45 protein-coding genes and 1 pseudogene are annotated in these 53,626 nt (G+C 75.3%); 19 read left to right on the plus strand and 27 right to left on the minus strand.

Annotation, left to right across the window (positions count from 1 at the left end):
- On the plus strand, positions 1-851 hold an 851-nt coding region (locus tag ACI8AA_RS19720), incomplete at its 5' end, for an LGFP repeat-containing protein (protein WP_457046075.1).
- 301 nt (positions 852-1,152) lie between these two features.
- Here ACI8AA_RS19720 and ACI8AA_RS19725 read toward each other — a convergent pair.
- Positions 1,153-1,908, minus strand: coding sequence for a hypothetical protein (locus ACI8AA_RS19725; protein WP_457046076.1), 756 nt, complete (start codon positions 1,906-1,908; stop codon positions 1,153-1,155).
- Positions 1,909-2,209: 301 nt separating this feature from the next.
- Here ACI8AA_RS19725 and ACI8AA_RS19730 point away from each other — a divergent pair, with 301 nt between their 5' ends.
- Together ACI8AA_RS19730 and ACI8AA_RS19735 are read left to right on the plus strand one after the other, a co-directional pair.
- Complete coding sequence (locus tag ACI8AA_RS19730; protein ID WP_457046077.1) at positions 2,210-4,264, plus strand: DUF6541 family protein; 2,055 nt, start codon at positions 2,210-2,212, stop codon at positions 4,262-4,264.
- 133 nt (positions 4,265-4,397) lie between these two features.
- The gene (locus tag ACI8AA_RS19735; protein ID WP_457046078.1) at positions 4,398-4,937 is read left to right on the plus strand and encodes a GtrA family protein; all 540 of its coding nucleotides are present in this window, start codon (positions 4,398-4,400) and stop codon (positions 4,935-4,937) included.
- Positions 4,938-4,955: 18 nt separating this feature from the next.
- Here ACI8AA_RS19735 and ACI8AA_RS19740 read toward each other — a convergent pair whose 3' ends face one another.
- From ACI8AA_RS19740 to ACI8AA_RS19760, 5 genes are all read right to left on the minus strand, one after another.
- Positions 4,956-7,916, minus strand: coding sequence for an AAA family ATPase (locus ACI8AA_RS19740; RefSeq protein ID WP_457046079.1), 2,961 nt, complete (start codon positions 7,914-7,916; stop codon positions 4,956-4,958).
- Positions 7,913-9,064: an exonuclease SbcCD subunit D gene (locus tag ACI8AA_RS19745; protein WP_457046080.1), complete on the minus strand. Its 1,152-nt coding sequence runs from the start codon at positions 9,062-9,064 to the stop codon at positions 7,913-7,915. The genes ACI8AA_RS19740 and ACI8AA_RS19745 overlap by 4 nt, the downstream gene beginning before the upstream one ends.
- 56 nt (positions 9,065-9,120) lie before the next feature.
- Positions 9,121-10,662 carry an acyltransferase family protein gene (locus ACI8AA_RS19750; protein WP_457046081.1) on the minus strand — a complete coding sequence of 514 codons (1,542 nt, stop codon included), beginning with the start codon at positions 10,660-10,662 and terminating at the stop codon, positions 9,121-9,123.
- A 296-nt stretch (positions 10,663-10,958) separates the two neighbouring features.
- Positions 10,959-11,486 carry a PH domain-containing protein gene (locus tag ACI8AA_RS19755; RefSeq protein ID WP_457046082.1) on the minus strand — a complete coding sequence of 176 codons (528 nt, stop codon included), beginning with the start codon at positions 11,484-11,486 and terminating at the stop codon, positions 10,959-10,961.
- Positions 11,487-11,517: 31 nt separating this feature from the next.
- Positions 11,518-12,360 carry a biotin--[acetyl-CoA-carboxylase] ligase gene (locus ACI8AA_RS19760; RefSeq protein WP_457046083.1) on the minus strand — a complete coding sequence of 281 codons (843 nt, stop codon included), beginning with the start codon at positions 12,358-12,360 and terminating at the stop codon, positions 11,518-11,520.
- Between the two features lie 18 nt (positions 12,361-12,378).
- On the opposite strand from ACI8AA_RS19760, the gene ACI8AA_RS19765 reads away from it, so the two are divergent.
- The 7 genes from ACI8AA_RS19765 (at position 12,379) to ACI8AA_RS19795 (ending at position 19,487) form a co-directional block, all read left to right on the plus strand.
- The gene (locus ACI8AA_RS19765; protein WP_457046084.1) at positions 12,379-14,004 is read left to right on the plus strand and encodes an acyl-CoA carboxylase subunit beta; all 1,626 of its coding nucleotides are present in this window, start codon (positions 12,379-12,381) and stop codon (positions 14,002-14,004) included.
- Positions 14,001-14,219 (plus strand): acyl-CoA carboxylase subunit epsilon, encoded by a 219-nt coding sequence (locus ACI8AA_RS19770; RefSeq protein ID WP_456948966.1) that lies wholly within the window; start codon positions 14,001-14,003, stop codon positions 14,217-14,219. The genes ACI8AA_RS19765 and ACI8AA_RS19770 overlap by 4 nt, the downstream gene beginning before the upstream one ends.
- Positions 14,216-14,824, plus strand: coding sequence for a Maf family protein (locus tag ACI8AA_RS19775; protein WP_457046085.1), 609 nt, complete (start codon positions 14,216-14,218; stop codon positions 14,822-14,824). Before ACI8AA_RS19770 ends, ACI8AA_RS19775 begins: the two co-directional genes overlap by 4 nt.
- A gap of 57 nt (positions 14,825-14,881) precedes the next feature.
- Positions 14,882-15,616, plus strand: a complete 735-nt coding sequence (locus ACI8AA_RS19780) for a class I SAM-dependent methyltransferase (RefSeq protein ID WP_457046086.1) — start codon at positions 14,882-14,884, stop codon at positions 15,614-15,616.
- A gap of 87 nt (positions 15,617-15,703) precedes the next feature.
- Positions 15,704-17,470 carry an acetyl/propionyl/methylcrotonyl-CoA carboxylase subunit alpha gene (locus ACI8AA_RS19785; RefSeq protein ID WP_457046087.1) on the plus strand — a complete coding sequence of 589 codons (1,767 nt, stop codon included), beginning with the start codon at positions 15,704-15,706 and terminating at the stop codon, positions 17,468-17,470.
- 176 nt (positions 17,471-17,646) lie between these two features.
- Positions 17,647-18,642, plus strand: a complete 996-nt coding sequence (gene rfbB, locus ACI8AA_RS19790; protein WP_457046088.1) for a dTDP-glucose 4,6-dehydratase — start codon at positions 17,647-17,649, stop codon at positions 18,640-18,642.
- Positions 18,639-19,487: an SDR family oxidoreductase gene (locus ACI8AA_RS19795; RefSeq protein ID WP_457046089.1), complete on the plus strand. Its 849-nt coding sequence runs from the start codon at positions 18,639-18,641 to the stop codon at positions 19,485-19,487. Before rfbB ends, ACI8AA_RS19795 begins: the two co-directional genes overlap by 4 nt.
- A 533-nt stretch (positions 19,488-20,020) precedes the next feature.
- Here ACI8AA_RS19795 and ACI8AA_RS19800 read toward each other — a convergent pair.
- The gene (locus ACI8AA_RS19800; protein ID WP_457046090.1) at positions 20,021-21,697 is read right to left on the minus strand and encodes a reprolysin-like metallopeptidase; all 1,677 of its coding nucleotides are present in this window, start codon (positions 21,695-21,697) and stop codon (positions 20,021-20,023) included.
- Positions 21,698-21,802: 105 nt separating this feature from the next.
- Positions 21,803-23,248, minus strand: coding sequence for an NAD(P)H-quinone dehydrogenase (locus ACI8AA_RS19805; protein WP_457046091.1), 1,446 nt, complete (start codon positions 23,246-23,248; stop codon positions 21,803-21,805).
- Positions 23,249-23,324: 76 nt separating this feature from the next.
- Here ACI8AA_RS19805 and ACI8AA_RS19810 point away from each other — a divergent pair, with 76 nt between their 5' ends.
- Positions 23,325-23,783: a gamma-glutamylcyclotransferase family protein gene (locus ACI8AA_RS19810; protein WP_456929990.1), complete on the plus strand. Its 459-nt coding sequence runs from the start codon at positions 23,325-23,327 to the stop codon at positions 23,781-23,783.
- Positions 23,784-23,867: 84 nt separating this feature from the next.
- On the opposite strand, the gene ACI8AA_RS19815 is transcribed toward ACI8AA_RS19810, so the two are convergent.
- The 9 genes and pseudogenes from ACI8AA_RS19815 to ACI8AA_RS19855 all read right to left on the minus strand — a co-directional run bounded on the left by ACI8AA_RS19815 (position 23,868) and on the right by ACI8AA_RS19855 (position 35,439).
- The gene (locus ACI8AA_RS19815; protein WP_457046116.1) at positions 23,868-24,167 is read right to left on the minus strand and encodes a hypothetical protein; all 300 of its coding nucleotides are present in this window, start codon (positions 24,165-24,167) and stop codon (positions 23,868-23,870) included.
- A 469-nt stretch (positions 24,168-24,636) separates the two neighbouring features.
- Positions 24,637-24,765, minus strand: a pseudogene (locus tag ACI8AA_RS19820) (type IV toxin-antitoxin system AbiEi family antitoxin domain-containing protein); the annotation flags it as partial.
- A 170-nt stretch (positions 24,766-24,935) separates the two neighbouring features.
- A complete protein-coding gene (gene meaB, locus ACI8AA_RS19825; RefSeq protein ID WP_457046092.1) occupies positions 24,936-25,916 on the minus strand; it encodes a methylmalonyl Co-A mutase-associated GTPase MeaB in 981 nt (326 codons plus the stop codon).
- Positions 25,916-28,123, minus strand: a complete 2,208-nt coding sequence (gene scpA / locus ACI8AA_RS19830; protein WP_457046093.1) for a methylmalonyl-CoA mutase — start codon at positions 28,121-28,123, stop codon at positions 25,916-25,918. Before scpA ends, meaB begins: the two co-directional genes overlap by 1 nt.
- Complete coding sequence (locus ACI8AA_RS19835) at positions 28,120-30,033, minus strand: methylmalonyl-CoA mutase subunit beta (RefSeq protein WP_457046094.1); 1,914 nt, start codon at positions 30,031-30,033, stop codon at positions 28,120-28,122. The genes scpA and ACI8AA_RS19835 overlap by 4 nt, the downstream gene beginning before the upstream one ends.
- A gap of 40 nt (positions 30,034-30,073) precedes the next feature.
- The gene (locus ACI8AA_RS19840; protein WP_457046095.1) at positions 30,074-31,333 is read right to left on the minus strand and encodes an amidohydrolase; all 1,260 of its coding nucleotides are present in this window, start codon (positions 31,331-31,333) and stop codon (positions 30,074-30,076) included.
- Positions 31,330-32,535, minus strand: a complete 1,206-nt coding sequence (locus tag ACI8AA_RS19845) for a glutamate--cysteine ligase (RefSeq protein ID WP_457046096.1) — start codon at positions 32,533-32,535, stop codon at positions 31,330-31,332. The genes ACI8AA_RS19840 and ACI8AA_RS19845 overlap by 4 nt, the downstream gene beginning before the upstream one ends.
- Before the next feature lie 64 nt (positions 32,536-32,599).
- Positions 32,600-34,084, minus strand: a complete 1,485-nt coding sequence (locus tag ACI8AA_RS19850) for a hypothetical protein (protein ID WP_457046097.1) — start codon at positions 34,082-34,084, stop codon at positions 32,600-32,602.
- A gap of 71 nt (positions 34,085-34,155) precedes the next feature.
- The gene (locus ACI8AA_RS19855; protein WP_457046098.1) at positions 34,156-35,439 is read right to left on the minus strand and encodes a hypothetical protein; all 1,284 of its coding nucleotides are present in this window, start codon (positions 35,437-35,439) and stop codon (positions 34,156-34,158) included.
- 192 nt (positions 35,440-35,631) lie between these two features.
- Between ACI8AA_RS19855 and ACI8AA_RS19860 the strand changes: the two genes are divergently transcribed.
- Genes ACI8AA_RS19860 through ACI8AA_RS19875 form a run of 4 tightly spaced genes read left to right on the plus strand, consistent with a single transcriptional unit; the run spans position 35,632 to position 39,576 of the window.
- A complete protein-coding gene (locus tag ACI8AA_RS19860; protein WP_457046099.1) occupies positions 35,632-36,432 on the plus strand; it encodes a purine-nucleoside phosphorylase in 801 nt (266 codons plus the stop codon).
- Positions 36,429-37,247 carry an NAD-dependent epimerase/dehydratase family protein gene (locus ACI8AA_RS19865; RefSeq protein ID WP_457046100.1) on the plus strand — a complete coding sequence of 273 codons (819 nt, stop codon included), beginning with the start codon at positions 36,429-36,431 and terminating at the stop codon, positions 37,245-37,247. Before ACI8AA_RS19860 ends, ACI8AA_RS19865 begins: the two co-directional genes overlap by 4 nt.
- Positions 37,244-38,881: a phospho-sugar mutase gene (locus ACI8AA_RS19870; RefSeq protein WP_457046101.1), complete on the plus strand. Its 1,638-nt coding sequence runs from the start codon at positions 37,244-37,246 to the stop codon at positions 38,879-38,881. The genes ACI8AA_RS19865 and ACI8AA_RS19870 overlap by 4 nt, the downstream gene beginning before the upstream one ends.
- A gap of 2 nt (positions 38,882-38,883) precedes the next feature.
- Positions 38,884-39,576, plus strand: a complete 693-nt coding sequence (locus tag ACI8AA_RS19875; RefSeq protein ID WP_457046102.1) for a haloacid dehalogenase type II — start codon at positions 38,884-38,886, stop codon at positions 39,574-39,576.
- Positions 39,577-39,582: 6 nt separating this feature from the next.
- Here ACI8AA_RS19875 and ACI8AA_RS19880 read toward each other — a convergent pair whose 3' ends face one another.
- The 6 genes from ACI8AA_RS19880 to ACI8AA_RS19905 all read right to left on the minus strand — a co-directional run bounded on the left by ACI8AA_RS19880 (position 39,583) and on the right by ACI8AA_RS19905 (position 43,642).
- A complete protein-coding gene (locus ACI8AA_RS19880) occupies positions 39,583-39,846 on the minus strand; it encodes a hypothetical protein (RefSeq protein WP_457046103.1) in 264 nt (87 codons plus the stop codon).
- Positions 39,847-39,871: 25 nt separating this feature from the next.
- Complete coding sequence (locus ACI8AA_RS19885) at positions 39,872-40,372, minus strand: hypothetical protein (RefSeq protein ID WP_457046104.1); 501 nt, start codon at positions 40,370-40,372, stop codon at positions 39,872-39,874.
- A gap of 38 nt (positions 40,373-40,410) precedes the next feature.
- Entirely contained in the window at positions 40,411-40,893 is a 483-nt protein-coding gene (locus ACI8AA_RS19890; protein ID WP_457046105.1) for a DUF805 domain-containing protein, read from the minus strand.
- Between the two features lie 114 nt (positions 40,894-41,007).
- Positions 41,008-41,898, minus strand: coding sequence for a Gfo/Idh/MocA family protein (locus tag ACI8AA_RS19895; RefSeq protein ID WP_457046106.1), 891 nt, complete (start codon positions 41,896-41,898; stop codon positions 41,008-41,010).
- A gap of 2 nt (positions 41,899-41,900) precedes the next feature.
- Positions 41,901-42,524, minus strand: a complete 624-nt coding sequence (upp, locus tag ACI8AA_RS19900) for a uracil phosphoribosyltransferase (RefSeq protein ID WP_456930009.1) — start codon at positions 42,522-42,524, stop codon at positions 41,901-41,903.
- Positions 42,525-42,541: 17 nt separating this feature from the next.
- Entirely contained in the window at positions 42,542-43,642 is a 1,101-nt protein-coding gene (locus tag ACI8AA_RS19905) for a calcium:proton antiporter (protein WP_457046107.1), read from the minus strand.
- Positions 43,643-43,723: 81 nt separating this feature from the next.
- Between ACI8AA_RS19905 and deoC the strand changes: the two genes are divergently transcribed.
- From deoC to ACI8AA_RS19925, 4 genes are read left to right on the plus strand one after another with little or no spacing between them, the layout of a single operon-like run.
- Positions 43,724-44,719 (plus strand): deoxyribose-phosphate aldolase, encoded by a 996-nt coding sequence (gene deoC / locus ACI8AA_RS19910; protein ID WP_457046108.1) that lies wholly within the window; start codon positions 43,724-43,726, stop codon positions 44,717-44,719.
- Positions 44,719-46,170: an aldehyde dehydrogenase family protein gene (locus tag ACI8AA_RS19915; RefSeq protein WP_457046109.1), complete on the plus strand. Its 1,452-nt coding sequence runs from the start codon at positions 44,719-44,721 to the stop codon at positions 46,168-46,170. The genes deoC and ACI8AA_RS19915 overlap by 1 nt, the downstream gene beginning before the upstream one ends.
- Positions 46,167-47,039 (plus strand): aldehyde dehydrogenase family protein, encoded by an 873-nt coding sequence (locus ACI8AA_RS19920; protein WP_457046110.1) that lies wholly within the window; start codon positions 46,167-46,169, stop codon positions 47,037-47,039. The genes ACI8AA_RS19915 and ACI8AA_RS19920 overlap by 4 nt, the downstream gene beginning before the upstream one ends.
- Before the next feature lie 44 nt (positions 47,040-47,083).
- On the plus strand, positions 47,084-48,568 hold the full coding sequence (locus ACI8AA_RS19925) for a hypothetical protein (protein ID WP_457046111.1): 1,485 nt from the start codon (positions 47,084-47,086) through the stop codon (positions 48,566-48,568).
- Positions 48,569-48,856: 288 nt separating this feature from the next.
- On the opposite strand, the gene ACI8AA_RS19930 is transcribed toward ACI8AA_RS19925, so the two are convergent.
- The 4 genes from ACI8AA_RS19930 to ACI8AA_RS19945 form a co-directional block, all read right to left on the minus strand.
- Positions 48,857-50,302: a DEAD/DEAH box helicase gene (locus ACI8AA_RS19930; protein ID WP_457046112.1), complete on the minus strand. Its 1,446-nt coding sequence runs from the start codon at positions 50,300-50,302 to the stop codon at positions 48,857-48,859.
- A gap of 235 nt (positions 50,303-50,537) precedes the next feature.
- The gene (locus tag ACI8AA_RS19935) at positions 50,538-51,614 is read right to left on the minus strand and encodes an adenosine deaminase (RefSeq protein ID WP_457046113.1); all 1,077 of its coding nucleotides are present in this window, start codon (positions 51,612-51,614) and stop codon (positions 50,538-50,540) included.
- 9 nt (positions 51,615-51,623) lie between these two features.
- Positions 51,624-52,451, minus strand: a complete 828-nt coding sequence (locus ACI8AA_RS19940) for an ABC transporter permease (protein ID WP_457046114.1) — start codon at positions 52,449-52,451, stop codon at positions 51,624-51,626.
- Positions 52,448-53,356: an ABC transporter ATP-binding protein gene (locus tag ACI8AA_RS19945; RefSeq protein ID WP_457046115.1), complete on the minus strand. Its 909-nt coding sequence runs from the start codon at positions 53,354-53,356 to the stop codon at positions 52,448-52,450. The genes ACI8AA_RS19940 and ACI8AA_RS19945 overlap by 4 nt, the downstream gene beginning before the upstream one ends.
- Positions 53,357-53,626 lie beyond the last annotated feature (270 nt).

The raw sequence follows: 53,626 nt of genomic DNA on the forward strand, positions 1-53,626 counted from the left end.
ACTTCCAGCGCGGGGTGCTGGCCTGGACCCCGGCCGGCGGCGTGCACGCCGTCACCGGGCCCATCCTCGAGGCCTGGACCAGCCGAGACCGCCAGAACGGCGACCTGGGCCACCCCACCGGCGACGTTCGGTGCCAGCTGCGGGACGGCGGCTGCCGCCAGGACTTCCAGCGCGGCACGCTCGCCTGGTCGCCGGCCACCGGCGCTAGGGCAGTGTCCGGCGCGATCGCGCAGGGCTGGGGCTGGACCGGCCGGGAGAGCGGCCCCCTCGGCTATCCCGTCGAGGAGATGTCCTGCCCCGCCGGCGGGTGCCTGCAGACCTTCCAGGGCGGGATCCTGGCCTGGACGGCGGCCAAGGGCGTGCACGCGGTCAGCGGTGCGATCGGCGAACTGTGGACCCGGCTCGGCCGCCAGACCAGTCCGCTGGGTCACCCCACTAGCGACATGGCGTGCACCAGCACCGGCTGCACCCAGGACTTCCAGGGCGGCACCGTCACCTGGACCGCGAGCCTGGGCGCCCGGTGGCTCAACGGCGCCATCCACCAAGGCTGGATCTGGACCGGCCGGGAGACCGGCACCCTGGGCTACCCGACCGGCGACATGGGGTGCACCGGCACCGGCTGCACCCAGGACTTCCAGCGCGGGGTGCTGGCCTGGACCCCGGCCGGCGGCGTGCACGCCGTCACCGGGCCCATCCTCGAGGCCTGGACCAGCCGAGACCGCCAGAACGGCGACCTGGGCCACCCCACCGGCGACGTCCGTTCCACGGACAGCCGGGACGTCCAGGAGTTCGAGGGCGGCACAGTGACCGTGAACCGCACGACCGGCTCGGTGACCGTAACGCCTCGCTGACACGGACGACACAGGCCCCGCTCCGGGTGGAGCGGGGCCTGTGTCATTCAGGAGCATGAGTGGGCACTTGGTACGGGGCCCCGATTGCCCGCCAGCCCTGAAGCGGGCCTGCGCGGCGGCCGACGCAGGGCAAGCGGCAAGCGTGCCAGCCCCTGCCCCTAGAGCTGCCCGACGGCACTCCCCCGCCCGCTGACTGGGTGGACAGCACCGACCCCGGGACGTGCACGTGCGGTCTACCGCCGGAGACGACCTCGGCCCCCGCTCCGGTCCGGAGCGGGGGCCGAGGTGCTGGCAGAAGCTGTCAGTAGATGCGCGGCGCAGGCGATCCGGCTGCCCGCCACTCCTGGTACGTCACCGCCTTGTACAGCCCCCCACCCTCGTAGTAGATGGTCGGACTGTAGCGAGAGCGATACCACTCCTCGCCGGGAATCCAGGGCTGGCTGCGGGGCGTTGGGAAGCCTGCCGCGGACCACTCCGCTCCGTTAATGGGCCGCCCGTAGCCGCCGCGGAGGTCGTAAAGGTAGAAGATCTCCCGCGTCCAGGGCAGCTTCACATAGCCCTCGTTGACCTGGACCTCTGGAGCAGGCGAGCCCGCAGCCTGCCACTCGGAATAGGTGAGGGCGTGGACGACACCGTCCTCACCCTCCGCGAAGATCTGCGGCGAGGTCTCCCACTGGTGGTAGGAGGTGCCGTCGATGTAGCCGGCGTTCCGGGGCGCCGGGAAGCCTGCGCGCTGCCACTGCTCGTAGGTCAATCGATCCCACTGCCAGTCGCTGGAGTCACTGGGCCAGTAGGTAACCGCATAGATAGTTGGGGACCACGGATACTTTACGAAGTCCGTGGGCGTCGCCCGAGGCGGCGGGAACCCCGCATCTGCCCACTCGCTATACGTAACCTCGTCCACGAATCGGTAATAGGTCCCATACACCTCGTAGATGGTGTCTTCGTACGGCGTCTTGTAGAAGCCGTTGTCCAGGGGTACCGCATGGGCTGCAGTGGCGGAGCCAACGACCAGTCCGCTGGTCGTGATGATTGCGGCGAGCAGGAGTCCTGCCATTCGTCGCATGTGCGCACCTCCATGGTGTGCTCGAAGGATCCGGCAGAGGATGACATCGGAACGACGTGGTTCCGCTCCTTTGCCGCACGGATCACACCGGATGTGGTCAGAGAGGCAGGAAGAGACGCCCGGGACGCGCGGTTCAGCGCCCGCCGTGCTCAGTGGGCTGTGTCGGTTACCGTGGCCGCCGAGGCACGGATCTCAAGGGTCCGCGGGCCTCCAGCCGACCGCATGATCCGCGAACGGCGATCACCGGGCGCAAGTACGCGGGTGTCGCCGGCGCAATCGGAGGAATCCCCAGGTGTCTCCCGCTGACGCGCTCCTGCTCTCGTGGGGCGTCTTGGTCCTCTACGTCCCCGGTGGGGCAGTCCTGGCGGCCGCTCTTGGCGGGAGGCGACGCATCCTCCTCGTCGGCGCCCCGCTGGTGACCTTCGCCATCACCTACGTCAGCGGGGTCGTGACCGGGCTGACCGGGTGGCGATGGGGACCCTTGGCCTTCGCGCTCGTTGCACTCGTGTTCCTCGCCGTCGCCCTCCTGGTCGGCCGGGGTCGGCGGGCTCCGATCTCCGCCGTGCGGCAGCGCCCGTCCGCAGGAGTAGTCCTCACCCTCGCCGGCGTCCTCAGCGCCTGTGCCCTCGCCCTGAGTACGCACCTGCGGGGTCTCGGGGGCCTCGGCACGCTGCCGCAAGAGCACGACACCGTGCTCCACGGGGTCGTGGTCGCGCACATCATGCTCTCGGGGCTCGCAGCCCCGTGGCAGGCCTTCCCTGCCGACGTGCTGACCGGGGAGCCGGCCACCTACTACCCCAACGGGCTTCATCAGTACGCGGCCCTGGTAGGCAGCCTCGGCGCGGACCCGGTGAATGCACTCAACGCAGCCACGGTGGTCCTGTTCTGCGTCGTGATGCCTGTTGGGGTCGCCGTCCTGGCCTCGCTGCTGCGACCTCGCAGCCTGCGGGGTCTCTCTGCGGTGACGGCTGCCCTGCTCTGCTCCGTGGCCTACCGGCCGATCATCGCCCTCCTGCACGACGGCGGGATCCTGGCGAATGCCGCCGCGCTCGCCGTGGCCCCCGGCGCCATTGCGGCGCTGGTCATCGCCAGCCGGTACGGCTGGGCGGGGGTGCTCCCGGTGGCCCTCGGAGCCGCCGGTGCCGTGGCCGTGCACCCGACCAACGCCGTCGTCGTCGGGGCCTCGGCCATCGCCTGGCTGATCGCGGAGATGCTGACTGAGCGACCGCGGTGGGCACCCCAGCTGAGCAGACTGCGGACGCTGGTGGTCGCCGGGGGTGTCGCCGGGGTCCTCCTGGTCCCTCTCGGCATCGCGGCGGCGACGGCGACGGACACTGTGACCAGCTGGCCGCGGGACTTCCCCGTGACGCCCCTCAACGACGCCATCGGCATCTCGCTGTCAGCGACCTACGGGGGCTTCCTCGACCCGACGCTGCAGCTCACGCAGGCGCTGATCGCCCTCCTCTCGGGCGTCGGTGTCGCCGCGTGCCTGGTAGCCAGGCGCAACGGTGCCCTCCTGGCGGCGCTGGCCTTCTGGACAGCATTCTTCACCCTGTTCCTGATGGACCGCCTCGTCGGCCCACTGGCCGTCCTGGCCGGCGTCTTCTACAACAGCTACGTCCGCATCAACGGGGGCCTGGCTCTCTTCCAGTGGCTCACGGGAGCCGTCGCTGTCTCCGCGCTGGTCTGGGGGATCCGCCACCTCCTGGAGCAGTGGTCCCGCTCGCGGGCCGGTACCGCCCGCCACTCCCGTGCGGTCTCCCTGGCGCTCGGTGCGTCGGCGGTAGCAATCCTCGCCGTCGCGTGCATTCCCTATGCGCAGGTGAACACCCAGGCCGTCGCCGCGAGGTACGACACGCCGGACTTCATCCGCGTCGACGAGGACGACCTGGCCGCGGCCCGCTACGTTCGCGACCGCATCGAGCCGGGCGAGCGCGTGATGAACAACGCCAATGACGGCTCGACATTCGGTTACGTCCTCTACGGCCTGCCCGTGGTCGAGACCGCGACCTTGGCACAGCCCTCCCTGCCCTACACCGCGGACCTGCTCGTCGACTTCGACGAACTGGACACTGATCCGGCCATCCGGTCGGAGGCGTGCCGCCTCGACATCGCCTACGTCATCGCGGACGCCGAGGCCCCAGGCATCGGCGTGGCGTCCGGCGTATACCCGTATCTGGTCGAGCTCAACGGGCAGAGCTACACGACGCCGCCGGGCTTCGCAGGGCTGGAGGACAGCCCCGTTCTCGACGACGTCGCACACTTCGGCGATGTCACGGTCTACGAGGTCGACCGGGCGACACTGAATTGCTCGGATCGCTCGGAGCGGGACTCGGTCGCAGACTGATCGCAGGTCTTTGTGGCAGTCCCTAGATCAGACGACGGGCAGCGCCAAGGCCATGACCTGCGCGCGGCGACGCCGACTGCAGTCCCCATGTCAAGGCCGCTCGAATAGGCAGCCGTCCGTACAGTCGGAACACGTGCCGACACTGCGAGGGGTCCGGCATCGCCTCAGCGGTGCCTGGCGCTCGGTGCTCAGAGAACTGAGCACCTTCAGTGCCGTTGGTGCCGCGTGCTTCGTCCTCGACACCGGCCTGTTCCAGCTCCTGTATGCCTGGGGCACCGGCGCGGTCACGGCGAAGCTGGTGTCCACGCTGGTGTCCACCACCGCGGCTTACGCCGGGCACCGGTTCTGGTCGTTCGCACACCGCGAGCGCACCGGTTACCGACGCGAGTACGTCGTTTTCGCGCTCGTCAATGCGTTGACCTTGTCGTTGGGGCTGGCGTTGGTGGCGTTCGTGCGCCATCCGCTGGATCAAGAGCACGCCCTCGTGCTGCAGGCGACCAATGTGGTGTCCATCGGGCTGGGCACGGTGGTCCGCTGGTTTGCCTATCGGCGGTGGGTCTTCCCCATGAAGGCCGGCGCCGACCTCGTGATGCCGTCCCTCGAGCCCGTGCCCGTGCGGACGCGCGTCAACCCCGGGGTGGCCGGGGTCGATCCCGCCACGACCGGGGCCTGAGCTCCCTCGGCGGGTCTCTCACCCAGCCAGCCGGGACCCCGACCGCCCCGCCACGACCTCGAGCCGGGTGGGGATGCGGGTGCGCAGCTCCTCCAGGTGGCTGATCACGCCGACGGTCCGCCCGCCGCGGCGCAGCTCGTCGAGCACGCCCATGACCGCGTCGAGCGCCTGCGCGTCGAGGGTGCCGAAGCCCTCGTCGACGAACAGGGTGTCCATCTGCACCCCGCCGGCCTCGGCGGTGACGACGTCGGCCAGGCCCAGGGCGAGGGCGAGGGAGGCCATGAAGCTCTCCCCGCCGGAGAGGGTCTTCGTCGGCCGCCGCACGCCGGTGTACTCGTCGAGGACGTCGAGGCCCAGACCGCCGCGGGCGCCGTGGCGGCCCAGCGCGTCGCTGTGCAGGAAGGTGTAGCGGCCGCGGGACATCTCCTGCAGCCGCCGGCTGGCCACCTCGGCGACCTGCTCGAGCCGCGCGGCGAGCACGAACGACTGCAGCCTCATCCGCAGCGTGTTCGCCCCGCGCCCGCCGACCAGGTCGGCCAGGCCCGAGACCTGCTCGGCGCGGGCGCGGCGGTCGGCCAGCTCGACCTCGGCGGACACGACGTCGCCGGCGAGCGCGTCGAGGGCGTCCGCGCAGCGACGGGCCTGGTCGAGCGCGGTGACGGCGTCCTCGCGGCGGGCGGTGAGCTCCGCGCAGCGCTGCTGCCCGGCCGCGACGTCGGGGCGCTCGCCGAGGTCGGCGAGCTCGGGGTCGGCGAGGGTGGCGACGACGACCGCGTGCGCCTCGTCGTGCTCGCGCAGCCGCCGGTCCAGCGCGGCCAGCCGGCCGTCCTCCAGCAGGGCGGCGGACGCCTCCCCCACGCCGGCGAAGCCCGCCGCGGCGGCGCGCTGCCCGGCGGCGGCCCGGGCCTCCTCGGCGGCGGTGCGGGCGCGGCGCTCCTCCTCGGCGGCGGCGACGGCGGCCTCGCAGCGGGCGGCCTCGGCGGTGAGCCGCGCGACGCGGGCCGGCAGGTCGCGGTCCTCGCCGCGGGCGGCGTCGAGGCGGGCGGCCAGCTCGGCGTGGGTCTCCGCGCGGGCGCCGTGCTCGGCGGTGACCCGCTGCAGCGCCTCGCGGTCGGCGGCCAGCGCGGTGACGGCGGCGTCGCGGCGCTGCTCGGCCGCCGCCAGCTCGCGGCGGGCGGGCTCCACCTCGCGGGCCAGGGCCGCCACCTCGGCGCGCTCGGCCGCCGCGGCGGCCGCCCGCCCGGACAGCTCGGCGGCGGGCAGCTCCCCGGCCTGCGCGCGCAGCACGGCGAGCTGCCGCTCGAGCTCCTCGACCGCCCGGCCGGCGGCGGTGCGCCGCTCGTCGGCGGCGTCGACGGCGGCGCGGGCGCGTTCCTCGTCGTCGGCGGTGACCGCGGCGCCGACCGGCACCGCGGGGCGCGGGTGCTCGGGCGAGCCGCACACCGGGCAGTCGGCGCCGTCGGCCAGCCCGGCGGCGAGCTCGGCGGCCATGCCCTCGAGCCGGGCGGTGCGCACCTCGACCAGCCGCTCGCGCGCCTCCAGCCAGCCCAGCCGGGCGGCGTCGGCGGTCTTGGCGGCGCGGTCGAGCCGGCCGGTCACCTCCGCGGCGCGGGTGGCGGCCTCCAGCGCGGCGCGGGCGGCCTCGTCGGCGGCGGTGAGGCCGGGCAGGCGGGCGGCGGCGGCCTGCGCCGCGTCGAGCCGGGCCTGCGCCGCGGCGACCCGGGCGGGCTCCTCCTCGACGGCGCGGGCGCCGTCGGCGACGCGGCCGGTGAGCCGCTCGCCCTCGCGGGCCAGGCGGACGACCTCGGCGGCCAGGCCCGCGGCGCGGTCGGCCTCGGGCAGCAGGGCGCGCACCGCGGCGGCGGCGTCGCGCAGCTCCCGCGCCGGCTCCGGACCGGCCGGGCGCCCGCCGGAGACCGCGGCCCAGGCGGCATCGGCGGCCGCGCGGGCGGCGGCGGCCCGCTCGGCGGCGCGGGCGGCGCGCCCGGCGGCGTCCAGCACGTCGCGCAGGACCTCGGCACGGCGGCCGGCGTCGGCCCGGTCCCGCAGCGGCGCCAGCTCCGGCTCGCGGGCGGTGAGCCGCTCCAGCTCGGCGCGGGCGCGGTCGCGGCGGGCGTGCCGGTCGGCCAGCGCCCGCGCGGCGGCCAGCTCCGCCTCGGCCCGGGTGCTCGCCGCGGCCGCGTCGTCGGCCTCGGCGGCCGCGCGGACCAGCCGCTCGGCGGCCCGGCCCCGCACCCCGGTCACCCAGGCGCCGACCGAGGCGCCGGGGCGGGCGCCGACCAGCTCGGGGGCGAGCTCCTCGGGCACCTCGACGTCGGCGATCTGGGCGACGCGGTGCAGCAGCGTGCTCACCCGGTGCCGGTCGGCGCGCAGCTCCTCCTCGGCGGCCCGCCGCTCCCCGGCCAGCCAGTCCTCGGCGCGGGCGAACCGGTCGACGTCGAACAGGGTGCGCAGCAGCCGGCCGCGGTCCTCGGGCTCGGCGCGCAGGAACCGCGCGAAGTCGCCCTGCGGCAGGAGCACCACCTGGCAGAACTGCTCGGCCGACAGGCCCAGCCGCACCCGCAGGTACTCCGAGCCCTCGTCGATGCGGGTGCTCACCGGCTCCCAGCCGTCGGCCGTCGCGCGCTGCACCGTGAGCTTGGCCTGCTCGGTGGTCTCGCCGGTGCCGCGCTTCTTCGGCCGGGTCTGCTCCGGGCGGCGGACGACCAGCAGCCGCTCGCCGGCCAGCGTCAGCTCGCAGGAGACCTCGGTGCGGGTGGCCGCGTCGGCGTGGTCGCTGCGCAGCCGGCGGGCCTCGCCGCGGGCGCCGGGGACGGTGCCGTAGAGCGCGAAGACGACGGCGTCGAGCAGCGTCGTCTTGCCCGCGCCGGTGGGGCCCCAGAGCAGGAACAGCCCGTCGCGGGCCACCTCGTCGACCCGGACGGTCTCGGTGCCGGCGAAGGGGCCGAACGCGGTGAGGGTGAGGGTGTGCAGCCTCACCGGGCGAGCTCCTCGCGGCCCGCGGCGCCCAGCGCCCGGGCCAGCAGGTCGCGCTCGGCGGCCGTGACGCCCACCCCGCCGCGGACGTGCGCGACGAACTCCCCCGCGACGTCGAGGTCGTCCCGGCCGCGCAGCCGCTCCTGGTAGCTGCGGCCGTCGCCGCCGGCGGTGCCGCCGATCCACTCCAGGTGCACGCAGTGGCCGAACCGGGTGCGCAGCGCGCGCATCGGGTCGGCGGGGCGGACGGGGTCGGTGAGCCGGGCGGACACCCAGGCCTCCTCGGCGGCGGTGTGGGCGGGATCGGCGAGCAGGTCGTCGAGGGTGCCGGTGAGCACGGTCAGCGGCCGGGGCGCGGGCAGCGGCACCGACCGGACGCCGGCCAGCCCGCCGGCGTCGAGGTCGACCAGCCACACCTGCTTGTCCTGCCCGGCCTCGCCGAAGGAGTACCCCAGCGGGGAGCCGCTGTAGCGCATCCGGTCGCTGAGGGTCTGCGGGCGGTGCAGGTGCCCCAGTGCCACGTAGTCGACGCCGTCGAACACCGGCGCCGGCACCACGTCCACCCCGCCGACGCAGATGTCGCGCTCGCTGTCGCTGGCCACCCCGCCGCCGACGAAGGCGTGCGCGAGCACCACCGAGCGGGTGCCGGGGCGCAGGAACAGGTCGGCGCGCACCCGGTCCATCGCCGCCCGCAGGACGCCCTCGTGGCTGCGCGCGTCCGGCACGCCGAGCTCGTGCCGGGCGATCTCCGGCTCCAGGTAGGGCAGCCCGTAGACGGCGACCTCGCCGTGCGCGTCGGGGAGCAGCACCGGCTCGTCCAGCCGCGCGGTCTCGGCGCGGACGTGCAGCCCGGCCTTGGTCAGCAGCGAGGAGAAGGTGCCCAGCCGCCGCGCCGAGTCGTGGTTGCCCGGGGTGAGCACGACCGTGGCGCCGGCGCCGACCAGGCGGCCGACCACCCGGTCGAGGACCGCCTGCGCGTCGGCCGAGGGCACCGCCCGGTCGTAGACGTCCCCGGCGACGACGACGGCGTCGACGCCCTCCTCGGCCACCACCCGGGCCAGCCCGGACAGCACCGCCTCCTGCTCGGCGAGCAGCTCCGCGCCGTGCAGCGACCGCCCGATGTGCCAGTCCGAGGTGTGCAGGAGTCGCATGGGCGCGCAGGGTAATTCGGGGGTACGACAGGACCGACCGGTCCGATGGGGACGGGTCAGACGGCGAGCCGGCGCGCCGCTGGCTCGGAGGCGTAGCGAGGCGCACGGGCAGCGGGCACCGCGCTCGGGGTCGGCGTGGGTGCAGCACGGTCTGGCAAGGACGGTTGAACGGCCGGGCGCCTCTCGGGCAAAGGCTGGGTGACTGGCGCGAACGCCGCCGCCAGCGCAGAGCGCTCCGCCCGCCGAGCCGCCCGCCGACCGGAGAGGAGGTCCTTGGCAGGGCGCTCGACCAGCAGCCAGCTCAGGACCGCGAGGACCGAGGTGCCCACCACGACCCCGAGGAGCAGGACCGGCAGGCCGTACCGATCAACGCCGAACAAGACCAACAACTGGGTGACCGGGAACGCGTAGATGTAGACGCCGTAAGACAGGTCGTGGATCTTGAGCACCTGCGGTGAGGGCATCACGGACCCCAGCCACAGCAGCGTGTAAGCGATCAGCGGGGCCACCGCCTGAGACCCCCACACCGGCTGCCACGAGATGACGACGAGCGAGACCGCGAGGGCCGGCACCGCCGCCTGCCACCGCAGGGGGCAACTCTCCCGGCAGACGAAGACGAGGGCCCCGCCGAGGAAGTACGGCAGGAGCTCGAGCAGCTTCGCGATCTCCCAGTTGCCACTCAGGTACGAGGAGACCGTGGCCGCCTGTACGTGCACGACCACGCTGACGACGAACATCAACGCGACCGGCCACCGGCGGCGGCGAACCACTGGGCAGAGCGCCGCGACACCGATGACGACGTAGCAGAGGAACTCGAAGTACAGGCTCCAGAGCGAACCGTTCCACGAGTAAGGGGCAGGCGCGGTGGCCAGCGTCCCGGCCACCGAATAGTCCTGCACCCTCAGGAATGCGTTCCCCAACAGGAAGTTGAGGGGTGTGTTCGCCGTCGTCAGGAAGCCTTCGAGGGATCGGTTCTCGACCAGGTAAGCGACCGGCGCGAAGAGGAACGCGACCACGACGAGGGAGACCAGGTACCCGGGGAAAATCCTGGCCAGCCGACTGGCCAGGAATCGGGCACCGTCGGACCGCATCCGGGAGCCGGTGACGAGGTATCCCGAGAGGACGAAGAAGCCGACCACTGCCCAAGTGCCGAGGTGCGCACCTGCCCAACTGGGCTCCGGACGGCCGGAGAGGGGGAAAGCGTGCGAGAACAGCACGGTCCCTGCGAGCGCCAGGCGGATCAGGTTGAGGGAGTTGTCCCGTGGGTCAAGCACCCCCGGAGACCGCCGCCCCCGTCGAGACGGACTCGGTGCAGCGCCCGCCTGCCTGGTCGGCACGATCGTCCGCTCCATGGTCACCTCGTCACCTCGTCGGGGAACTGGTCCGTCCCACTCGCTCTCGACGCTAGGAGTCGCCCTGGAGCGGTGTTGAGTCGCGCCACGCCGAGAAACGGGGGGGATTTCGTCGAGAGCTGACAGCCCAAGTCCTCGTCGGTGCAGGCCGTCACCACCGCAGTGAACCCTGAGGTTCTTGTGACATGAGACGCGGGCCAGGGCGCTGGTCTGCCGTGTCGGCCGACGCACAGATCCAAGATGCATGCCAGATCTGTCGTCGGTGTGGGGCGATCTCCACGCGTGGTCGACGGATCTCGCGTCCCCTGGTCTGAAAGCGGCCCCTTCGAGCTTGGAGTGAGCTCGGAGTCATGCAGGCCCTGATGACTCCAGGGCCACTGACCTGATCGTCGAGGCGTCCGCCATGCCGACCCCTGATGCGCAGGAGAGCGCATCCATCGCCCCTTGGCCAATCCGCCCCTCGCGATGGCAGACACCTGACGACCACATGGACCTCCGCGGCAAGCTGCTGTCGCGTGCCGTTTGGTGCGAGTGTTTTCGCCTCACATCCACCACTCACCAGCAGAACTCACCTGCGGTTTCTCGTCGTCCTCCTCGACCAGCCGGACCAGCAGTTGCTGGACGTCGGCGCAGGCGGGCAGGCGCTCGAGGACGACCGGGCCGCCCTCGCCGGCCGTCTCGACGGTCAGCGTCCCGGAGCGCAGCACCCGCTGCCCGAGGGTCTGGTGGACCGAGACGTCGGTGACGCGCGACAGCGGCACGTCCCGGCCACGGCGGGACAGCACGCCCGAGCGGACCAGCAGCCGGTGCGTGGTGAGGACGGTGTGCGTGGTCCGCCAGCGCAGCACCGGCCGCACGACGAGCACGACGAGGGCGACCAGCACCGCCGCCAGCAGCGCCATCCGGAGCACGCCCTGCTGGCGGCCGGCCGGGACGAGGGCGGCGAGGTACGAGCCGGCGCCCACGACGGCGAGGAGCCCGGCCACGGGCCAGAACAGCGTCGTCCAGTGCGGGTGCAGGTGGACGACGACCTCCTCGTCGTCGGCCAGCAGCCTGTCGGGGTAGGGCACCCGGCCAGGATGACCGAGCGCGGACCGCGCGTCAGGCTCCGGCCGGGCGTGTCCGGACGTGCTGCACGTCTCCGCTGGCCAGCTCCACCGTGCCGCCGTCGGTGCGGACCACCAGCCGGCCGTCCCAGTCGACGGCGGTCGCGGTGCCGCTCAGCGCCGAGCCGTCGGGCAGCGTGACGGTCACCTCGGCGCCGACCGTCGAGCACCAGGCGAGGTAGTCCGCGGCCAGGCCGGTGGCGACCGGGTCGCCGAGCGCCGCCGTCCAGGCGAGGTAGCGCCGCTCGAGCGCCCGCAGGTAGGCGAGCAGGACCGGCCCACGGTCGACCGGGGCGCCGGTGACCAGCGTCAGTGACGACCCGGTGGGCGGCAGCTCCTCGCGGCGGGTGCCGACGTTGAGGCCGGTGCCGACGACCACCGCGGTGCCGACCGCCTCGGCCAGGATGCCGGCGAGCTTGGCGCCGTCGACGGCGAGCAGGTCGTTGGGCCACTTGAGCGAGGTGCGCACGCCGGTGACCTCGCCGACGGCCTCGGCCAGCGCCACGCCGGTGAGCAGCGGCAGCCAGCCGCGGCGGGCGGCCGGGACGTCGGGCCGCAGGAGCACCGAGACGGTGAGCCCGGCCCGCGGCGGGGAGGTCCAGGTGCGGTCGAGCCGGCCGCGCCCGGCGGCCTGGTGCTCGGCGACGAGGACCGCACCCTCGGGCAGGTCGTCGTCGGCGGCCCGGTCGGCGAGGACGGCGTTGGTGGAGCCGACCTCCTCGAGCACCTCCAGGGAGCGCCACAGCCGGCTGTCCCTGGTCAGCGCGGCCTGCAGCGCCGCGGCGTCGAGCGGGGGGCGGTCCAGCTCCGACCAGCGGGCGGAGGGCGTGTCGGGCACTCCCCTACGCTACGGGCCGTGAGTGCGGCTGAACTGGAGAGCGCCGGCGAGCACGTCCCCGGCGACATCGACATCCACACGACCGCCGGCAAGCTGGCGGACTTCGAGCGCCGCGTCCAGGAGGCCACGCACGCCGGCTCCGAGCGGGCGGTGGAGAAGCAGCACGCGGCGGGCAAGATGACCGCCCGCGAGCGGATCGAGGCGCTGCTGGACCCGGGCTCGTTCACCGAGCTCGACGAGTTCGCCCGCCACCGCTCCAGCAACTTCGGCATGGACGCCCGGCGGCCCTTCGGCGACGGCGTCGTCACCGGCTACGGGACGGTCGACGGCCGCCCGGTGTGCGTGTTCTCCCAGGACGTCACCGTCTTCGGCGGCAGCCTCGGCGAGGTCTACGGCGAGAAGATCGTCAAGGTCCTCGACCTGGCCATCCGCAACGGCTGCCCGGTCATCGGGATCAACGAGGGCGGCGGCGCGCGCATCCAGGAGGGCGTGGTCTCCCTCGGCCTCTACGGCGAGATCTTCCGGCGCAACGTGCACGCCTCCGGCGTCATCCCGCAGATCTCGCTGGTCATGGGCGCCGCGGCCGGCGGGCACGTCTACTCCCCCGCGCTCACCGACTTCATCGTCATGGTCGACCAGACCAGCCAGATGTTCATCACCGGTCCCGACGTCGTGAAGACCGTGACCGGCGAGGACGTCACGCTCGAGGAGCTCGGCGGCGCCCGCACGCACAACACCAGGTCCGGCGTCGCGCACTACCTGGCCGAGGACGAGGCCGACGCGCTCGACTACGTCAAGGCGCTCCTGTCCTACCTGCCGAGCAACAACCTCGACCCGCTGCCGGCCGTCGAGGTCGCCCCGGCGGACACGACGCCGGACGGCGTCACCGACGAGGACCACGAGCTCGACACGGTCGTCCCCGACTCGCCGAACACCCCGTACGACATGCACACCGTCATCGAGCACGTGCTCGACGACGGGGAGTTCCTCGAGGTGCAGGCGCTGTTCGCGCCGAACATCGTGGTCGGCTTCGGCCGGGTCGAGGGCCGGCCGGTCGGCGTCGTGGCCAACCAGCCCACCCAGTTCGCCGGCACGCTGGACATCGACGCCAGCGAGAAGGCGGCCCGCTTCGTGCGCACCTGCGACGCCTTCAACGTCCCGGTGCTCACCTTCGTCGACGTCCCGGGCTTCCTCCCCGGGACGTCGCAGGAGTGGGAGGGGATCATCCGCCGCGGCGCCAAGCTCATCTACGCCTACGCCGAGGCGACGGTCCCGAAGATCACCGTCATCACGCGCAAGGCCTACGGCGGCGCCTACGACGTCATGGGGTCCAAGCACCTCGGCGCCGACCTGAACCTCGCCTGGCCGACCGCGCAGGTCGCCGTGATGGGCGCGCAGGGGGCGGTGAACATCCTCTACCGGCGCGAGCTGGCCGACGCCCCGGACGCCGACGCCCGCCGCGCGGAGCTCATCACCGAGTACGAGGACGCGCTGCTGTCGCCGTACATCGCGGCCGACCGCGGGTACGTGGACCAGGTGATCCGCCCCTCGGAGACCCGCATCGAGATCACCAAGGCGCTGCGGCTGCTGGCCAACAAGCGCCAGACGCTGCCCCCGAAGAAGCACGGGAACATCCCCCTGTGAGTGAAGACGCGCAGCGCCCGCTGCTGCGGGTGGTCCGCGGCGAGCCCACCGCCGAGGAGCTCGCCGCCCTCACCGTCGTCGTGGCCGCGCTCTCGCAGCGCCGGCCGCGGCGGCGCCCGACCCCGGTCGGTGCGTGGGCGAGCCGGGCCGACGCGCACCGGCAGCCGCTGCAGCCCGGCCCCGGCGGCTGGCGCGCATCCGGGAGGTTCGCGTGAGCGGTATCCGCAGGCTGGTGCTCGCCTCGGCGTCCCCGGCCCGGCTGGCGCTGCTGCGCCAGGCGGGCCTCGCGCCCGAGGTCGTGGTCAGCGACGTCGACGAGACCACGGTGACCGCGCCGCGCGTCGCCGAGCGGGTCGCGCTGCTGGCCTCGGCCAAGGCGTCGGCCGTCGCCGGGCGGGAGGACGACGCCCTGGTGGTGGGCGCGGACTCGCTGCTGGAGTTCCGCGGGCAGGCGATGGGCAAGCCGGCCGACGCCGCCGACGCCCGGGAGCGCTGGCGGCGCATGTCGGGCCGCTCGGGCGTGCTGCACACCGGCCAGGCGCTGCTCGACGTCCGCGGCGGGGCGGTCGAGTCCCGCGACGTCGTCGTCACCTCGACCGTCGTGCACTTCGCCACCCCGACGCCCGCGGAGGTCGAGGCCTACCTGGCCACCGGCGAGCCGCTGGCGGTCGCGGGCGCGTTCACCCTCGACGGCCTCGGCGCCCCGTTCGTGCGCCGGGTCGAGGGGGACCCGGCGTCGGTCATCGGGCTGTCGCTGGCCGCGCTGCGGGAGCAGCTGCGCCGCCGCGGGCTGACGATCACCGACCTCTGGCGGCGCTGACCAGCGCCGTCCCGGCGGCGCTGGCTCGTACCCGGCGACCGGGCCTAGTGTCCCGGCGTGGACACGCGCTCCCTGCGCACGGCGTGGGACACCTTCGGCTCGCGGGACCCGATGTGGGCGGTGCTCACCGAGCCCGACCGCCGCGGCGGGCGCTGGGACCCCGAGGAGTTCTTCGCGACCGGCGTCCGCGTGGTGGACGACGTCATGGCGCTGGCCGACTCCCTCGGGCTGCCGGCCCGGCGGGAGACGGCGCTGGACTTCGGCTGCGGCGTGGGCCGGCTGACCCAGGCCCTGGCCCGGCACTTCGACCGGGTGACCGGCGTGGACATCGCGCCGTCGATGCTCGCCGAGGCGCGCCGGCACGACGCCGAGGGCCGGTGCACGTTCGTCCACAACGAGGCGCCGGACCTGTCCGTGTTCGCCGACGACAGCTTCGACCTGGTGCTGTCGACCATCGTGCTGCAGCACATGCCGCCGGAGCTGTCCCTGGGCTACGCGCTGGAGTTCGGCCGGGTGCTGCGACCGGGCGGGCTGGCGGTCTTCGCCGTCCCCACCGGCCCGTCGGACACCCTGGTCGGCCGGCTGTACCGGACGGTGCCCCGGCCGCTGGTGCACGCCTACGTCCGGCGGCGGTTCGGCGCGGTGCTGCAGATGCACGGCCTGCCGATGGAGGTCCTGCTGCCCCGCCTGACCGAGCGCGGCCTGGTGGTGCTGCGGGTCCAGCCCGACGACAGCCCTGGGCCCAACTGGCGGGGGTTCCGCTACGCCGTCACCAAGCCGGCCGCCGGCTGAGCCGCGCTCCGGCTCGCCGCCCTACTGCGGGCGGGCGGACGGGCGCTGGCTAGAGTCCGACCGGTCCGTCTTCGAGGGAGTACGCCGGTGCAGAAGGTCCTGATCGCCAACCGCGGGGAGATCGCGGTCCGGGTCGCCCGCGCCTGCCGGGACGCCGGGCTGACCAGCGTCGCGGTGTACGCCGAGCCCGACCGCGACGCCCTGCACGTCCGCATCGCCGACGAGGCGTTCGCCCTGGGCGGCACGACGCCCGGTGACTCCTACCTGGTCATCGACAAGATCATCGACGCCGCGAAGCGCTCCGGGGCCGATGCGATCCACCCCGGCTACGGCTTCCTGTCGGAGAACGCCGACTTCGCCCAGGCCGTCCTCGACGCCGGGCTGACCTGGATCGGGCCCTCCCCCGAGTCGATCGTCGCGCTCGGCGACAAGGTCGCCGCGCGGCACATCGCCACCAAGGCCGGCGCGCCGCTGGTGCCCGGCACCAAGGACCCGGTCTCCGGTGCCGACGAGGTGGTGGCCTTCGCCCGGGAGCACGGCCTGCCGGTGGCGATCAAGGCCGCGTTCGGCGGTGGCGGGCGCGGCCTGAAGGTCGCCCGCACCGAGGAGGAGATCCCGCACCTGTTCGACTCCGCCGTCCGCGAGGCCGTGTCGGCCTTCGGCCGCGGCGAGTGCTTCGTCGAGCGGTTCCTCGACAAGCCGCGGCACGTCGAGGCGCAGGTCCTGGCCGACACGCACGGCAACGTGGTCGTCGTCGGCACCCGCGACTGCTCGCTGCAGCGGCGCAACCAGAAGCTGGTCGAGGAGGCCCCGGCGCCGTTCCTCACCGACGAGCAGCGGGCGCGCATCCACGAGTCGGCCAAGGCGATCTGCCGGGAGGCCGGCTACCACGGCGCCGGGACCGTCGAGTACCTCGTCGGCGCCGACGGCTCGATCTCGTTCCTCGAGGTCAACACCCGCCTGCAGGTCGAGCACCCGGTCAGCGAGGAGACCAGCGGCATCGACCTGGTGCGCCAGCAGTTCCGCATCGCCGAGGGCCTGCCGCTGGAGGTCACCGAGGACCCGGCCCCGCGCGGGCACAGCATCGAGTTCCGGATCAACGCCGAGGACGCCGGCCGCAACTTCATGCCGGCCCCCGGCCCGGTCACCCGGCTGGAGATCCCGCAGGGCCCGGGCGTGCGCTGGGACTCCGGCGTCGAGACCGGCGGCGAGGTGGCCGGCGCGTTCGACTCGATGCTGGCCAAGCTGATCGTCACCGGCGCCAGCCGCGAGGAGGCGCTGCAGCGCGCCCGCCGCGCGCTGGACGAGCTGGTCGTCGAGGGCATGCCCACGGTCATCCCGTTCCACCGCGCGGTGGTCCGCGACGAGGCGTTCACCAGCGAGCCGTTCACCGTGCACACCCGCTGGATCGAGACCGAGTGGGACAACCAGGTGCAGCCGTACGGCGCCGCGCCGGCCGAGGCCGACGAGGAGGCGCCGCGGCAGACCGTCGTCGTCGAGGTCGGCGGGCGGCGGCTGGAGGTCTCCCTCCCCGCCGGGCTGGCCGCGGGCGGCGGGGCGCCGGTGGCCGCCGGTGGTGGCGCCAAGCCGCGCAAGCGGGGCTCGGGCCACGGCGGCTCCGCGGCGTCCGGCGACTCCCTGACCTCGCCGATGCAGGGCACGATCGTGAAGGTCGCGGTCGAGGACGGCGACACCGTCGAGGCCGGTGACCTCGTCGTCGTCCTCGAGGCGATGAAGATGGAGCAGCCCCTCACCGCGCACAAGGCGGGCACCGTGACCGGGCTGACGGCCGAGGTCGGCGCCACCGTCACCAGCGGCGCCGTCATCTGCACGATCGCCGACGTTCAGGAGTGAGTCCTCCCCCGCACGCCGGACGGGACAGCAGGGACTGATGTGACGGACTGACCACCTGATTCCGTCCCACCTGTCAGGAACGGTCCGTCACCTGTGTCAGGCTTGGAATGACCCCAGGGCTCGCGGTGGGTGCCGCCTCCCGCACCGCCCACTGAATCCCTTCCGAAGGCCCTCTAGTGCATCTCCTCGTGACCGGCGGCGCCGGGTTCATCGGCGCCAACTTCGTTCACTACACGCTGGCGAACCATCCTGAATACTCGATCACCGTCCTCGACGCACTGACTTACGCGGGCAACGAGGCGTCGCTCGCACCGGTACGTGACCGCATCGAATTCATGCGGGGCTCGGTGGCCGAGGCGGACCTCGTCGACGGCCTCGTGGCTCGCGCGGACACGGTCGTGCACTTCGCCGCCGAGAGCCACAACGACAACTCCCTGGCCGACCCGTCGCCCTTCCTGCAGACCAACGTGATCGGCACGTACACGCTGCTCGAGGCGGTGCGCCGGCACGGGGTCCGCCTGCACCACATCTCGACCGACGAGGTCTACGGCGACCTGGAGTTCGACGACCCCGCCAAGTTCACCCCCGAGACGCCGTACAACCCGTCGAGCCCCTACTCGTCGACCAAGGCGGCCTCGGACCTGCTGGTGCGGGCCTGGGTGCGCTCCTTCGGCGTGCAGGCGACGATCTCCAACTGCTCGAACAACTACGGGCCCTACCAGCACGTCGAGAAGTTCATCCCGCGGCAGATCACCAACGTGCTGTCCGGACGGCGGCCGAAGCTCTACGGCGCTGGTGAGAACGTCCGTGACTGGATCCACGTCGACGACCACAACGCCGCCGTCCACGCCATCCTCGACAAGGGGACCCTGGGCGAGACCTACCTGATCGGCGCCGACGGGGAGCGGTCGAACCGTGACGTCCTGAGCCTGGTCCTCGAGCTCACGGGCCAGCCCGCCGACGCCTTCGACCACGTCACCGACCGCGCCGGCCACGACCTCCGCTACGCCATCGACGCCACCAAGCTGCGCGACGAACTCGGCTGGACCCCGCGCTACACCGACTTCCGCGACGGCCTGGCCGCCACCATCGACTGGTACCGCGGCAACCAGGACTGGTGGCGTCCGCTCAAGGACAGCGTGGAGGCGGCGTACGCCGCGCGCGGGCAGTGACCGTCCTCGTCGTCGGCGCGGGAGGGCAGCTCGGGCGTGCCCTGCTCCGGGCGCGCCCCGACCTCGTCGGACTGACCCGCGCCGAACTCGACGTCACAGACCGAGCGGCCGTCCTCCGCCAAGACTGGGACGGGGTCACCGCGATCGTCAATGCGGCCGCCTGGACGGCGGTGGACGCCGCGGAGGAGCCCGGGAACCTGACGGCGGTGCGGGCAGCGAACGTCGACGCGGTCGGGCACCTCGCCGAGGCAGCAGGGCGGGTCGGCGCAACCCTGGTCCACGTCAGCAGTGAGTACGTCTTCGACGGCCGGCACCCGGGCGCCATGCCGGAGGACCTCTCTCCGTCCCCGATGAGCGTCTACGGACACAGCAAGGCCGACGGGGACGGCGAGGCCGCGGGAGTCGACCGCCACTACATCGTGCGGACCAGCTGGGTCGTCGGCGACGGTCACAACTTCGTCCGAACCATGGCAAGCCTCGCCACGCGCGGTGTGTGTCCGTCGGTGGTGGCCGACCAGGTCGGCCGGCCGACGTCCGCCAACGACCTGGCGGCCGGCATCCTCCACCTCCTGGACGTGGGAGCGCCGTTCGGGGCCTACAACCTCACGGGCAACGGGGAATCGACGTCGTGGGCCGACCTGGCGGCTGCCGTGTTCGCCGCCAGCGGGCGTTCGGGCGACGACGTCCGCCGGGTGAGCACAGCCGAGTACTTCGCGGACAAGCCCTCGGCGGCCCCGCGACCGCTGAACAGCATCCTCGACTTGCAGAGGATCACCGACGCCGGCTTCTCCCCCCGCGACTGGTCGGTCGTGCTGTCGGAGTCGCTGGAGCCGCGCACGTCCTGACGCGGTGCGCGGCACCACGAGCGAGCTGCCACGACCTCCCGGCAGTCCCGCCAACCGCTCACACGGCCCGCCGCCAGGTCGAGCTCAGGGGTACGGCCCACCGAGACGGAGCCTCGAGCGCTGAGCCCGTGCACACCGCCGACGCCACACCCGGTGCCGGGGTCAGCACAGCCACGTTCCGGCACTCGAGCAGCCGGTCACCTGACGAACCGCACCTCTCGGGCCGCTCGGGACCTGAATGGTTCCGGCGTTGACGGTGCCTGCACGAGCGCTCGTGTCGTCGTCGCCAGTCCTCCGGCTGAGCGAGGACTCCTCCGGGTTCAGTGGCCTCCCCAGCGCCCCCATGCTCGGTCTGGCCTGAACGCGACGGCGCCGTCGGCCCGGACCCCGGCAGCGAGTCGAGAACAGCTACGAGGACCCGCGGATGGCGGCCAGGTGCCCGGACCGCTCGCGGTCAAGGGCCGTCTGTCAGCGGCGCACGCCGCCGCACCGGCGTCTGCAGGCGTCGGAGCGGGACCTCACCTCCGGAGGGGTCAGCCGCGGCGCAGGCGCGGGAGGACCCGCCGGGTGGCCAGCACGGTCCCGCCGAGGCCGACGACGCCGCCGGCCGCGAGCGCCGGGGTGGCCCAGCCGTTGCCGGCGGGCTCCGTGGCGGCCGCCTCGACCGGCGCCGCGGCGACCGGGGCGGGGTCCTCGACCGCGGGCGCCGGGGCCTGCGGCGCGACGGCGGTCGCCGGCGGCACGGCCGGGACGGCGGCGGGCGCGGGCGCGGTCCTCGCGGGGCTGCCGGCCAGGACCTGCGGCGCCGGGGCGGCCGGCGCGGGGGAAGGCGCGCCGGCCGCCGCGGACGTGCGGACGACGGTCACCGTGGCGCCGGCCGGGGTGACCGCGTCGAGGGTGACGGTGAGCGCGCCGCCGGCGACGGCGACCGGCACACCCGGTACGAGCGCCGTCTGCAGGTCGGCCTCCCAGCCGGCCGCGGCCGACGGGCTGCCGTCGAGCAGCAGGGAGGTGTCCGGCATGCCGCCGGCGCGGCGCAGCAGCACGCCGCTGTCGAGCCGGTACCGGTTGTCCGAGACCAGCCACGCGTCGCGGCCGACGGCGGTGCGGTACTCCAGCCAGTAGTCGGTGCCGGGGGCGTCGGTCAGGCGCAGCGCGCGGGTGCCGGTGCCGCCGCCGAGGGGCGCGAGCGTCACCGTCGTCGTCCCCTCGCCGGCGTCCTGCACGGCCGCGGCCGGGAGCACGCCGAGCCGGTCGGCCTGCGCGGCGGTGAGGGTGCCGATCCGGTCCCAGGAGACGCCCATGACGTCGTAGAAGTCGCGGTAGGCGGCGGTGCGGCAGGGGCCGGTCTCGACCGTGCCGTCGCACTGCAGCGCGCTGGAGTGGCCCAGGCCGAAGTTGTGGCCGAGCTCGTGGGCGATGACCGAGGCCAGGTCGTCGCGGACGTAGAGCCGCCCGCCCGAGGCGGGGCTCGCGCCGACCTGCCCCAGGGCGTAGGAGCAGCCGGGCAGGTCCTGCGGCCGGCTGCTGACGTAGAGCAGCAGGTGGCGGCCGGGGCCGGCCTCGAAGCCGACGCGCGCGGCGACCTCGTCCCACAGCGCGGTGGGGTCGGCGCAGCCGGCGGCGGTGGTCAGCCAGTCGTGGGCGGCGGTGACCCCGACGGTCACCGCACCGGCGGTCTGCTGCGCCCAGAAGGCCGCGACGTCGCCGTTGACCGTGTCGACGACGTCCGCGAGCGCGGTGCCGTCCGGGGTGCCACCGGCGGGCGCGACCATCGCGACGGTGACCTGGTTGGTGACCGAGCCGGCCGGGACCGTGGTCGCCGCCCGCGCGGTGCGCACGACCTGCGTGTCCAGCACCTCGAGCGCCGGCTCGAAGCCGTCCTCGGTGGCCTCGTCGTCGGCGGTGCCACCGACGGTCACCTCGACGGTGCTGCCGACGTCGATGCCGGCGACCGCGTCGGTCGGCACGCGCACCGAGGTGCCGTCGGCGCCCTCGACGAAGGTCAGCGGCTGCTCGTGCGACTCCCCCGCGTGCTGGCCCTCGAGCGAGGTCTCCGGCCAGGCCTGCACGAGCTCCCCGACCACCGTGGCGGCGCCGGCGTCGCCGGCGTGGGCCACGGCTCCCGGCCCGGCGCACAGCGCGACGACGGCGCCGGCGAGGGCGATGGCCCGCGGGAGGGACCGCGACAGGACTCGGGAGGCGTGCATCCCTCCCGGCATCGGCGGGCCGGCGTCCCAGGTGCACCACCCGGGACCCCACCCGCTCCACCCGTCACAGGCATCCCGTCCCGCGCGTCCCGGCCGTCACGGGCGTCACGCCAGCGCGTCGGCCCCCATCAGCCTCCGGCCGGCCTCGGTGATCGAGCCCGACAGCGACGGGTAGATGGCGAAGGTGTGCGCGAGGTCGCTCACGGTCAGGCCCTTGGTGACCGCCAGCGCGATCGGCAGGATCAGCTCGCTGGCGCCGGGCGACACGACCACCCCGCCGACGACGACGCCGGTGGCCTTGCGGGCGAACAGCTTCACGAACCCGGCGTGCAGGTCGCTCATCTTCGCCCGCGCGTTGGTGGCCAGCGGCAGCCGGACGACGTCGAGGTCGTGCCCCTCGGGCAGCGTCTTCTCCTGCACGCCGACCGTGGCGATCTCCGGGTGGGTGAACACGTTGGCGGCCACGGTCTTCAGGCGGATCGGCTGCACGGCCTCGCCGAGCGCGTGCCACATGGCGATCCGGCCCTGCATGGCCGCGACGCTGGCGAGCTGGAAGACGCCCGTGACGTCGCCGGCGGCGTAGACGCCGGGCACGTTGGTGCGCGACACCCGGTCGACGACGACGTGGCCGGACTCGCGCAGCTCCACGCCGCACGCCTCGAGGTTCAGGCCGGCGGTGTTCGGCACGGTGCCGACGGTCATCAGCGCGTGCGACCCCTCGACGGTGCGCCCGTCGGTGAGCTCGACCAGCACGCCCTTCTCGGTGCGCCTCACCGACGCGGCGCGGCCGCGCTCGGCGATCCGCCCGCCGCGGGCCTGGAAGACCTCGGCGATGACGTCGGCGGCGTCGGCGTCCTCGCCGGGCAGCACCTGGTCGCGGGAGGAGACGAGGGTGACCGGCACCCCGGCCTCGAGGTAGCCGGAGGCGAACTCCGCGCCGGTGACGCCCGACCCGACGACGACCAGGTGCTCGGGCATCTCGTCGAGGTCGTAGAGCTGGCGCCAGTCGAGGATCCGCTCGCCGTCGGGCTCGCTGCCGGGCAGCACGCGGGGGTCGGCGCCGGTGGCGATGAGGACGACATCGCACTCGAGCGTCTCCCGCACGCCGCCGTCCCGGTCGAGGACCTCGACGCGGTGCTCGACCAGCCCCCGGACGTCGTCGGCGAGCCGGCCCTGCCCGGACACCAGGCGCACGCCCTCGGCCTCCAGCCGGGCGTGGATGTCGGCCGACTGGGCGACGGCGAGGCCCTTCACCCGGGCGTTGACCGAGGTGAGGTCCAGGCCGACGGTGGCGAGGTCGGCGCCGCGCAGGCCGAGGACGCTGGAGTCGCGGACCGAGGTCATGGTGCCCGCGGCGGCGATGAAGGTCTTCGACGGCACGCAGTCGGTGAGGACGCTGGCGCCCCCGAGGCCGTCGCGTTCGACCACGGTGACCTGCGCACCGAGAGAGGCGGCCACCAGCGCGGCCTCGTAGCCGGCCGGGCCGCCGCCGATGATGACGATGCGGGTCATGCGGATCTCCTGCGTCGTGGACCGGGGTTCGCCGCCCATCCTCCCAGCCCGGGCGGGCGGTGTCGGCAGGCTCACGGGGTCGCGCGGGCCACACCGGCCGTAGGCTCGGTCGGCGATGGGTCTCTACGCCGCGTACGGGTCCAACATGGACCCCGAGCAGATGCTGCGCCGCTGCCCGTCCTCCCCGCACGTGGGCACCGGCTGGATCCGCGGCTGGCGGCTCGCCTTCGGCGGCGAGGAGTACGGCTGGGAGGGCGCGCTGGCCACCCTCGTGCCCGCCGAGGACCGCGAGGCGCCCGGTGTGTTCGTCGCGCTCTACGACCTCACGCCCGCCGACGAGCGCGAGCTCGACGCCTGGGAGGGCGCCGACCGCGGCCTCTACCGCAAGCTCAACCTGCGGGTGCACACCCTCGGCGGCGACGTCGTCGCCTACGTCTACGCGCTGGACGCCTTCGAGGGCGGGCTGCCCTCGGCGCGGCACCTGGGCGCGATCGCCGACGCCGCCGAGGCCGCCGGTGCGCCGGACGACTACCTCGCCGAGCTCCGCGCCCGCGACTGCCGCTCCGCCTTCTGACCCGCGGCCGGTTCCCCCGCGATCATGGAGTCCCCGTGGCGGCACGCCGCCGTCGCCCGGTGTGTCGCCACCCCAACTCCATGATCACCGCCGAGCAGGCAGCCGCAGGGCCCGCGCCGCCTCGGCGACCATCCGCCGGTGCTCGCGGTAGACGTCCGCGGCCGTGACGTGCAGCAGGGTCCACCCGCGCTCGGTGATGCTGTTGTGCCGCCGCCGGTCGTCGCGCAGCTGCTCCGGCGTCATGTGTGCCGCGTGCCCGTCGAACTCGGCGGCGACCCGCTGGTCCCGCCAGCCGGTGTCGAGGTACCAGCTGCACCCGTCGCCGAGGACCCGCACCTGGACGTCCGGCGCCGGGAGTCCGCCCTCGATGAACCGCCAGCGCATCCGCGACTCCATCGGCGACTCGGCCAGCCCGTTCGCGTGCGGGACCAGACGCCGGAGCCGGATGACCCCGCGGAGCCCGCTGCCGCTCGACCTCCGCGGCCAGCTCCGCCCGGGTGCACTCCCGCGTGGCCAGGGCGGCGTCGAGCGTGGCCAGGCCGTCGATCGGCGCGGTCGCGCGGACGACGTCGCAGGCCGTCCGCGCCGGCGGGGTGCACCAGACGCCGTCGAGGAGCACCGCGTCGTCGGTGCCGAGGACCGACGGGTGCACCCGGATGCCCGGTCGGCTCCGGTTCGCCACGGACGGCGGGCCGAGGAAGTGCAGCGTGTCGTCGCCGAGGACGTCGAAGCCCCAGAGCGCCGCGGCGGTCGAGTGGCACGCGACCAGGTCGGCGCCCACCACGAGCGCGGCCGCGCGCACCTGCAGCCCGAGGCCGTCGGGCAGCTCGGCGTCGGCCAGCACGCCGCGCCAGCGGGTCCGCCGCCAGCGCCCCGAGTCGACCAGCCGCCGGACCTCCCACTCGCTCAGCCCCTCGCGGGCCTGCGTCACGGTGAAGACGCCGCCCTGGCGCGCGATCGTCCGGTACAGCGCGAAGTCCACGCCGGGACCCTCGGGTCGTCGCGCGCCGCCGGGCGCCGTCGCGGACCGGCTGTGGACGAGCGGCCGGCTGTGGACCGCCCGCGATCATGGAGCTCCAGGGACGACACACCGGGCGACGACGGTGTGTCGCCACCGGCGCTCCATGATCGCGGGCTCCGGGCGCCGGGAAGTCAGGTGCCGAGGAAGGTCTCGAGGATCTGCCGCGCGGCCAGCGCCGGGGTGAGCTCGCCGGCCAGCACCGCCTTCTCCAGCTCGGGCGCCTGCGACCGCACCGCCGGGTGCGCGCGCAGCCGGTGCTCGAGCCCGTCACGCACCAGCTGCCAGGTCCAGCGCACCTGCTGTGCGCGGCGCCGCTCGTCGAAGGCCCCCGAGGCGCGGGCCCGGTCCTGGTGCTCGACCAGCTTGGCCCACACCTCGGCCAGCCCCTCGCCGGTCAGCCCCGCGCAGGTCAGCACCGGCACGTCCCACTCGGAGTGCCCGCGCAGCATCCGGATCGCCCCGGCCAGCTCGCGGGCGGCCTTGCGCGCGTCGGCGGCGGCCGGCCCGTCGGCCTTGTTGACGGCGATGACGTCGGCGAGCTCGAGGATGCCGCGCTTGATGCCCTGCAGCTGGTCGCCGGTGCGGGCGAGGGTGAGGAACAGGAACGAGTCGACCATCTCCGCGACGGTGACCTCCGACTGCCCGACGCCGACGGTCTCCACCAGCACGACGTCGTAGCCGGCCGCCTCGACGACGACCATCGACTCCCGCGTCGCCTGCGCGACCCCGCCGAGGGTCCCCGCGGTCGGCGCCGGCCGGATGAAGGCGTTCCGGTCGACGGCGAGGCGTGCCATGCGGGTCTTGTCGCCGAGGATCGACCCGCCCGAGCGCGCCGACGACGGGTCGACGGCCAGCACCGCCACCCGGTGCCCGGCGCCGGTGAGGTCCACGCCGAGCTGGTCGATGAACGTCGACTTCCCCACGCCGGGCACCCCGGAGATGCCGACCCGGCGGGCCGACCCCGCGTGCGGCAGCAGCTCGACCAGCAGCTCCTGCGCGCGCTCGCGGTGGTCGGCGCGGCGCGACTCGACCAGCGTGATCGCCCGGGCCAGCGACCGGCGGTCGCCGCCGAGCACCCCCTCGACCAGCGCGGGGACGTCCGGAGCGGCCATCAGTGCCCGAGTCGCGAGGACAGCGTCCGCAGCAGCGCCTGCGCCGCCTCGGCGATGACCGTGCCCGGCGGGAACACAGCGGCCGCGCCCATCTCCAGCAGCCGCGGCACGTCGTCGGGCGGGATCACCCCGCCGACGACGACCAGCACGTCGTCGGCACCCAGCTCGGCCAGCGCGTCGCGCAGCGCCGGCACCAGCGTGAGGTGGCCCGCGGCCAGCGACGAGACGCCGACGACGTGCACGTCCGCCTCGACCGCCTGCCGGGCGACCTCCTCCGGCGTCTGGAAGAGCGGGCCGACGTCGACGTCGAAGCCGAGGTCGGCGAACGCGGTGGCGATGACCTTCTGCCCGCGGTCGTGGCCGTCCTGGCCCATCTTGGCGACGAGGATCCGGGGGCGGCGCCCCTCGGCCTCCTCGAACGCCTCGGTCATCCGGCGGGTCTCCTCGAGCGGCCCGGAGCGGCCGGCCTCGTCGCGGTACACACCGGAGATGGTGCGCACCTGGCCGGCGTGCCGCCCGTAGACCTCCTCGAGCGCGTCGGAGATCTCCCCGACCGTCGCCTTGGCCCGCGCGGCGTCGACGGCGAGCTTGAGCAGGTTGGAGTCCAGCGACGAGTCCCGCCGTCCCTCGGCAGCGGCGCGGGCGGCGTCGGTGAGCCGGCGCAGCGCGTCGGTCACCGCGGAGGCGTCGCGGGAGGCGCGCAGCTCGGCCAGCTTGGCCTTCTGCTGGGCGAGCACGTCGGCGTTGTCGACGCGCAGCACCTCGATCGCCTCGTCGGCCTCCACCCGGTACCTGTTGACGCCGATCACCGGCTGGCGGCCGGAGTCGATGCGCGCCTGGGTGCGGGCGGCGGCCTCCTCGATGCGCAGCTTCGGGATGCCGTCGTCGATCGCCTGCGCCATGCCGCCGTGCTCGGCCACCTCCTGGATGTGCGCCCAGGCGCGGCGGGCCAGGTCGTAGGTCAGCTTCTCCACGTACGCCGAGCCGCCCCACGGGTCGATCACCCGCGTCGTCCCCGACTCCTGCTGCAGCAGCAGCTGGGTGTTGCGGGCGATCCGCGCGGAGAAGTCGGTGGGCAGCGCCAGCGCCTCGTCGAGGGCGTTGGTGTGCAGCGACTGGGTGTGCCCCTGGGTGGCGGCCATCGCCTCCAGGCAGGTGCGGACGACGTTGTTGTAGACGTCCTGCGCGGTCAGCGACCAGCCCGAGGTCTGCGAGTGGGTGCGCAGCGACAGCGACTTGTCCTTCCGCGCGCCGGCCTCCTTCACCAGCCGCGCCCACAGCAGCCGCCCGGCGCGGAGCTTGGCGACCTCCATGAAGAAGTTCATGCCGATGGCCCAGAAGAAGCTCAGCCGCGGCGCGAACGCGTCGATGTCCAGGCCCGCGGCCTTGCCCGCGTTCAGGTACTCGACGCCGTCGGCGAGCGTGTAGGCCAGCTCCAGGTCGGCCGTCGCCCCGGCCTCCTGGATGTGGTAGCCGGAGATGGAGATCGAGTTGAAGCGGGGCATCTCCGCCGAGGTGAAGGCGAAGATGTCGCTGATGATCTGCATCGACGGCTTCGGCGGGTAGATGTAGGTGTTGCGGACCATGAACTCCTTGAGGATGTCGTTCTGGATGGTCCCCGTGAGCTGGTCCGGCCTCACCCCCTGCTCCTCGGCGGCGAGGACGTAGAGCGCCAGGACCGGCAGCACCGCCCCGTTCATGGTCATCGAGACGCTCATCCGGTCCAGCGGGATGCCGTCGAACAGCTGCCGCATGTCCAGGATCGAGTCGATCGCCACCCCGGCCATGCCGACGTCGCCGACCACGCGCGGGTGGTCGGAGTCGTAGCCGCGGTGGGTGGGCAGGTCGAAGGCGACCGACAGGCCCTTCTGCCCGGCGGCGAGGTTGCGCCGGTAGAAGGCGTTGGACTCCGCCGCGGTGGAGAAGCCCGCGTACTGGCGGACGGTCCACGGCTGGGTCGTGTACATCGTCGGGTAGGGGCCGCGCAGGTAGGGCGGCAGCCCGGGGTAGGTCCGGAGGAAGTCCAGCCCGGCGAGGTCGGCCGGGGTGGCCAGCGGCGGGACGGCGATGCCCTCGGGGGTCTCCCAGGTCGCCTCCTCGACGCCGCGCCCGGTCGCCTCCTCGAACGCCTTGGCCCAGTCGTCCGCACCGGCGTGCGCCGCCGGCCGGCCCAGCTCGACGCCGCCGAAGTCGGGGATCCCGCTCATGCCCGCTCCTCCTCCGAGGGAGCGGCAGAAATGGCCATTTCTGCCGTCCAGCCGAGTTGCTCGTGCACGGTCCGGAGCACCGCGAGTGCGTCACACCCGGCGTACACGTACCCGTCGACGCCGTCCACCCCCAGCGCGGGCTTGCCGGCCAGCCACACGTGCGCGGCACCGGCGGCCCGCAGCTCGGCGGCCAGCGCGGCGGCGGACTCCGCGTAGTCGGCGTCGGTGCCGCAGATGCAGGCCACCGTCGTCCCGGCGTCGGCGAACCCGGAGGCGCCGTCGGCGGCGGGGGTGGCCACGCCGCCGGCCTGGAACAGGTTGCCGGCGAAGGAGGCCCGCGCGGTGTGCCGCGCGACCGGGCCGAGGGTGGCGAGGTAGACCTGCGGCCGCGCGTCGGCGGCGTCGGCGCGGTCGCGCAGCTCCTCGTACTCCTGCGCGGCCCGCACGCGGGGCAGCCCGCCGGTGGGGTGCAGGTCGGCCGCCGGCTGCCGCTCGGGCAGCTTCTCGCTCAGGTCGGGGAACTCGCTGACGCCGGTGATCGCCTCGCTCCGCTTCGCCAGCCGCTTCGCGCGGGCGTCCCAGGCGGCGGCCAGCCGGTCGCGGACCAGCCCCGACGACAGCGCCGCGGCCAGCCCGCCGGCCCGCTCGATCTCGGTGAACCAGGCCCACGCGGCCTGCGCGAGGTCCTCGGTGAGCGACTCGACGTACCAGGAGCCCCCCGCCGGGTCGAGCACGCGGGCCAGGTGCCCCTCCTCGACCAGCAGGCTCTGGGTGTTGCGCGCGATCCGCCGGGAGAAGGCGTCGGGCAGCCCGAGCGCGGCGTCGAAGGGCTGCACGGTGACGACGTCGGCGCCGCCCACGCCCGCGGCGAAGCAGGCGACCGTGGTGCGCAGCATGTTCACCCAGGGGTCGCGCCTCGTCGTCATCACCGACGACGTCACCGCGTGCTGGCGCTGCGCCCGGGCCGCCTCCGACGCGCCGCTGACCTCGCCGACCCGGTCCCACAGCCGGCGGGCGGCGCGCAGCGCGGCGATCGTCGTGAACTGGTCGGCCGAGGCGGAGTAGCGGAACTCGACGCGCTGGAACGCCTCGTCCACGGTCAGCCCGCCGTCGGTGAGCGCCCGCAGGTAGGCCACCCCGGCGGCCAGCGAGCAGCCGAGCTCCTCGACGGCGGTGGCCCCGGCGTCGGCGTAGACGGTCGCGTCGACGACGACGGTGCGCCAGCCCGCGGGGGTCCGGCGGGCGAGGCCGGCGAGGACGGCGAGGTCCTGCTCCTCCCCCGAGGCGGCCTGGTCGCCGAGCGGGTCCAGGCCCAGCGAGCCACCGGGTGCGAGGTCGGTGCGGTCGCCGGCCAGCGCCAGCAGCGCCTCGGCGGCCGGCAGCCCGCCGGAGACGGCGACCGGCGCGAGGTCGAGGTAGACGTCGGCGAGCACGTCGCCGAGGGCGTCGACGGGCACCGCGCCGTCGCCGAGGTGCAGCCACAGCGAGGTGACGCCGTTCTCCAGGTCGGCCGCGATCGCCTCCCGGGTCACCGCGACGTCGGGGTGGGCGTGCCGCTGCCGGACGTCCCAGCCGGCGGGCACGCCGCTCTCCGGGTGCGCCCCGGCGCGGGCGCCGCGGACGAACGGCGGCAGGCCGGGCACGCCGACCGCCGTCGGCAGGTCGCCGGCGTCGTCGGCGGTGTAGAGCGGCGCGACGCTGACGCCGGTGGCCACGGTGCGGCGCAGGGCGTCCTCGACCGGGTCGGGCAGCTCCTCGCGGCCGGCCTTGCGCAGGACCCCGGCCACCAGCTCGCGCCACTGCTCGCGCGCGACCGGCGGGAAGTCGCCGGCGAGGGACAGCTCGTCGGGCACCTCGTGCTCGGCGGGGACCTCGTCCTCGCCGGGCGTCGCGGTGTCGGTGGCGCTCATCGGTGAACTCCCCGCATCGGGTGCACGGTCGGGGAACGTTCTACCGGCGCTCCCGGGAGTGCGGACGCGCGGGGTGGCCCGGGCCGGGCGCACCGGCGGCCGACCCCGACGTCCCGGCGGCGGCGGTGAGCGCCTGCAGCGCGGTGCGCACCATCAGCCGGATCCCGACCCCGATGGCCCGCTCGTCGACGTCGAAGGTGCCGCGGTGCAGGTCCAGCGGCGCGCCGCCGCCGTGCGTGCCCAGCCGGGCCAGCGCGATCGGCAGGACGTCGGCGAACCAGCCGAAGTCCTCCCCGCCCATGCTCTGCGGCGACTGGCGGAGGTTCTCGCTGCCCACGGTCTTCAGCGCCGCGGCGCGCAGCAGCGCCACCGCCCGCGGGTCGTTGACCACCGGCGGCACGCCGGGGACGTACTCCACCTCGACGCCGGCGCCGGTGGGTGCCACCACCTGCTCGACCAGCCCGCGCAGCAGCCCCTCGGCGCGCTGCCACTCGTCGCGGTCGAGCACCCGCACGGTGCCGCGCAGGGTGCCCCGCTGCGGGATGGCGTTGGCCGCGACCCCGGCGTTGACCGCACCCCACACCAGCGAGAACCCGGCCCGCGGGTCGACCTTGCGCGACAGCAGCCCGGGCAGCCCGGTGACCAGGCGGCCCAGGGCGTCGACGAGGTCCACGGTCAGCTGCGGGCGGGCGGTGTGCCCGCCGGGGCCGGTGAGCGTGACGTCGATGCGGTCGCAGGCGGCGGTGATCGAGCCGGTGCGCAGGCCGACGGTGCCCACCGGGATCGCCGGGTCGCAGTGCAGCGCGAACGCCCGGGACGCCCCGTCGAGGACGCCGGCCGCCACCACGTGCGTCGCGCCGCCGGGGACGGTCTCCTCGGCCGGCTGGAACACGCAGCGCACCCGGCCCGGCAGGTCGTCCAGCGCGGCGAGCGCCAGCGTCGCGCCGAGCAGCACCGTGGTGTGCACGTCGTGGCCGCAGGCGTGGCACATGCCCTCGCGGGTGGAGGCGTAGGGGACGTCCTTGAGGTCGGCCAGCGGCAGCGCGTCGATGTCGGCGCGCAGCACCACCGTCGGGTCGCCGGACCCGACCTCGACCACCAGCCCGGTGCCGCTGGGCAGCCGGCGCGGGTGGAGCCCGGCCCCGGCGAGCCGCTGCTCGAGGAACGCCGTCGTCTCCACCTCGGCGAAGGCCAGCTCGGGGTGCATGTGCAGGTGCCGGCGCACGCCGACCAGGGAGTCGGTGCGGTCGGCCACCCACGCGTCGAGCCCGGCGGCCAGTTCCTCGGGGGTCCGGGTCATGCGGCGTGGCCGCCGGCGCACGCCGCCGGGCCGGGGACGGGACCGTCGGGGCCGGCCGCCGGCCCGGAGGTGGGCAGGCCGTCCCGCAGCTCGGCGAGCAGCCCGTCGACGACGACGCGCAGGTCCCCGCCGGACGCCAGCGCCGCGGCCCGCTGCCGCTGGTAGGAGGCGCCGACGGCGAGCACCCGCTCCACGCCCGCGAGCTCCGCCTCGCAGCCCAGCCGCTTCGCCGTCGGGGTCAGCTCCTCGGCGAGGTCCAGCAGCGCCTGCCGCACGGGGCGCACCGTGCCCTTCTCGTCCACCACCACGTCGGCGTCCAGGCCCCAGCGGGCCGCGCGCCACTTGTTCTCCTTCACCACCCAGCTCGGCGGGGTGGGCAGCGTGTAGCCGCGGTCGAGCTGGGTGTCGAACTGCTCGACCAGGCACTGCGACAGCGCCGCGACGACGCCGACCTCCTCGAGCGTGGGCAGGCCGTCGCAGATGCGCAGCTCCACGGTGCCGAAGCCCGGGTGCGGGCGGATGTCCCACCACACCTCGCGCACGCTCTCGATGGCGCCGGTGGAGATCAGCGTCTGCATGTAGGTCTCGAAGCCGGCCCAGTCCGGCAGCTGGGTGGGCAGCCCCGCCGTCGGCATGGCCTCGAAGACCTTGCTGCGCGCCGAGGCGAGCCCGGTGTCGCAGCCGACCCAGAACGGCGAGGACGCCGACAGCGCGAGGAAGTGCGGCACGTACTGGGTCAGCGCGTTGACGATCGGCATCGCCTTGTCCGGCGAGCGGACGCCGACGTGCACGTGGACGCCGAAGATCTGCAGCCGCCGGGCCAGCCACTGCATCCGCTCGACCAGCTGCAGGTACCGCTCCTTGGGCGAGATCAGCTGCGTCTGCCAGTCGGTGAACGGGTGGGTGCCGGCGCACAGGAGACCCAGGCCGCGGCGGTCGGCGGCGGCGGCCACCTCGGCGACCGTGCCGGCGAGGTCGGCGGTGGCCTCCTCGACGGTGGTGCACACGCCGGTGATGACCTCGACGGTCGACTGCAGCAGCTCGTGCTTGGCCTTCGGGTGCTCCTCGGCGCCGTCGGGCCGGATCTCCTCGAGGATCTCCGTCGCCCCGGCGGTGAGCTCCCGGCTCTCCCGGTCGACCAGTTGCAGCTCCCACTCCACGCCCAGGCTGGAGCGCTCCGAGGACGAGAACGGGATCTGCACCCTGCCGAGGATAGGGACGACGGCGCTCCCGCACCCCCTGAACAGCGCGGATCCCCCGTCGGACTCAGACCGCCGTGGGGACGGTGTCCGGCTCCCCGGTGCGCGGCCGCGGCAGCAGCGCGGCGGGCGGCACCCGGCCGGTGACCGCGGCGACGGCGCGGCGGCCGTAGAGGTCGGGGTGGACGCGCACGCCGCACAGGTCCCGGCCCACCACCGAGACGCCGCGGCCGTCGTCGGTGGGCACCACGGCCTCGACCCGCGACCACGGGATGCCGTGCACGTCGCCGTCGGCGTCGGTGTGCGCGAGGCCGTCGTCGGTGACGACCAGCGCCACGCGCGCCGCCGGGTCGAGCAGCCGGCGCAGCAACGGCGGGCGGAACACCGTGCCGGCCGGCAGCTCCGGGAGGGTGCCGCACAGCGGGCGGCGGGCGACGCCGGCCGGGCCGTCCCAGGCGGCGGTGTCGGGGACGCCGAGGACGGCGGTCGCCCCGGCCCGGCGCAGCGCCGTGGTGACCCGCGCCGGCGTCACCGCGCGCCAGGCGGCGAGGGTGCCCGCGGCCGGGCGGAACGGCAGGCCGGTGGCCGCGCAGTAGGCGGCGTCGGCCAGCTCCGTGCCGACGGCGTCCTCGTCGTCGAGCTCGGCCTCCAGCCCCGCGACGGCGTGCGCGACCTCCGCGGCGTCCGGCCCGTCGGCGCACAGCTCGGCGAAGGTCTGCCACAGCAGCCCGGCGACCTCGGCGTCGCGGCCGGTCCGGGCGTCGACCACGACCGCCACCTCGCGGCGGCCGGGCGCGAGGTCGAGGGTGAGGGAGTCGACGCCGTAGGACAGCCCGCGGTCGTGGCGGGCGCGCTCGCGCAGCCGGTCCTGGAGCACGTCGACGCCGACCGCGAGCGCGGCGTCGCCGGGGGTGTCGGTGGCCAGCAGCAGCCCGACGCCGGGGGCGTCGGTGTGCGTCCACACCGGCCCGTCCTGCGGGCGCGGGACCGGCACCCGGCGCACCGGGCGCGGCCCGTCGGGCAGCGGCAGCCGCAGGCCCCCGGGCAGCGGGCCGTGGCACCACAGCGCGGCGTTGGCGCGGACGAACCAGCGGGCGGCGTGCGCCCGGACGGTCTCCTCGGTCAGGTACTCCGGGCCGGGCCCGGCCGAGACGGTCAGGCCCGGCCCGGTCAGGCCGTAGCGGGCGGCCCACAGCGCGCTGACCGTGGAGGAGCCGGTGCCGCAGCCCTCGGCCTGCAGCACGCCGGCCTCGGCGGCCAGCCGCTCGGTGGGCAGGTCGGCCAGGGCGCGGCAGACGCCCTCCAGGAACGCGGCGACGGCGTCCGGGCGGCCGGTGGCGAAGAAGGCGGTGCTGTCGACGTCGGTGACGGCGTTGCAGCGCAGGTGCGTGCGCGGGAGCGCGGCCATGGCCAGGTGCTCGACGAGGTGGGTGACCTCGATGGTCGAGAACGTCTCGTCGCGCAGGCCGACGCCGAAGACCAGCGCCGCCGTCGTCCGCTCCCGCCCGCCGGCGCTGAACACCGGGACGCCGTCGATGACCGTTCGCTGCACCGAGCCATGGTCCGGGAGCCGGCCCGCCGTCCCCGGCCGACACGCGGCCGGGGACGACTGGGACGGGTGGGTCAGCGCGTCGGGCCGAACACCGAGATCGTGCCGTCGTCCTCGTTGCTGGTGAGGAACAGCTGCCGGTTCGGCACAGCGAGCAGCCCCTCCGGCGCGTCGCCGGTGGGCAGCACCTGCAGCAGCCGCGGCGCGGTCTCGTCGGCGAGGTCGTACACCAGGACGGCGTCGCCGCGCTCGGATCCGATGAAGGCGTAGGTGGTCCCGCGGACGGCGGCGACCTCGGCGCCCTCGAACTCGGCGCCCTTGTCGTCGCTGCGGCCGTCGGGGTACCGGCCGGCGCCGGCCAGTGCCCGCTCGGCCGCGCCGCCGGACGCGTACAGCACCTCACCGCCGGGCGAGAACACCGTCCAGCCGCGGCCGCCGCTGGGCTCCCCGGCGAGGTCGCCCTCGTCCGCGGTGAGCAGGTCCCCGTCCGGGGTCCACTGCACGGCGTCGGGCTCGCGGGGCGCGGTCAGCGCGTCGTCGAAGGTGGCCGCGCCGTCGTCCTCGAGGTCGGCGTCGGCCCGGGTGACGGTGCCCGCGGAGAAGGAGCCGACCACCGAGCGGCTGCGCAGGTCGACCAGCGCCACCGCGTCGTTCTCCTGCAGGGTCACCGCGGCGACGTTCCGCGCGTTCACGTCCACGAACTCCGGCTCGGGGTCGGTGGGGTACGCGAGGCCGGGCAGCCCGGCCAGCTCGACCCGGTCGACCGTCCAGCCGGCCGGCGGCCCCTGCAGCCCGACGACGGCGAGCCACCCGCCCGGCGCCTGCGGCAGGCCGCCCTCGACGCCGTCGACCTCGAGCTCCTCGTCGCGCTGGTTCTCGATCGCGACCGCGGCGTAGCGGCCGTCGGGGCTCAGCGCGATCGAGTCCGGCTGCCCGCCCAGCTCGTGCTCGGCGACGACCGCGAGGGTGCGCAGGTCGACGACGACCAGCCGGCCCGCGGGGCTGGTGAACGCGCCGTCGGTGTCGTCGACGACGACCAGGGCCCGCCGGCCGTCCTGGGTGACGGCGACCGAGGTGGGCTCGCCGCCGACCTCGACGGCGCCGGCCTGGCGCGGCCGGTCGGGCCGGCCGATGTCGACCAGCCCGATCCCGCCGGAGGCGGAGCCGGTGTAGACGACGGTGCGGCCGTCCGGGGTGACCGACAGGATCTCGGCGACCTCGCCGGCGACGTCGAACGTCGCCAGCTCGGTGAACGCCGGGGTGGCGGGTGCGGCGGAGGCGGGCGCGGCGGAGGCGGCGAGCGCCAGCACGGCCAGCGGGGCGGCCGCGCGGAGGGCGCGGAGGGACGAGCGCGTCACGGGGGTCCTCGGGGTGCGGGAACGGGTCCCGCAGACCCTCACCGCCCGAGGTGACGCCCGGGTGCCCGCCCGGGGAACGCCGGCGGTGCCGCCGGTGACCGCCTCAGCCGGCGCAGCCCGCGGGGACGGCCGGGGCTGCCGTGCCGACCGGCGGCCCGGGTCGCCGCCCCGGCGCTGGGTTAGCGTCGCCGGGTGAGCGCACCCGATCCCGCGGCCCTGGCCGCCACCGCCGCCGCCGACCTGACCGCAGCCCTCGGCGACGGCCACGACGTCGCCGTCGTCATGGGCTCGGGCTGGGCCCCCGCGGCCGACGCCTTCGGGGAGGCCGCGGCCTCCGTCGCCATCGGCGAGCTGCCCGGCTTCGCCGCCCCCACGGCCGTCGGGCACGGCGGGCAGGTGCGGTCGGTGCGCGTCGGCGACCGGCGGGTCCTGCTCTTCCTCGGCCGCACCCACCTCTACGAGGGCCGCGGGGTCGAGCCGGTGGTGCACGGGATCCGCACCGCCGCCGCGGCCGGGGTGCGCACCGTCGTCCTCACCAACGCCGCGGGCGGGCTGGCGCCCGAGCACCGGGTCGGCCAGGCGGTGCTGATCGCCGACCACCTCAACCTGACCGCCCGCTCGCCGCTGGTCGGCGCCACGTTCGTCGACCTCACCGACCTGTACTCCGCGCGGCTGCGCGAGCTGGCCCGCTCCCTCGACCCGGACCTCACCGAGGGCGTCTACGCCGCGCTGCCCGGCCCGCACTACGAGACGCCGGCCGAGATCCGCATGCTGCGCGGCCTCGGCGCGGACCTCGTGGGCATGTCCACGGCACTGGAGGCGATCGCCGCCCGCGCCGCCGGGATGGAGGTGCTGGGGCTGTCGATGGTCACCAACGCCGCGGCCGGCATCACCGGCGAGAAGCTGGACCACGAGGAGGTGCTCGCCGCGGGCAGGGCCGCGGCCGGGCGGCTCGGCGAGTTCCTGGTCGAGTTCATCGGGCGCCTGCCGTGACCGGCCCGGTCCTGGTCACCGGGGCGGCCGGCCGGATCGGCACGGTGCTGCGCGAGGGGCTCCCCGAGCGCGGCTGGCCGCTGCGCAGCCTCGACGTCGTCGAGACCGTCGAGCCGCGGCCGGGCGAGGAGACGCTCGTCGCCGACGTCACCGACCTCGACGCGCTGACCGCCGCGGCGCGGGGCGCGGCCGCCGTCGTCCACCTGGCCGGCATCTCCGGCGAGTCGGACTGGCCGGCGATCCGGCACGCCAACGTCGACGGCACGTACACGGTGCTGGAGGCCGCCCGCCGCGCCGGCGTCGGCCGCGTGGTGCTGGCCAGCAGGAACCACGCCACCGGGTTCACCACGCGGCCCGCGTCCGGGCCGCTGCGCGAGGACGCCGGCCTCCCCCACCCGGACACCTACTACGGGGTGTCGAAGGTCGCGACGGAGGCGCTCGGCGCGCTGTACGCCGACCGCTACGGCCTCGACGTCGTGTGCCTGCGCATCGGCACCCAGGCCCCCGAGCCGCCGGACGTGCGCGCGCTGGCCACCTGGCTGTCCCCGCGGGACGCCGTCGCGCTGGTCGACGCCGCGCTGCGCGCCCCCTCCCCCGGCTTCCGCGTGGTGTGGGGCGTGTCGGCCAACACCCGGGGCTGGTGGGACCTCACGGCCGCCCGGGAGCTGGGCTACGAGCCGGCCGACGACGCCGAGGCGTACGCCGGGGCGCTGCTGGCGGCGCACGGCGAGCCCGACCCCGCCGACCCGGTGCACGCGCGGGTGGGCGGCCGGTTCACCCTGCCCGAGTTCGACGCCGTGGGGGCCGGCTCGTGAGCGTCCCCGCCGCCCTCCTGGACACCGCCCGCGCCTGGGCCGCCGCCGACCCGCACCCCGGCGACCGCGCCGAGATCGAGGCCCTGGTCGCCGCCGGGGACACCGCCGAGCTCGAGCGCCGCTTCGCCGGGCCGCTGACCTTCGGCACCGCCGGGCTGCGCGGGCCGCTGCGCGCCGGGCCGGCCGGCATGAACGCCGCCGTCGTCACCCGGGCCGCCGCCGGGCTCGGCGCGTGGCTCAGCGCGCACGGGCACGGCGGCGGGGCCGTCGTCGTCGGGTTCGACGCCCGGCGCCGCTCCGACGAGTTCGCCCGGGTCACCGCCGCGGTGCTGTCGGCCGCCGGGTTCGCCGTGTCGGTGCTGCCGCGGCCCCTGCCCACGCCCGTGCTGTCGTCGGCGGTCCGGTCGATGAGCTGCGTGGCCGGCGTGATGGTCACCGCCAGCCACAACCCGCCGCAGGACAACGGCTACAAGGTCTACCTCGCCGACGGCGCCCAGCTCGTGCCGCCGGCCGACCGGGAGATCGAGGCCGCGATCGCCGCCGTCGGCCCGGCGGCCGAGGTGCCGGTGTCCGACGACTGGACTCCTCTCGGCGACGAGGTGGAGGCCGGCTACGTGGCCGCCGTCGTGCGGGCACTGCAGCCCGAGCGGGTCGACGCCGCCGCGCGGGCGGACCTCACCGTGGCCTACACCGCGATGCACGGCGTCGGGGCGGCCACCACCCGGGCGGTGTTCGCCGCCGCCGGGTTCGCCCCGCCGGTCAGCGTGCCCGAGCAGGACGCCCCCGACCCGGGGTTCCCGACGGTCACCTTCCCCAACCCGGAGGAGCCCGGCGCGGTCGACCTGCTGCTCGCGCTGGCCGACCGCTGCGGCGCCGACGTCGCCATCGCCGAGGACCCCGACGCCGACCGCTGCTCGGTGGTGTGCGAGGGCCGGCAGCTCACCGGCGACGAGGTCGGCGCGCTGCTCGCCGACTGGCTGCTGCGCCGCGGCGTGCGCGGCACCTACGCGGCCTCGCTGGTCAGCGGCTCGCTGCTGTCCGCGCTCGCGGAGGCGCACGGCGTGCGGTTCGCCGAGACGCCGACCGGGTTCAAGTGGATCATCCGCGCCGGCACCGACGCCGAGCCGCTGGTGTTCGGCTACGAGGAGGCGCTGGGCTACGCGGTCACCCCGGAGGTGGCCCGGGACAAGGACGGCATCTCCGCCGCCCTCGCCGTCGCGCTGCTGGCCGCGGAGCTCAAGGGCAGCGGCCGCACCCTGGTCGACCGGCTCGACGAGCTGGCGCGCGAGCACGGGCTGTTCGCCACCGGCCAGCTGTCGGCGCGGGTGGAGGACCTCTCGCTGATCTCCGACGCGATGGCGCGGCTGCGCGCCGACCCGCCGGCCCGGCTGCTCGGCCGGGCGGTCACCGCCACCGACCTGCTGGCCGAGGACCCGCCGGTCGACGCCGTCCGGCTGCTCGGCGACGGCGTCCGCGTGGTGGTCCGGCCCAGCGGCACCGAGCCCAAGCTGAAGGCGTACCTGGAGACGGTGGTCCCGGTGCACGACGACGCCGGGATCATCGCCGCCCGGGGCCGCGGCGCGGACGAGCTCGACCAGCTGCGCGGCGAGATGGCGCACGCGCTGGGGCTGTAGCCGTGGACGTCGGCGCGCTGGCCTTCGACGTGTTCGGCACGGTCGTGGACTGGCGCGCCGGCGTGGCCCGGGAGGCGGCCCGGCTGCTCGGCCCGGACGTCGACGCCGCGGCGTTCGCCGACGCCTGGCGGGCGCGGTACCGGCCGTCGATGGACCGGGTGCGCAGCGGCGGGCGGCCGTTCGTCCCGCTCGACGTGCTGCACCGCGAGTCGCTGCCGGAGGCGCTGGCCGCGGTGGGCGCGGGCCCCGTCCCCGACGACGTCGCCGCGGAGCTCGTGCTCGCCTGGCACCGGCTCGACCCGTGGCCGGACGCGGTGCCGGGCCTGACCCGGCTGCGGCGCCGGTTCGTGCTGGCGCCGCTGTCCAACGGCGGGGTGCGGCTGCAGGTGGACCTGGCCCGGCGGGCCGGGCTGCCGTGGGACCTCGTGCTCGGCGCCGAGGTCGTGGGCCGCTACAAGCCCGACCCGGAGGTCTACGACTCGGCGGCCCGGCTGCTGGCGCTGCCGCCGTCGGCGGTGCTCGTGGTGGCCGCGCACGTCGACGACCTGGCCGCCGCGCGGGCCCGCGGGCTCCGGACGGCGTACGTGCACCGGCCCGCCGAGTTCGGCGGGACGCGGGTGCCGCCGGAGCGCGACCCCGACGCCGACCTGTCGGTGTCCTCGTTCGAGGAGCTGGCCGGCGCGCTCGGCTGCTGAGGCCGCTCAGGCCCCGTGCCGGGGCCGGGTGCCGGTGCCACGCCGGCCCGCGGCCACGGAGCCGCCCGCAGCGAGCAGCGCGAGGACCAGCCAGCCGATCCCGGTGAGCAGGCCGGCGTGGGCGCCGGCGGCGTCGCGGGTCGCGACCCACAGCACCACGGCGGCGGTGCCGAGCAGCCACAGCAGGACCGGCAGGGGCCGCCAGCGGCGGAGGTCGGCCATCACGACGACCGGCGCCAGCACGACCGCCCCGACCAGCACGATGATCACGCCCGGAGTGTGCCGGACGGGTCCCTCACCTGCGGCGTCGCCCCGGGCGGGCCTGCGGCGGGGACCACTCGAGGGTCCAGCTCTCCCCCACCGGCAGCGCCCGCCAGCGCTGCCCGGCGTCGACCAGGGCGGCCGCGGCGGCGGCCAGCCGCTGCGGCGGCAGGTCCAGCGCGGCGGCCTCGCCCGGTAGCACCGCCGCCCCGCGCGCGGACCGGTGAACCAGGTCGGCCACGCCCTCGGCCCGCGGGATGGCGGCCGCGCGCTCCCGCTTCAGCCGGGCCGACCGCTCGGCCGCGTGCGGGGGCTGCCGGCCGGAGACGTGGCGCATCGTCGTCCAGACGACGCCGTCGGCGATGCAGCCCCAGATGCCCTCGCGCATCCCGAGCTCGGTCTCGACCAGCGCGTGCACCAGGTCGTGCGGCAGGTCGGCCCCGCCCCCGGCGCCGCGCAGGGCGAACACCACGCCGTCGTCGCGCTCCACGCGGGTCTCCACCGGACGCCGGTCGGCCAGCCGGGAGAAGGTCATCCGCACCCCTCCAGGCTGGCCCGTCCGGTCAACCGGTTTCACCAGGTCGCGAGCCGGGGCTCCCGCCGGGTCGGGTGCGGGGCGCCGTCGTCGTACTGGTTGCGGCCGGGCTCGCTCGGCGAGAAGCCGAGCGTCACGAGCAGGACGATCGCGCCGGCGATCGGGACCAGGCCCCACAGCAGGAACCAGCCGGAGCGGCCGGTGTCGTGCAGCCGGGTCACCGCCGCGCTGATCGAGGGCGCGAACAGCGCCAGCGAGACCAGCAGCGTGATCGGCCCGCCCGAGAAGGTGACGTCGGCGCTGGAGGTGTAGTAGCCGTAGGACTCGTAGCTCGCCGTGTACCAGGCGGTGCCGAACGCGATGTCGGCCCAGATCGCCGCGACGCTCGCCGCCCACAGCGGCAGCGCGTAGTGCAGCCAGTAGGTGCGCCGGTCGATCCGGCCGCGGCGGACGTACCAGCTGCTGTCCGAGACCGCCCGCGTGTTCGCGCGGTCGTGGCCGAGGTACGAGTACTCGCTCATGTCGTCTCCCTGTCCGGCCCCGGGTCCCGGGGCTCCCTGTCGTCGGGAGAGACGGTGTCGGCCGCTGCTTGTCCGGCCCTTGCGCGCGACTGGCGTCCGCGCCGCAAGTCGGCCTCAGGTGGGGACGTCCTCCCGGCAGCCCGAGGCCAGCGCCCGCTCCGCGGCGGCCAGCACGACGACGACCTCGCGGCCGAAGCCGACGTCGCACGGGTGCGCGCCGCCGGTGAGCGCCGCCGCGGTGAGCTCGTCGACCGCCGCGGTCAGTGACGCGATCGGGCTCTCGGTGTCGGGCAGGAGCACCAGCCGCCCGGCGTCGCCGTGGACGGAGAACTCGATGCCGGTGGCCAGCGGCGCCACGGTGTGCGACAGCGTGACGGTCGAGGCCACGCCGGGGGTGGCGTGCTGCAGGACCAGGTGCACGGTGTCGCCGGCGCCCGCGCCCGCCTGCACCGACACCACCGGGCCCAGCGCCGGCACCAGCAGCGACAGCGCGTGCGGGCCGATGTCCCACAGCGCCCCGTACCGGCGGCGCCAGGCCGAGTCGAACGGGCTCCCCGCCAGCGCCGACAGCCACGAGGCGGCGCCGCCGGCCAGCCGGGTGCGGCCGGCCTGGGCCAGCCACGACGTCGTCTGCGCCTGGAAGCGGAAGGTGAAGAACACGACCGAGGCGACCCCCGCGGACCGCACCGCCGTCACCACCCGGTCGGCGTCGTCGACGGTCAGCCCGATCGGCTTCTCCAGCAGCAGGTGCCGGCCGGCGGCGGCCGCCTGCTCGGCCAGGGGCACCTGCACGTCCGGCGGGACGGCGACCGACACCGCGTCGACCTGCTCGAGCAGCGCCGCGAGGTCGTCCGTGCCGGGGACGTCGAACTCCGCGCCCGCGTCGGCGGCCTTGCCCGCGTCCCGCCCCCAGATGCCGGCGAGCTCCGCGGTGGGGTGCGCGGCGATCGCCGCCGCGTGCACGGTGCGGGCCCAGTGGCCGGTGCCCAGGACGGCGAAGCGCACGGTCAGACCGCGCCGAACTGGCGGTCCCCGGCGTCGCCGAGGCCCGGGACGATGTACGCCTTCTCGTTGAGGCCCTCGTCGACGCTGGCGGTGAACACCCGCAGCGGCAGGCCGCTCTGCTCCAGCCGCTCCAGGCCGACCGGCGCGGCCAGCGCGCACAGCACGGTGATCTCGGTGGCGCCGCGCTCGGTGAGCAGCGTGCAGCAGTGCACCAACGAGCCGCCGGTGGCCAACATCGGGTCCAGCACGAACACGTGCCGGCCGACCAGGCTCTCCGGCAGCGAGGCCATGTACGCCTCGGGCTGGAAGGTCACCTCGTTGCGCGCCAGGCCGACGAAGCCCATCTGCGACTCCGGCAGCATCCCGTGCGCGGTGTCGGCCATGCCCAGCCCGGCCCGCAGCACCGGCACGATCAGCGGCGGCGCGGCCAGCCGGTAGCCGGTCGTCGTCGTCACCGGGGTGGTGATCGGCTCCTCGGCGACGGCGAGGTCGCGGGTGGCCTCGTACACCAGCATCTGGGTCAGCTCCCGCAGCGCCGCCCGGAAGGCGGCGTTGTCGGTCCGCTCGTCGCGCATCCGCGACAGACGGGCACGGGCGAGCGGGTGGTCGACGACGGTCAGCTGCACGGGCGCCACCGTATCGGTCAGGGCGCGACGGCCAGGAACAGGAAGCCGGCCAGCAGGACCAGGTGGACCACGCCCTGCAGCCGGGTCGCCCGGCCGGGCACGACGGTGAGCACCGCGACGACGACGGTCACCGCGAGCAGCACCATCTGCGTGGCGCCCAGGCCGAGCAGCAGCGGCCCGTCCAGCCAGATCGAGGCGACCGCGATCGCCGGGATGGTCAGCCCGATGCTCGCCATCGCCGACCCGAACGCCAGGTTCAGGCTGGTCTGCAGCCGGTTGCGGCGGGCGGCGTTGGCCGCCGCGAGCGTCTCGGGGGCGAGCACCAGCAGCGCGATCACCACGCCGACGAACGACTGCGGGAAGCCGATCGCGGCCACCCCGGCCTCGATCGCCGGGGACTCCACCTTCGCCAGCCCGACGACGGCGACCAGCGCCAGCAGCAGCAGGCCGAGGCTGGTCAGCGCGGTGCGGTCCGACGGCGGGTCGGCGTGCTCGTCCTCGTCGTCGCGGCTGCCGCCGACGGGGACGGGGAGGAAGAAGTCGCGGTGCCGGACGGTCTGGGTGACCACGAACGCGCCGTAGAGCACGAGCGAGGCGAGCGCGGCGAAGGTCAGCTGCGCCGTCGAGAACTCCGGCCCGCTGACGGTCGTGGTGTAGGTGGGCAGCACCAGGCACATCACCGCGAGGGCGAGGACGGTCGCCAGCGCCGCCCCGGCCCCCTCGCGGTTGAAGACGACGACGTCGTGCCGCAGCGCCCCCAGCAGCACCGACAGCCCGAGGATCCCGTTGCAGGTGATCATCACCGCGGCGAACACGGTGTCCCGCGGCAGCGACGCCGCCTCCGGCCCGCCGGACGCCATGAGCGTGACGATCAGCCCGACCTCGATCACGGTGACCGCGACGGCGAGCACCAGCGACCCGAACGGCTCCCCCACCCGGTGGGCCACGACCTCGGCGTGGTGGACGGCGGCCAGCACCGCGCCGACCAGCGCCGCAGCGACGACCACCACGAGGAAGGCGCCGGCGTCCCGTCCCCAGGACAGCGCGAGGACGACCACTGCGGCGACGGGCGCGACGGTGGTCCAGGTGAGCAGGGCCGGTCTCGTCGTCGTCGCCATGTCCCCACGCTGCCATGCCCGGCCGGCTCCCCCCGGTGACCACGGTCCCGGAGTGACCGGTCGCACTGGGAGGATGGGCGCATGACCCACGTGCTCGACCCCGGGACGCTGGCGGCCGGGACCCGGCCCGGCCCGGGGCCCGCGGCGCCGTTCGACGACGTGACCCGCTCGGACGCCGCCCTCCGCGCCTTCCTGCACGGCCTGCCCGGTGTCGACCAGGTGGGAGCCGAGCAGCGGGCCGCCACCCTCGGCACCCGCTCGATCAAGACCACGGCCAAGGCCTGGGCGATCGACACCGCGATCTCGATGGTCGACCTGACCACCCTCGAGGGCGCCGACACCCCCGGCAGGGTCCGCTCGCTGGCGGCCAAGGCCCGCCGTCCCGACCCCCAGGACCCGACCGCTCCGTCGGTCGCCGCCGTCTGCGTCTACGGCGACCTGGCGGGCGTCGTGCGGGAGGCGCTGCAGGGCACCGGCATCCACGTCGCCGCCGTCGCCACAGCCTTCCCCAGCGGGCGCGCCGGCCGGGGGGTCAAGCTCGCCGACGTCCGCGACGCCGTGGGCAACGGCGCCGACGAGATCGACATGGTCATCGACCGCGGCGCGTTCCTCGCCGGGCGCTACCTCGAGGTGTTCGAGGAGGTCGTGGCGGTGAAGGAGGCCTGCGGGGACGCCCACCTCAAGGTCATCCTCGAGACCGGTGAGCTGGTCACCTACGACAACGCCCGCCGCGCCTCGTGGCTGGCGATGCTCGCCGGCGCCGACTTCATCAAGACCTCCACCGGCAAGATCTCCCCCGCCGCGACCCTGCCGGTGTGCCTGGTGATGCTCGAGGCGGTCCGCGACTTCCGCGCCGCCACCGGCACCCAGGTCGGCGTCAAGCCCGCCGGCGGCATCCGCACCACCAAGGACGCGATCAAGCACCTGGTGCTCGTCAACGAGACCGTCGGCGCCGACTGGCTGTCCCCCGACTGGTTCCGCCTCGGCGCCTCCAGCCTCCTCAACGACCTGCTCCTGCAGCGGCAGAAGCTGCGCACCGGCCACTACTCCGGCCCCGACCACGTGAGCGTCGACTGATGACCACCAGCCCCCTGTTCGAGTACGCCCCCGCCCCCGAGTCCCGCTCGATCGTCGACGTCGCGCCGTCCTACGGCCTGTTCGTCGACGGCGAGTTCGTCGACGGCTCCGGCGAGACCATGAAGACGGTCAACCCGGCCACGGAGGAGGTGCTCAGCGAGATCGCGGTGGGCACCGAGGCCGACGTCGACCGCGCCGTGAAGGCCGCCCGCCGCGCGCACACCCGCGTGTGGGGCCCCATGCGCCCGGCCGACCGCGGCAAGTACCTGTTCCGGATCGCGCGGATCCTGCAGGAGCGGGCCCGCGAGTTCGCCGTCCTGGAGTCCCTGGACAACGGCAAGCCGATCCGGGAGTCCCGCGACGTCGACGTCCCCCTGGCTGCGGCGCACTTCTTCTACCACGCGGGCTGGGCCGACAAGCTCGCCTACGCGGGCCTCGGGCCCGACCCGCGGCCGCACGGCGTGGCCGGGCAGGTCATCCCGTGGAACTTCCCGCTGCTGATGCTGGCGTGGAAGGTCGCGCCGGCGCTGGCCACCGGCAACACCGTCGTCCTCAAGCCGGCCGAGACCACCCCGCTGACCGCGCTGCTGTTCGCCGAGGTGTGCCGGCAGGCCGACCTGCCGCCGGGCGTGGTCAACATCGTCACCGGCGCCGGCGACACCGGCCGGGCCGTCGTCGAGCACGAGGACGTCGACAAGGTCGCGTTCACCGGCTCGACCGAGGTCGGCCGCTCGATCGCCCGCGCCGTCGCCGGCACCCGCAAGGCGCTGACCCTGGAGCTCGGCGGCAAGGCGGCCAACATCGTCTTCGACGACGCCCCGATCGACCAGGCCGTCGAGGGCATCGTGCGCGGCATCTTCTTCAACCAGGGCCACGTCTGCTGCGCGGGCTCCCGGCTGCTGGTGCAGGAGTCGGTCCACGACGAGGTGATCGCCTCGCTGCAGCGGCGGATCGGCACGCTGCGGGTGGGCGACCCGCTGGACAAGAACACCGACATCGGCGCGATCAACTCCGCTGAGCAGCTGGCCCGCATCCGGGAGCTGTCCGAGATCGGCGAGGCCGAGGGCGCGCAGCGCTGGCAGCCGGCCTGCGACCTGCCCGACCGCGGCTTCTGGTTCCCGCCGACGGTGTTCACCGACGTCTCCCCCGCCCACCGGATCGCCCGCGACGAGGTGTTCGGCCCGGTGCTGAGCGTGCTGACCTTCCGCACCCCCGACGAGGCGGTGGCCAAGGCCAACAACACCACCTACGGGCTGTCGGCCGGCATCTGGACCGAGAAGGGCTCGCGGATCCTGGCGATCGCCGACCGGCTGCGCGCCGGCGTGGTGTGGGCCAACACGTTCAACCAGTTCGACCCGACGTCGCCGTTCGGCGGCTACAAGCAGTCCGGCTACGGCCGCGAGGGCGGCCGGCACGGGCTCGCCGCGTACCTGAAGGAGAGCTCCCGGTGATCGGCAGCGAGCGGCTCGCCGTCCGCAAGACCTACAAGCTGTACGTGAACGGGGCCTTCCCGCGCTCGGAGTCCGGCCGCACCTACGAGGTCACCGACCACAAGGGGACGTTCCTCGCCAACGCCGCGCTGGCCTCCCGCAAGGACGCCCGCGACGCCGTGGTCGCCGCGCGGGCCGCGTTCGGCAAGTGGTCGCGCGCCACCGCCTACAACCGGGGCCAGGTCCTGTACCGGGTCGCGGAGGTGATGGAGGGCCGGCACGCGCAGTTCTGCGAGGAGGTCGCCGCCGGCGAGGGGCTGTCGGCCGGCCGCGCCCGCGCCGTCGTCGACGCCGCCATCGACCGCTGGGTCTGGTACGCCGGGTGGACCGACAAGCTGGCCGCCGTCCTGGGCAGCGCCAACCCGGTGGCGGGGCCGTTCTTCGACTTCTCCCTGCCGGAGCCGACCGGCGTCGTCGCGGTCCTCGCCCCGCAGCGGTCGTCGCTCCTCGGGCTGGTCAGCGTGCTGGCGCCGGTGCTCGCGGGCGGCAACACCGCCGTCGTCGTCAGCTCGTACGAGCGGCCGCTGCCGGCGGTGACCCTCGGCGAGGTGCTGGCCACCAGCGACGTCCCCGGCGGCGTGGTCGACCTGCTCACCGGCGACGCCGGTGAGCTCGGCCCCTGGCTGGCCGAGCACGACGACGTCGACGCCATCGACCTGACCGGCGCGCCCGCCGGCCGGGCCATGGAGCTCGAACGGCTGGCGGCCGGCAGCATCAAGCGGGTGCTGCGCCCGCCGGCGGAGGAGCCGGACTGGACCGCCGACCCCGGCACGGGCCGGATGACGCGGTTCCTGGAGACCAAGACGGTCTGGCACCCCAAGGGGGTCTGAATCCCCCGGGTGCGCTCTCGGGCCCACCGGGCAGGATGGGCTCCGTGGCCAGGCCGAGCATCGTCCCCATCGCCCTCACCGTCGACGACCGCACGGGGTACACCCTGTGGGCGCCGCCGTGGGAGGAGGACGGCGAGGAGTGGCAGGCCTTCCTCGGCACCTCCGAGGGGGAGACCGCCACGGTCCACCTCTTCCCCACCCCGGCCGCCCTCGCCACGTTCTGCCGCACGGCCACCGACCACGACCTCGCCGACCACCCGGTCTGGCCGGTCGTGGTCGGGCTGGGCGCGGCGGACCTGACGCCCGACGACGACCACCGCTACGACCTCGACGGCGTCTACGACATCGCCGCCGAGAACCCGGACCGGTGGGCCGTCGAGGAGCTCGCGGCCACCATCGACATCGTCAGCCGGCTGGCCGAGTGCCTGGACACCGCCGGGGACGACGACGAGGAGGGCGGCGCGACCTCCGCGCGGGCCGGCGCGGACACCGACGACGAGGACGCCGACGAGGACCTCGGCGGCGACGAGGAGACCGAGTTCCCCTCCCTCGCCGAGCTGGTGGCCCGGCCGGAGATCGGGTCCCTGGGTCTGGGGGTCGACGCGTTCGTCGGCCGCTCGGGCGAGGACGCCTGGATCGGCGTCGGCGGCGCGCTCGACGAGCTGTGGGAGGACGTCCTCGAGGAGCTGTCGGCGCACCTGGACTGGACCGGCGCCGGCACGACCACCCTCGAGGCCTACCCCTCGGCCGCCGACGAGGACGAGACCGACGACGACCTGGCCGACGAGGACCTGACCGACGAGGCGCCCGCCGGTGCCCGCGCCGGCCGCGGCGCGGAGGCCACCGCCGCCCGGGGCTCGGGCGACCGCCCGGCCGCGGGCTCGACGGCGGCCGCGCCGGAGGAGGCGGCCACCGCCGGGGTGAGCACCATCCGTGGCGGCAGCCGGATCACCGCGACCCCGGCCGCGGTCGCCGCGGCGGCGGAGTTCTGGGAGGCCGTCGGCATCCTCCCGGTGGAGCTCGTCGTCCCCGAGGGCGCCGGCGTGACGCTGCGCTGCTACGTGGAGGACGTCGCCCGGTTCCTCGGCCGCGACGGCGAGGTCTACCTGTTCGACACCCCCGCCGACCTCGCCCGCTTCTGCGCCGGCGACGAGCAGCACGACCTCACCGAGATCGCGTCCTGGCCGGAGGTGGCCGACACCGACGTCATGCCGCTGCCGGCCGAGCAGGACCGCTACGACCTCACCGAGCTGTCCGAGGTGCTCGCCGAGGTGGCCGGGGGCGCGGCGGGCCTGGTCGACCACCGGGTGTTCGCCCAGCCGGTCGAGGGCGTGCGCGACGTCGCCGAGTACGCGGGCCTGACCCGGGTCGACGAGCTGCTCGCCCCCACCGCGCCGCTGGGTCGCGCGGTGGCGCGCGGCGAGCGGGAGCCCGGCGCCACCCTGCGCGCCGAGGAGGCCGCCCCGGTGCGGCAGGCCTGGGACGAGGTGGTCGCCCAGGTCGGCGGGGCGCTGGTCTTCCGCCACTGACGGTCGCCCTCCGGGTCCGGGACCGGATCCGGAGCGCGGCCCGGCGGCCGGGACCTCTCCGCCGCGAGCTCGTGCTCTGCCCACAGGTGTGGGCAGAGCACGAGCGTCCAGCGGAGTACCACGGCTCTCCCCTTCGTGCTCTGCCTGCAGGTGCAGGAAGAGCACGAGCGACCACGGAACGCACCACGGCCGGCCCCGGGTCCCGGGGCCGGCCGTGGTGAGGTGCTGGAACGGCCCCGCGTCAGGGACCCGCCGCGAGCGAGCGGTGGGGGGACGCGGGGTTCTCCGTCAGTCGCGCGCGGGCGCGGGGCGGTCGGACCGCCCGCCGCGGTGGCCCTCGCCGGGGCCGCGGTACCGGTCGCGGTCGCCGGAGGGCCGGCGCGGACGATCGTCGCGACGGCCGCGGTCGCCGTCGCCGTACGAGCGGCGCGGACGGTCGCCGTCGCGGCGCGGGCGCCGGCCGCCGGGGCCGCCGTGCGGGCGGCGCGACTCGCGGGCCGGCCGCTCGACCGGCTCCACCGGCACGCCGCTGGCGACGAGCTCGGCGATCGGGGCGTCGCCCGGGCGGATGCGGCTGACCTGCGGGTCCACCTTCGCCTGCCGGAACCGCCGCTTGGCCTGGCCGACCTGGTCGGGCAGCAGCAGCGAGACCACGACGCCGCCGGCGCCGGCGCGGGCGGTGCGGCCCGAGCGGTGCAGGTAGGTCTTGTGGTCGGCCGGCGGGTCGTAGTGCAGGACCAGCGAGACATCGTCGACGTGGATGCCGCGGGCGGCGACGTCGGTGGCCACCAGGACGGGGCTGCGGGCGTCGGTGAACGCCTCCAGCGCCCGGCGCCGGGCCGACTGCGGCAGCCCGCCGTGGATCGCCTCGGCCCTGATGCCGACGGCCTGCAGGTTCTCGGTGAGCCGGTCGACGCCGAGCTGGGTGCGGGCGAACACGATGGTGCGGCCCGGGCGTGCGGCCAGCTCCTGGGTCACCGGCACCTTGTCGCGGAAGGCGACGCTGTAGGCCAGGTGCTCGGCCGGCGGGGCGTCGTCGCCGGGGCGCTTGACCTCGTGCCGCGCGGGGTCGGTCAGGTAGCGGCGGACCAGCGTGTCCACCTCGCCGTCCAGCGTGGCCGAGAACAGCAGCCGCTGGGCGTCGGGGCGGGTCTGGTCGAGCAGCTCCTGCACGACCGGCAGGAAGCCGAGGTCGGACATGAAGTCGGCCTCGTCGACGACGCTGACCTCGACCTCGGCGAGGGTGACCTCCCGCTGGCTGATCAGGTCCTGCAGCCGGCCGGGGGTGGCGACGACGACGTCGACGCCGCGGCGCAGCTGCGAGATCTGGCGGCCCATCGAGGCGCCGCCGTAGACGGTGGCGAACTGGGTGCCGATGGCCTGGCCGAGCGGGGCCAGGTTGTCGGAGACCTGCTGGGCGAGCTCGCGCGTGGGCACGAGCACCAGCGCGCGCGGGGCGCGCGGTCCGCGGCGGGCGGTGAGGCCCATGCGGGCGAGCATCGGCAGGCCGAAGGCCAGGGTCTTGCCGGACCCGGTGGCCGCCTTGCCCAGCACGTCGCGCCCGGCGAGGGCGTCGGGCAGGACGGAGGCCTGGATGGCGAACGGAGCGCGGATGTCGCGCCGCTCGAGGGCGGTCACCAGCTGCTGGGGCAGGCCCAGCTGGGCGAACGTGGGGCCCGCCGGGGCGGGGGTGTCGGGGGTGCTCTGGACGTCGACGGTGTCGGACGTGGTCATGCGGGGGTGGGGACTCCGATACAGCTCGGGCGCGTCCCGTGGTGGTGCGCGGGCGCCACCCCTGCGACGGGGCCCGGCGTCCTCACTGGCGATCGCGGGCGTCGACGACGCGGCGGATCTGCACGGATGCGCTCATGCCCGGACGGACCGTCCGGGAGGATGTCCGGCGAGTGCCGGCACACCCACGGTAACAGCGGTGCTCAGCCCGCCCTTCCGCAGCGGGCGGTGTCCGTGATCACCCGCGGAGGGCGGCGTACCCCGGGCGGATGACCTCGTCGAGCAGCCGGGTCCGCTCGGCGTCGTCGGTGAACGCCGCGGCCAGCGCCCGCTCGGTGACCGCCTGGACGTCGTCCCAGCCCCAGCCGTGGGCGGCGGCGACGTCGGTCAGCTCGCTGGTCACCGAGACGCCGCTCATCAGCCGGTTGTCGGTGTTCACCGTGACCGCGAAGCCCAGCCGGTGCAGCCGGCCCACCGGGTGCCGCGCGATCGAGGGGTAGGCGCCGGTCTGCACGTTCGACGACGGCGCGACCTCCAGCGGCACCTGCTCGTCGAGCACCCGCCGCGCCAGCGGGCCGAGCGGGCCCTCCATCGGCACCTCGTCGGCGATCCGCACGCCGTGGCCGAGCCGCTCGGTGCGGGCGCCGTCCAGCGCGGCCCGGATGCTGTCGACGCCGGCCGCCTCGCCGGCATGGACGGTGCGGCGCGCGCCGGCGCGGTCGAGCAGCGCGATCGCCCCCGGGATCCGGTCCGGCGGGAAGCCGATCTCCGGTCCGGCCAGGTCGAAGCCGACGACGCCGGCGTCCCGGTACCGGACGACGAGGCCGGCGACCTCCTCCCAGCGGTCCTCCTGCCGCATCGCGCACAGCAGCGCGCCCACCGTGATCGGCGTCCCCGCCGCGGCCGCCTCGGCGCTGCCCGCGGCGAACCCGTCGAGGATCGCCTCCACGGCCTCCTCGATCGGGGTGCCGCCCGCGGTCACCAGCTCCGGGGCCATGCGGACCTCGGCGTACACGACGCCGTCGGCGGCGAGGTCGAGGGCGCACTCGCGGGCCACCCGGCGCACCGCCTCCGGCCGCTGCATCACCCCGACGGTGTGCGCGAACGTCTCCAGGTACCGCACCAGCGAGCCGGAGTCGGCGGCCTCGCGGAACCAGGTCCCCAGCGACTCGGCGTCGGAGGCGGGGAGGGCGCGGTAGCCCGCCTCGTCGGCGAGCTCGAGCACCGTCTGCGGACGCAGCCCGCCGTCGAGGTGGTCGTGCAGGAGGACCTTGGGCGCGCGGCGGACCGAGTCGGCGTCGAGTGGTGCGGGCACCACCCGACGTTATCTGGTGCCGCGCTCCTGCCAGCGGAAGGTCAGGACGCACAGCACCAGACCGGCGGCGCACCACACGGCCAGCACCAGCGCCACCCGCCCGAGCTCCCAGGACCCGGCCGGCTCCTGCGCGGCGAGCGCGTCGGGCAGGAACACCGAGCGCAGGCCCTGCGCCATCCACTTGAGCGGGAACAGCGACGCGATCGTCTGCATCCAGACCGGCACCTGGCTGAACTGGAAGAACACGCCGGAGATGAACTGCAGCACCAGGGCGATCGGCGTGACGGTGGCCGACGCCGACCGGCCGTTGCGCGCCAGGCTCGAGACGGCGATGCCGAGCAGCGTGCACGCCGCGGCGCCGAGCGCGGTGACCCAGGCGAAGGTCAGCCAGTCGCGTCCCGAGGGCAGGTCGACGCCGTAGAAGACGGCGCCGATCAGGAGCAGGAGCGCGATGATCAGCACCGTGACGGCGAGGACCTGCACGACCTTGCCGACGAAGTAGGCGCTGCGCGGCATCGGGGTGCCGTACAGGCCCTTGAGCGTGCCGTCGGCGCGCTCGGTGGCGATGGAGATCGCCATGTTCTGCAGGCTGGCGCCGAGGATGCCCGCGGCGATCACCCCCGGCACGAAGTACTGGACGAAGGTGACGCCGTCGCCCAGGTCGTAGTCGAGCACCGCGCCGAACACCACGAGCAGCAGCACGGGGAAGACGAGGGTGAACACCACCGACTCGCGCTGCCGGAAGAACTCCTTGAGCTCCACCCCGGCGCGGGAGCGGTAGACGGCGGGCAGCGACGGCAGCGCGGCGCGCTCCCGGGCGACGGTTCCGGCGCTCACGCGCGGGCCTCCCCGATCATCTGCAGGTACACGTCCTCGAGGGTCGGGCGGGCCACGGCCAGGTCGGGCACCTCGCCGGGGAAGCGCGCGGACAGCTCGCGGACGAACGCCGTCGGGGTCGCGGTGGCCGCGCTGCGCCGGACGCCGTCCTCGGTCCAGCTGACCACCGCCGGCGCGCGCCCGCGGCCGCCCAGCTCCGCGGGGACGGCGACCTCGGCCAGCCGGCCGCGCGCGATGACGCCGACCCGGTCGGCCAGCGCCTCGGCCTCGTCCAGGTAGTGGGTGGTGAGCAGCATCGTGGTGCCGAGGTCGCGCAGCGAGCGGATCAGCGACCAGAACTGCCGCCGCGCCTCGGGGTCGAAACCGGTGGTCGGCTCGTCGAGGAACAGCAGCGAGGGGCGGCCGACGATGCCGAGCGCGACGTCCAGCCGGCGGCGCTGCCCGCCCGACAGCGAGCGGCCGCGGGCCCGGGCCTTCTCGGTCAGCCCGACCAGCTCGAGCACCTCGTCGGGGTCGCGCGGGTCGGGGTAGTAGGACGCCTGCGCGCGCAGCAGCTCGCGGCAGGTCAGCTGGCTGTCCCCGGCGCCGGACTGCAGCACGATGCCCAGCTGCGCCTTCCACCGGCGCCCGCCCGCGGCCGGGTCGGTGCCGAGCACCCGCACCTCACCGCCGTCGCGGTCGCGGAAGCCCTCGCAGATCTCGACCGTCGTCGTCTTGCCGGCGCCGTTGGGGCCGAGCAGGGCGAAGATCTCGCCGCGCCGGATGTCGAGGTCCAGGCCGTCGACGGCGGTGGCGGCGCCGTAGCGCTTCACCAGCCCGCGGACGGAGATCGCCGCGTCCGGGTCGAGTGGCTCCCCGGCGCGCGGGGCGGCGGCGGAGGTCGGCGCCGCGGACGTGCTGGTCACGAGGACCCAGTCTGCTCCTCGGTTCCGGGTCTGCGCCGACCGCCCTCCGGGGGGGCGGGGGGGGGGGGGGGGGGGGGGGGGGGGGGGGGGGGGGGGGGGGGGGGGGGGGGGGGGGGGGGGGGGGGGGGTCCCCCAAACCGGGGGGGGGGGGGGGGGGGCGGGGGGGCGGCCCGGCCCCCCCCCCCCCCCCGCGGCGGCCAGCTCCGCCTCGGCCCGGGTGCTCGCCGCGGCCGCGTCGTCGGCCTCGGCGGCCGCGCGGACCAGCCGCTC

It is taken from the genome of Geodermatophilus sp. SYSU D01180, assembly GCF_054050415.1.

Coding starts and splice junctions, on each gene's coding strand:
- ACI8AA_RS19800 (WP_457046090.1), bottom strand. CDS start 21,697: ATGCACGCCTCCCGAGTCCTGTCGCGGTCCCTCCCGCGGGCCATCGCC.
- scpA (WP_457046093.1), bottom strand. CDS start 28,123: ATGAGCGGGATCCCCGACTTCGGCGGCGTCGAGCTGGGCCGGCCGGCG.
- ACI8AA_RS19805 (WP_457046091.1), bottom strand. CDS start 23,248: ATGGGCGGCGAACCCCGGTCCACGACGCAGGAGATCCGCATGACCCGC.
- ACI8AA_RS19930 (WP_457046112.1), bottom strand. CDS start 50,302: ATGACCACGTCCGACACCGTCGACGTCCAGAGCACCCCCGACACCCCC.
- ACI8AA_RS19815 (WP_457046116.1), bottom strand. CDS start 24,167: ATGCGCTGGCGGTTCATCGAGGGCGGACTCCCGGCGCCGGACGTCCAG.
- ACI8AA_RS19750 (WP_457046081.1), bottom strand. CDS start 10,662: ATGCATCTTGGATCTGTGCGTCGGCCGACACGGCAGACCAGCGCCCTG.
- deoC (WP_457046108.1), top strand. CDS start 43,724: ATGACCCACGTGCTCGACCCCGGGACGCTGGCGGCCGGGACCCGGCCC.
- ACI8AA_RS19890 (WP_457046105.1), bottom strand. CDS start 40,893: ATGAGCGAGTACTCGTACCTCGGCCACGACCGCGCGAACACGCGGGCG.
- ACI8AA_RS19840 (WP_457046095.1), bottom strand. CDS start 31,333: ATGACCCGGACCCCCGAGGAACTGGCCGCCGGGCTCGACGCGTGGGTG.
- ACI8AA_RS19905 (WP_457046107.1), bottom strand. CDS start 43,642: ATGGCGACGACGACGAGACCGGCCCTGCTCACCTGGACCACCGTCGCG.
- meaB (WP_457046092.1), bottom strand. CDS start 25,916: ATGGCCGCTCCGGACGTCCCCGCGCTGGTCGAGGGGGTGCTCGGCGGC.
- ACI8AA_RS19885 (WP_457046104.1), bottom strand. CDS start 40,372: ATGACCTTCTCCCGGCTGGCCGACCGGCGTCCGGTGGAGACCCGCGTG.
- ACI8AA_RS19915 (WP_457046109.1), top strand. CDS start 44,719: ATGACCACCAGCCCCCTGTTCGAGTACGCCCCCGCCCCCGAGTCCCGC.
- ACI8AA_RS19725 (WP_457046076.1), bottom strand. CDS start 1,908: ATGGCAGGACTCCTGCTCGCCGCAATCATCACGACCAGCGGACTGGTC.
- ACI8AA_RS19835 (WP_457046094.1), bottom strand. CDS start 30,033: ATGAGCGCCACCGACACCGCGACGCCCGGCGAGGACGAGGTCCCCGCC.
- ACI8AA_RS19745 (WP_457046080.1), bottom strand. CDS start 9,064: ATGCGACTCCTGCACACCTCGGACTGGCACATCGGGCGGTCGCTGCAC.
- ACI8AA_RS19810 (WP_456929990.1), top strand. CDS start 23,325: ATGGGTCTCTACGCCGCGTACGGGTCCAACATGGACCCCGAGCAGATG.